Here is a 55,459-nt window from a genome sequence, read left to right as displayed (position 1 = left end):
ACCAATGGCGGCAAAATTCTGGTGTGTGGTAACGGCGGGTCAGCCGCGGATGCGCAGCATTTTGCGGCGGAATTCACTGGCCGCTTTGAGCGTGAACGCCCCGGGCTGGCTGCGGTTGCGCTCAATACCGATACATCTGCACTGACGGCCATCGGCAACGACTATGGTTTTGATGTGGTGTTTTCCCGCCAGGTGCAGGCGCTGGGCAACCCGGGCGATGTGTTGCTGGGCATCAGCACCAGCGGCAATTCGCCCAATGTGATGAAAGCGATTGAAGCAGCACACCAGCGGGAGATGACGGTGATTGCCCTGACGGGTAAAGGTGGCGGCAAGATGCTGGATATGGTGCAGGAGACTGATCTGCATATCACGGTACCGCATAACCGCACGGCCAGAATTCAGGAGCTGCATATTCTGATCTTGCACTGCCTGTGCGAAGGCGTTGATAATGTGCTGCTGGGAGCAGACACTGTCTGAAAATGACGGGTGTTTTATGATTGTAGGGTGTTTGTACACCGGGTGAGAACCAACAGGCGAGGTGAATAATGCAAAATAAGGATAAACAGAATAACTGGTCAAGACGTGCGCTGATGCTGGCAGGACTGGCTGGCGCCACAGTGACGTTGACAGGATGCCCGGTGCTGTTTGTCGGCGGGATCGGTGCCGGTGTCATGTCGGCGGTAGACCGCCGTTCCTCAGGCGCACAGATTGACGACCAGACCATTGAATTGCGTGCCAAGCAGGACTTGTCTTCCATGCTGGGGGCGGATAAGGCGCATATCAATGTCACCAGTTTCAACCGTCAGGTTCTGCTGACTGGCGAAGTGGGCAGTTCAGATGACAAAATTGTGGCTGAAGAAACTGTGCGGCGTGTTGCCAATGTGCGCAGCGTGGTGAATGCACTGGCGGTGGGGCCGGTGACATCATTGCGGGTGCGTACCGATGATTCCATGCTCACTGGTAAAGTGAAGACGGCTTTGGCGAATGTGGAGAATCTTTCTTCCGGGCACATCAAAGTGGTGACCGAGCGCTCTGTGGTGTATCTGATGGGGCTTGTGACCATGCGTGAGGCACAGCTTGCCAGCGAAAAAGCGGCAACTGTGGTGGGCGTTCAGAAAGTTGTGCGTGTATTTGAGATTATTTCTGAAGAAGACCTCATGAAAATAGATGCCCAAAGCAGTCCGACAGAGAATATTGGCGAGCCCACTGAAATCCGCCCTTAAGGGCGTTAGGGCACCTTTGTTTACACGACGGGCTGACTTGGGTCTGTGCGGGATAAAAAGATGTCATCAGCCTGGCTGTTTGGTCAGGCTGATTTGTTTTTGTCGTTCAGCAGTCGGATCAGTGCCGAGGTGTCCTGCCGGTTGCCGCCCATGGCCTGTACACTGGCATAAAACTGATCTACCAGCGCAGTAACCGGCAGACGCGCCCCGGTGCGCTTGGCCATCTCCATGGCCAGCCCCAGGTCTTTGCGCATCCAGTCTACGGCAAAACCAAAATCAAAGCGGTTTTCCACCATGGACGGGCCACGGTTTTCCATCTGCCAACTGCTGGCGGCACCTTTGCCGATGACATCCAGCACCAGGGGCATGTCCAGCCCGGCTTTTTGACCGAAGGCAATGGCTTCGGCCAGGGCCTGAACCATTCCGGCCAGACAGATCTGGTTGACCATTTTGGCCAACTGGCCGCTGCCGTGAGGGCCAATCAATGTGAATGCCCGCGCATAAGCCATGACGACCGGTTTAACGCGCTCAAAAACAGCGGATTCACCTCCTGCCATGATGGTCAGAACACCGTTTTCTGCACCCGACTGCCCGCCTGAAACTGGCGCATCCATAAAATGCAATTGCTTTTGACTGGCCACCTGAGCCAGTTCACGGGCCACATCGGCCGATGCGGTAGTATGGTCGACATAAATGCTGCCGGGCTTCATGGCGGCAAAAGCGCCATGCTCGCCCAGTGTGACGGAGCGTAAATCGTCATCATTGCCAACGCAACTGAATACAAAGTCTGCACCGAGAGCCGCCTGTGCCGGCGTTGGTGCACTGCGCGCGCCGGGGTTCTGCTCGACCCAGGCCTGTGCTTTGCTGCCGGTCCGGTTATAAACGGTGACATGGTGGCCTGCGCGTTGCAGATGCGAGGCCATGGGGAACCCCATGACCCCTAGACCGATAAAGGCCACCGTATGCTTTGTCTTGGAAGATGTTTCAGGCATGAAATGGCCCCCTTGCGTATGCATTCATTTAACCCAGTGATCCCAGTTATAAATGCATACGCTGTATCGTATCAGGCGATTACGCTTTAATCCCCAGAGACAGTGGTGTTGCTGCAAGTTCCTGACGCGCACGGTCACTGTTGAGCTTGATCTGCAAGCGCAGGTCGTTGACCGAGTCTGCGTTGCGCAAGGCATCTTCGTAAGTGATCTCGTTGCCTTCATACAGGTCATACAGCGAGTGGTCAAATGTCTGCATGCCGGTGTCACGGCTGCGTTTCATGACCTCCTTCATTTCAGCGACTTCACCCTTGGTGATCAGGTCGGCAATCAGCGGCGAGTTCAGCATGATTTCAATGGCAGCCACACGGCCCTTGCCGGTTTGTCTTGGAATCAGGCGCTGGGAAATCAGGCCGCGCAGGTTCAGCGAGAGGTCTGTCAGCAACTGAGGGTGTGCCTCATCCGGGAAGAATTTGATGATGCGCTCAATGGCCTGGTTGGCGTTATTGGCGTGCAGGGTCGCCAGACACAGGTGGCCGGTTTCAGAGAAATTCAGCGCCAGTTCCATGGCATCACGGTTACGGATTTCACCCATCAGCACCACATCAGGGGCTTGCCGCAAGGCATTCATCAGTGCGGCATCCCATGATTCGGTGTCCAGCCCGATTTCGCGCTGCGTCACAATGCAGTTTTTGTGTTTGTGCACAAACTCGATCGGGTCTTCCACGGTAATGATATGCCCGCTGCTGTTTTCGTTGCGCCAGTCCAGCATGGCGGCCATGGAGGTCGATTTACCGGAACCGGTACCGCCCACCACAATGATCAGGCCGCGCTTGGACATGGACATTTCTTTGAGAATTTGCGGTAACTGAAGCTGGTCAATGGTGGGGACTTCGCTTGGAATCACACGAAAGACCATGCCCACAGAGCCGCGCTGCAAAAATGCATTGACGCGAAAACGTCCGATATCCGGCGGGGAGATGGCAAAGTTACATTCCCTGGTGCGCTCAAATTCTGCGACCTGATGGTCGTTCATGATTGAACGCGCCAGCGCTGCGGTGTGCTGTGCAGTCAGTGCCTGCTCAGAAACTTTAAAAATCTTTCCATCCACTTTCAGTGCCGGCGGAAAGCTTTCGGTGATGAACAGATCCGACCCGTTACGTGCAATCAGCAGGTGCAACAAGTCAAAAATAAATTTGGAGGCTTGTGAACGTTCCATAATGCAATAAAACCCTTGTTGCAGTTAAACAGGGAAGTTGTCCGGATGCTGTGCTTTGGAGTGTGCGGTGGCTTTGCTGATGCTGCCACGGCGAACCATTTCTGCCAGGTTCTGGTCCAGTGTCTGCATGCCAAAACCGGTGCTGGTCTGCATGGTGGAGTAAATCTGAGCCAGTTTGTTTTCACGGATCAAGTTACGTACCGCAGAGGTTCCCAGCAGGATTTCATGGGCGGCAACACGGCCAGCATTGTCTTTGGTTTTACACAATGTCTGCGAAATAATGCCCTGTACAGACTCTGAAAGCATGGTTCGCACCATGTCTTTTTCAGCCGCGGGGAACACGTCCACAATACGGTCGATGGTTTTGGGTGCGCTGGATGTGTGCAGCGTGCCAAACACCAAGTGCCCGGTTTCAGCAGCAGTCAGTGCCAGCCGGATGGTTTCCAAGTCACGCAACTCGCCTACCAGAATGCAGTCCGGGTCTTCACGCAGCGCAGAGCGCAGCGCCATGCTGAAAGAATGGGTCTGTGGGCCGACTTCACGCTGGTTGATCAGGCATTTTTTGGACTCGTGCACAAACTCGATCGGGTCTTCAATGGTCAGAATGTGGCCATACTCGTTTTCATTGTAGTGGTTGACCATCGCTGCCAGTGTGGTCGATTTGCCGGAACCGGTCGGGCCGGTTACCAGCACCAGGCCACGCGGCTTCAGGCTCAGTGATTCAAAGATTTTGGGGCAGTTCAGCTCTTCCAACGTCATGATCTTGTTGGGAATGGTACGGAATGCTGCTGCTGCGCCGCGGTTCTGGTTGTACGCATTGACACGAAAACGCGCCAAACCTGCAATCGAGAAGGAAAAGTCAATTTCCAGGTTTTCTTCATAGGTTTTGCGCTGCGAATCATTCATGATGTCATACACCATGTCGTGCACAGCCTGGTGTTCCATTACCGGGACGTTCAGGCGACGGATGTCCCCGTTCACGCGGATCATCGGCGGCAGGCCAGCGGAAAGGTGTAAGTCAGATGCTTTGTTTTTGACGGTAAACGCCAGTAATTGTGTAATATCCATACCAGAATGATTCCCTCATGAAGTACAGTGACTGTATGCTATCACTTATTTGATTTTCACGATTATGAGCGATATTCCCTTACAGTTACATCATATTCAACAACGAATTGCTCGGGCATGCGCTCAGGCCGGCCGCTCTGCCGATCAGGTGCAGCTTCTTGCAGTGTCCAAAACATTTGGCACTGATGCGATCGCACAGGCCATTGCGGCAGGACAATTGGCATTTGGCGAGAACTATGTCACAGAAGCTGTGACCAAGATCCAACACTTTATGTCGCATGCGCCCTCTTTGCAGTGGCATATGATCGGACCTCTACAGTCTAACAAAACCCGGGCCGTTGCACAGCATTTTCAGTGGGTACATTCGGTGGATCGGATGAAAATTGCACGCAGATTGAGCGAGCAGCGGCCGGATTCACTGGATGACCTGCAGGTATGCCTGGAGGTTAACGTCAGCGCAGAACAGAGCAAAAGCGGTGTGATGCCGGAGGAAGTCGCGGCCATGGCCGCAGAAATTGTGCGCCTGCCCAAGCTGAAACTGCGCGGGCTGATGTGCATTCCTGAGCCCAGCACAGACCCTGTTGCGCAGCGCCAGCCGTTTGCGCTGCTGCGTGAGCTGCTGCATGACCTGCAGCGGGCAGGCCATGCGGTGGATACGCTGTCCATGGGCATGAGCGATGACCTGGAGGCCGCCATTCAGGAAGGCGCAACCATTGTGCGGGTGGGGCGCGCTATTTTCGGGCAGAGGGATTACGGGCAAAAGGTTAAAATATGACAGGTGGGAAGTCCCCAGGCGCATCCCGATCATGGGGTTCAAAATCTCATCTGCTTGAAAACACTGCCATAGCAGGTGGTTTGCCAACAGTGCCGCAATAGTTGCAAATTAAAGACAGGTTCATCGTATTCATGGCAATTCCTCATGGTTTTATTCAGGATATTCTGGCCCGGGCCGACATTGTGGATGTCGTCGGGCGCTATGTCACCCTGAAAAAAACGGGGGCTAACTTTAAAGGGTGTTGCCCGTTTCATAACGAGAAAACCCCCAGCTTCATTGTCAGTCCGGTACGGCAGACCTACCATTGCTTTGGCTGCGGTGTGCATGGGGATGCGCTCCGGTTTCTGATGGAGCATAACGGACTGGGGTTTGTGGAAGCCGTCAAAGATCTGGCACAGCAATTGGGCCTCAAGGTTCCGGAAGAGGATGTGAGCCCCAGAGAAAAAGCATTGGCGGAGCAGCGTAAGGCCAAACAGACACAGCTCACGGATCTGCTTGCCCGGGCGGCACACTATTGGCAGGCCGCGTTAAAGAAAGACCGGCGGGCATCGGATTATGTTCAGCGCAGAGGGCTGAGTCAGGAAGTGGTCAATCGCTTTGGCTTGGGTTATGCGCCGATGGGCTGGCAGGGGCTATCGGAAGTATTTTCGAATTACGATGACCCGGCACTGGTAGAGGGTGGCCTGGTGATTGTGCACGAAGCGGGCGGTGTATCGGGGCAGGAAGAGGGGCGCCGTTATGACCGTTTCCGTGACCGGATCATGTTTCCTATTCGCAATGTGAAAGGCGAAGTGATCGGTTTTGGCGGACGGGTACTGGATAAAGGGGAGCCGAAATACCTGAACTCTCCTGAAACGCCGGTATTTCTCAAAGGGCATGAGCTTTATGGCCTGTTTGAGGCGCGCAGCGATATCCGCCAGTATGGTTATCTGCTTGTGACCGAAGGGTATATGGATGTGGTGGCTTTGGCGCAGCATGGGTTTTCCAATGCGGTGGCAACGCTGGGCACGGCCTGTACGCCGGACCATTTGCAGAAAATATTCAAATTTACGGACAGTGTGGTATTCAGTTTTGATGGTGATGCTGCCGGCCGCAAAGCGGCTCGGCGTGCGCTGGAAGCCGCGCTGCTGCACGCCAAAGATACGCGCAGCATTAAATTCCTGTTTTTGCCGCAGGAGCATGACCCGGATTCGTTCATCCGGGAACACGGGCATGATGCATTTGCGCAATATGTGGCGCAGGCAATGCCCCTGTCAGGCTTTTTGCTTGAAACCATGCAGGAAGGATGTGATTTGACCACGCCGGAAGGCCGTGCCCGCATGCTGGCACAGGCGCTTCCGCTTTGGAGCCAGTTGCCTGCCGATGGCGCTTTGAAGTTGCAGTTGTTGGCGCAAATTGCCCAGGTGGCCCAGATGAGTGTGGAAAATCTGCAGGGGCTTTGGGCCAGGCAGGCGGAAGAGGCACCCAGACCAGGGCCCGCCAATGGCATGCCGGATGATGCGCGCTGGGGCGATTCGGCACCCTATGCGGGGAACACACCGGCATTCCGTTCTGCAACAGGCCATGCCCCCGCAAAAACAAGGCAGCCATGGCGGCCGTACAAGGCAAATGATTCAAGGCGCGAACCGGCCATGCCGCGGCTTGCACGCGCGCCGCTGACGCCGGTAGAGCATGGCATCCGTATTTTGCTGGTGCACAGTCAGTGGTGGGAGCATGTTTCGACTGCCGATCAGGAGTCGCTGTGCAGTCAGCCTGGCTGGCACGGGGCTTTTTTCAGTTGGCTGGAGCGCATTGTGATGGACCGCGGCCCAGTGAGCTGGGCGGTGTTATCGGAGGCGGCCCGTACAGAGCCCTGGTATGACATGATGATGAGCCTGATGGATGGTGTTGTGGCAGGCATTGAAATGCAGCCCGAAGAACTGCAACTGTGCCTGGCCAAAATGCGCAGCGCCAGTCAGCGTGAAGAAAGTGCGCGCATATTGCAGCAGTTTAAAACAGGCCGAAGGTCATAGATTTTCTTGTCACTGCTTTCCCGCTTGGCGTTTATCGGCTTTCTATATGACAGCCCGGCATAGAAAAAATGGATGTGTTTAAAAAGACGGTAGTCTTTGCCGGGCAGTCCTAGAGGGAAAGCCGCAGGGAATCAGACGCGATGCTGTAAAACAGGCCGGGGCTGTCCGTTTTTGTCCATAGCCACGTAAGTGATGGTTGCTTCGGTGACTTTAACCGGGGTGTCCATGAAATTCTCGTCATTCCATGCATAGGCGGTGACTTCAATGGTGATGGACGTGTTGCCGATTTTGATGATTTCGGCATAAAAGCTCAGCAGATCGCCAACACCAACCGGGTGTTTGAATACCAGTGAATTGACAGCCACGGTGACCATTTTGCGGTCATTGGCGGCGCGGCAGGCCAGCGCGGCACCGGCCAGGTCCATTTGGGCCATCAGCCAGCCACCGAAAATGTCGCCGTTGGAATTGCAGTCAGCCGGCATGGGAACCACGCGCAGCACCAGTTCTTTGTAACCGGGAATGGCTTTCAGGGGGGCGGGGAATTGTGTATCAGTGTTCATGAACAGGTTTACCTTATTGATTGTCTCGCTGTCTGCTGAAAAATTTTTATAGGCCAGCCGGGTATAAAACGGCGCGGCGCAAGCAGGCATGTGTGTCAAAAAACTTTTTTATTATGCCACCAGGGCGTGTTAACACAAAATATAGGAGTGCGAAAGAATGTTCAGGCAGATGATCAGCAAGGCAAACCGAGTGCCGTGTAGTAAATCTACACAAACGAGGGTTAACACCGCTGGGCGCTGCCTGAGCATCTTTCCCTTCGGGCAGCCATCAGCCAATAGCGTATGCTTTGTCGCACCCTGCAATGAATAGCACCGCTATTCATATTGGTTGCTTCGCGCATCCATCTATGTCTGATGAGCAGCGCATTTCCTATATTTTGTGTTAACACGCCCTAATGGCTATTGTGTTTGCGCGCGGATGGCAAAGGGAAACTCACTGTGACATGCAGCCCCGAGCGATCGCTGCGGTTCTCAATGGTGAGTGTTCCCTGGTGTACCTGCACAATTCGTGTGACGATGTTGAGCCCCAGTCCATGCCCTTGGGATGTTTTATCAAGCCGGGTAAAGCGCTGGGTTAATACGGAAACTTTATCCTGCGGAACGCCCGGCCCTTCATCAAGAACTTCCAGTGCTACTGTGCTTGGGGTTTGTGTGACTCTGACAATGGCACGTTGCCCGTCCGGGGCATAACGGCGGGCGTTTTCCAGCAGGTTGCGCAGCAGGGTATAAATCAGCCCGGAATCTCCGGTGATATACGCATGCGTCGGAATTTGCCATTCAATGGGGTAGGGCGATGTCGGGTCTTCTTCCCATTCCATCCGGGTGGGTGCGATGACATCGTCCACCAGATCAATACGCACGCCGTTGCCTTCCAGCAGTTTCTGGCCGGCACGGGCCAGGTGCAGTAACTGCTCTATGGAAATCATCATCTGGTCAATGCGGGCAATCAGCAGATCAGCCTGGGGAACATGCTGTTGCGACAAAAGCTCCAGGTTCAGCCGCAGCCCTGCAAGAGGTGTTCTCAACTCGTGAGCCACATCGGCGGTGAAACGGCGTTCGTTCTCGAACCCGCTTTCAAGGCGTTCCAGCAGGTGGTTAATGGCCTGAACAAAGGCATTGATTTCAGAGGAGGCGTGCAAAATGGCAAGCGGCTCCAGGTTATAGGGGTTTTTGTCCTCAATCTGCTCGCGGAGTTGTTGCAACGGGCGGGTCAGTCGTGAGACGGCAATGAAAATAAGGACCAGGGCGACTAAGATGGTGACAATGGCAGGCAGAAACAGCGCGGCAATGGTTTCCTTGATTTCGTGCTGAATATCGGCGTCAATTTCCTGGATACTTTCAGCGTCTGTCTCCAGTGCATGCTGTACCAGCAGTTCAATCTGTTCGCGGCTTTCATACCAGACCCAGCTGATGCTGATGGCCTGCGTGGTCAACAGTATCAGGCCGATAGCCAGCAGGAGTTTGCCACGCAATGATTTCAAAGGGTATCCTCCAGGCGGTATCCGACGCCCCTTACGGTGGTGATGGAGTCCTTCCCGAGCTTTTGGCGTAAATGGTGAATGTAGACTTCCAGCGTGTTGGAGCCCAGGTTGTCATGCCACGAGTAGATGTCCTGCTGAAGTATTTCACGTGCAACAGCCTGCCCTTTTTTCAGCATCAGGCGTGACAAAATGGCAAATTCGCGTGCCGTGAGATCCAGCCGGTTGCCATGTAAGGTCACCTGCCGATTGGCCAGGTCCAGCGCGATGTTGCCAACGTTGATGAGATTGTCGCTTTGGTTTTGGTGCCGTCTGATAATCGCTCGCAGACGGGCGAAAAGTTCCACCAGTTCAAAAGGCTTGATCAGATAGTCGTCTGCGCCGGCATCGAGTCCCTGCACACGGTCTTCCAGTGCATCACGCGCGGTGATGATCATGACCGGGGTTTCTATTTTCTGGTTGCGCCATTGCCTGAGCAGCGATAATCCATCGGTATCAGGCAGGCCCAGGTCCAGCAGAATGGCGCTGTATTGCTGGGACAGAATGTGCCGGTTGGCCTGGCTTGCATTGCTGGTTGCATCGCAGGCATAGTGTTGTTGCGCCAGCGCTTCTGTTAACCCGCTACGCAGCAGAGAGTCATCTTCGACAATGAGTACTTTCATGGTGTCTGAGGCATGGACCGCGGACGTTAAGGGACATACTTGCTGTTCCATGCTGATTATCTCCGACATTCTGAAAAGAGATCAAGTTCGGGTTTGTATTCCACTGTAGAGACATGCATGGCGCCGAGCATGGTATGAAATAGGTTGTCATGCGAGTATTCTTTATCGCGTGCATTTTGCTGCATGCACGCCAGGTCAATGCGGCGCTTTTGCATGAATTCGTCAGATGACCAGAAGATCATCGGCACATGGGTCTGCTCACTGGGGGCAATCATGTAGGGAGCAGAGTGCAGATACATGCCGCTTTCGCCCAGCGATTCGCCATGGTCGGAAACATAGAGCATGCCGGTTTCGTAGCGGTCTTCATAACCTTTGAGCAGTTCAATGGTCTGGTTCAGCATGTAATCGGTATACACAATGGTGTTGTCGTATGTATTGACCAGCGATTCTTTGGAGCAGCCCTGAATCTGGTTGGTATCACACGGAGGTGTGAATTGCCCGGGCATGGCTGGCGGATAGCGGCGGTAATAGCTGGGGCCGTGACTGCCGATGGTGTGCAGCACAATGAAAATGTCACCGTTTTTCTGCTCGGCAATGTATTGGCTGACGTTGTCAAGCAGGTGCTCGTCATAACAAAGGCCTTCCGGGCAATCTTCGGACGGGGTAAATGCAGCGATCGGAACTGAGAGGGGCAGGCGGTTGCATACGTCCTGGCAGCCGGTGTTGTTTTCGTTCCATAAGACGGAGATGCCTGCTCTGGACAATATGTCGACAAGATTTTCCTGCCGGTCGGCAAGGTCCGACGAGTAATTGACGCGTGCCATGTTGGAAAACATGCAGGGAACCGATGTGGCCGTGGCAGTACCGCAGGATGATGTGTGCTGGAAGGCAAGCAGGTTATTCTGCTGTGACAGCAAGGGGTTGGTATTGCGTTCATAACCAAATAAGGAGAAGTTTGCAGCTCTTGCGGTTTCTCCGACCACCAGGACAAACAGTGTTGGTTTATGTGCGCCTTCATCAGGGAAAACCTGTTTGGCATCCAGCCCAATCTGCAGCAAGGGCTGATTGGCCCGGATGGTTTGTTTGGCGAAGGCGTAAGAGCCATGAATGAAGTTGGTTGGTGCGATCAGTTTGACAATGTCTTTGTTGTTACGGAAAAAAGAGGCATAGTCCTTGTACATGGGCACAGCGGTAATGCCAATAAGAGCAACGGCTGCGGCCATGCCAAATATCCTGATTGCAATGCCACGCAGTGCAGAGCGGGCCGGGGTGATGCGTACTTTCCAGACAAGAATGGCAGGGAGTATGCCCAGCAGGGTGAACCACAGCAGGAATTGCGGGGTGATCAGTGCCAGCGTTTCATGTGCATTGGTCCGTGAAACATTGCGTATCATTTCCCGGTCAATGTAAATGCCGTAGCTGATGGAAAAGTAATTCGCCCCTGCGCTGATCAGCAGCAAAACGATGAGCAGCGGTTTTGTCAGCGGGCGCCATAACAGCACCGAAAAGAAAAGAATAAAAAAGCAGACAAAAAAGGTGAGCAGCGATGCCAGAAAAAGTATGTTTTGCATTGAATCCAATGCAGTGAGCTCCAGTGCCTTTTTCCAGAATGCAATATTTTCAAATGAAGCAAAGAAAAGGGCGGCGATGATGATCAGCGTACTTTCTTTGACAGCAAACTTGTGTGAGGTGTCTTTTGTGTTGCCCATGAGGTTTTCTAATGAGAAATCTAGTAATAGGGCAGCAGTCTAGAGAGCCAACATTAATAAAACCTTAAGCGTGTTTTCATCATGGGGATTACAGGAACATGGCATAGGCAGAACGGGAGAAAGGGGCCGCCGGTCATGGCTGTGTTGAAGCGGTTTTTATATCCGTGTGCAGGTGACGCGATAAAGAAAAGGGCCTGATTGAAGGCCCTTGTTTTTTGGAAAGCGGATGAAAGCGGATCACAGTGGTTTAAATTCCGGCAGTCGGTATGGCCGGATGGGTAACCGGAGGCGGTGCGTTTGCGCTGTTGGGTGGCGTAAATATCCAGCGGTCCCAGCAAAGGCTGGCTATCCATACCATCACAACCGCCAGTGCGCATGACGTGATCAGGTCTGAGGGCCAGTGCATGCCTAAAATCAGGCGGCTGGCTTCCACGCCCATGGCCCACAGCAGCGTCAGTGTAATGGGCAGATAGGCCTTTTTGCGCCATAACAGGAGCAACATGGTCAATGCCCACTGTGCGGCAAACAGGGTATGCCCTGATGGGAACGAATAGCCGGTGTTGCTTGCCCAGTATTCCTGCTGCCATTCGGACACCTGCTCATCCGGGATGTCCTGCTGCGAGACAAATGCGCTTTTATGGGGCAGGTCATAGAAGTGGTCAGCCTCTTGGATATAACCGTTTTTTTCCAGCCAGACGACATAGGGCCTGGGGGCATCTGTCACTTCTTTGGCAATGGACTTGATGGCCAGGCCGGCCAATGTTGTGACCAGAAGAATGATAAATAAAAGCAGGCTTTTTTTGAGCGGCAGCTTCAGGTACCAGAACAGAACAGCGCAAAAAAGAATGGCAATGACGCCATTTGCGCTTTGGCTGAACAAGGCAAACGGGTACAGGTAGGTCGCAGGTATTTTGGCCGGGTCCCATTGCCAGCCAAAGAGCAGCACCGCACAGGGGACACTCAATAAGATGAGCATCCCGATGATCAACAAAGTCAGTGATGCTTTATTGATGCATGATCTGCGGTGACAAGAGACAGCATTTTCCATGTTTGATAAGATCTCAATTGATTGCTATATTCATACATATAGCTTACTGAGACATTATTAAAAAAACATTAACAAGAAAAACAATTGAACTCACAGAATAGAAGATTTTCATTCATAACGCCTGATGCTGGCAGATACGCTGAGCTGACAGATATCTGGGAGGCGTCAGTGCGGGCAACCCATCATTTTTTATCTGAAAAAGATATTCAACTGCTCAAACCTCAAATTGCGTCCAATTATTTACCGGCAATGTCGCATGTCACAGGTCTTGTCGGCATACGGGAGCGCATCGTAGGGTTTCTTGGTGCCCGTGGTCAGCATGTTGAAATGCTTTTTGTCGAGCCTTGCTGCCATGGCTGCGGAGCCGGGAAGGCGTTGCTGCGTTATGCCATCGGGCACTGGCATGTGAACTCACTGGATGTCAATGAGCAAAACCCACAGGCCGTGGGGTTTTATCAGCATATGGGGTTTGATGTGGTTGGCCGCTCGGCATATGATCAGCAGGGCAATCCGTTTCCTTTGCTGCATATGCGGTATGCTAGGGATGGCTGATAATTAAAATCAGGATGAATATGAAATACGACATTATTGGAGACATACACGGACAGGCGGGGCGGTTGTTTGCCTTGCTGTCGCACATGGGATACGAACGGGTCAATGACGTCTGGGGGCATGAGGAGCGCAAAGTCATCTTTTTAGGCGACTTTGTCGACCGTGGCCCCAAACAGTTGGCTGTGCTGGAAACGGTGAAAGCCATGGTGGATGCCGGCAGTGCGCTGGCGGTGATGGGAAATCACGAGGTCAATGCGATCGGGTGGCATACGCCCACCTCTGATGCATCAGAAACCTACCTGCGCTCTCATGACGAGAAGAACCGCAGGCAGCATACGGCTTTTCTGGATGCGGTCAAGGAATTTTCCCCGCTGCATGCCAAGTGGGTGAGTTGGTTCAAAACGCTGCCGATGTGGCTGGATTTGGGCAATATCCGTGTCATACATGCGTGCTGGGATCAGCAGGCGATGGCGACACTCAAGCCTTATCTGACAGAAAGCAACACGGTCAAAGAGGATGCTTGGCCGGTTTTGTTCAAAGATGGTTCACCCGAATTTCTGGCAACCGAATTGTTGCTCAAAGGCCAGGAAGTTGCGCTGCCTGATGGCGTGTTCTTTTATGATAAAGACTATGTCATGCGGCGTAAAACGCGTGTGAAATGGTGGCTACAGGGTGGGGCAACCTGGCGTGACCTGGTGATTGGCGATGATATTGCCGCGCAGTTGCCGGCGGTTGACAGCCATTTTGTCGGGCAGGGTTATCAGGATAAGGTGCCGGTGTTCATCGGCCACTACTGGCTTACGGGCAAACCTGAGTGCCTGTCGCCTTATATTGCCTGTGTGGATTATTCTGCGGCTTCACCGGCTGGCAAGCTGGTGGCGTATCGCTGGCAGGGAGAGACAGAACTGACGGATACGCATTTTGCCTATGTGGATTGAAGGCACTGTATCTGTATCGCCGGTTAAGCAAACGCCCAAAAGAATAAAGGCGGGTTGTTCCCGCCTTTATCTGGTGTATCGAGCAGTGCCCGTAACTGTCGTTTAGCCTGCTGCCGTTTGGCTTTAGTGCTTTTTTCATGTGTTCCGGCCTTTTTCTGGGCTGCCGCAGCCGCGTAGGGGTTGCGTGGAACAAGTGTCTTGTGCCTGGTTTTCATGGTGTTTCCTTTAGGTTCATGCCGCAGCAGGTATTTTTTGCCGCGGGAAGTAGATTATAAAAGTGGCGGGCGGCTAAGACAATGCTGTATGTTGCAGTAAAGGGGCACAGCGGTGTGTTTTCCAGCGTGGAAGATGCTTGCATGTGCAAGAGGATATGGACAAAGTCCTGCGGGCTGATTCTGACCAACCCAAAGCGCAATGAATAACCCCAGTTGGTTTTCCCAGCTGTGAGCCCCAGTTGGGTGCGTAACGGTGCAATCGGCGCAGGGGTTGTCACATACCAGCGCACATCATGCCGCCATGGGAAGAAGTGTTCTCCCATCTGCGCCTGATAAGGTGTTTTCGATGTAACGACCCCGGCGGCGGTGAATGCCCGCAGTGTGTCTTTTTGTCCGAAGGTGGCGGTGGGCGAATAGTAAACTACACTGTCGCCCGCATGAATGCGACGCAACGGCGCAGGTTTGCCATGGCACACCTGCATGAAGCCCTGTTCGCGCCCCAGCGCGACATGGTTAGCCGAGGCAACTGCCAGCCAGTAATGGCGGGCAGGGCCGGTGTCAGACGGTTGTGTCATGGCTTCAGGCATATGCCAGTTAATCTGCAAGGCGTTGGCTCAGTTTTCATCTGCGGCATGGAATATGCGCAGGCGGTGTCCGTCAGGGTCTTGTGCGACAAAGTTATAACCAAACTCCATACGGGTTGGCGGCTGGATGAATTGCAGCCCTTCTATGCCTGCGTTTTTCCAGTTCTGGTAAGTCGTGTCGACCAGAGTATCGCTTGCCACCGGCAGCGCCAGTTCCATGGCGCCTGCTGTGGCGCTGGTGGCGGGCTGCATGGTATGTTGCGACCACAGGCCCAGCAGCATGTTGTCATTGATTTTGAACATCACAAAAGTGGGAGATGCCTCTAGTGGTTCCCGATCAAATATCTGGCGGTAAAAGCGGGCGCAGGTTTGCGGGTTGTTGACGTATAAAATGGTCAGTGCCGTGGAGGGTGACATGCAAAATGCTCCTGTTTGTTTGGACAGGTTGTATCTTAGGTGGCGGGTGTGTCAGTTTCTGGCAGTAGCGGCTGCAATGTGTGCAAGCAGTTGCAGAAATTCGTTTACCGGCGAGAAGCATGCAAATGACTTGCAAGTGCCGGAAAGCCGTTTGCGCGAGAGGGGATGGCGCGTGGTTAAAATAGGCGTTTTCTGACGGCTGTGACAAACAAGGAGAACGCCATGCAGGCATTGATTTTGGTGGATATTCAGAATGATTATTTTCCAGGCGGACGTTTGCCTTTGGTGGGAAGCGAGGCGGCGGCGCTCAAGGCCAGCAGGCTGTTAAACCATTTTCGGGCGCAGAAAAAACCGGTTGTTCATATTCAGCACATTGCGACCAGGCCGGATGCCACATTCTTTTTGCCTGGAACGCCAGGCGCTGAAATACATGAAAGCGTCAGGCCGCAATCTGGAGAGCTGGTGTTGCAGAAAAATTACCCGAACAGTTTTCGGGATACATTGTTACAGAAGGAGTTGGACCGCCTTGCCGTGAAAGAGGTGCTGATTGTGGGCATGATGACCCATATGTGCATTGACAGTACGGTCCGGGCGGCATTTGATCTGGGTTACGCCTGTACGGTAGCGCATGATGCCTGCGCAACACGAGATCTGGCTTTTAATGGGCAGGAGATTCCTGCGGCGCAAGTGCACCGTTGCTTTTTGGCAGCGTTGCATGGGCTGTTTGCCCAGGTGAAAGCAGCGGACGATCTGTTGTGTTGAATTCGGGCGGTGATGTTTTGTGCAGAAGCATCACCCTGGTATATTCTGGCTTGTTTTCCATGTATTAAGTAAAGTGTGCCGGCGCTCGGGGTAGTGGGTTTGCGTGGAGATGATTTTCTCGATACGGTCGGTACGGAAATGGCGGAATCCCTGGCGCAGTTCGCACCAGGCAATCAGAATGCGCACCTGTTCAAAGTGCCCTAATGCAATGGGCCAGACCAGCCGTTCTGTGAGGTGGCCGTTCAAGTCGCGGTAGTGTATATGCAGTTTGGTCTCGTCATGAATGGCCTGGCGCAGCATGCCCGGATCTATGTTTTCGACAGGTCCGTCGACGGGCCCCACCAGCAATGGCATGGTGTCAAGTTCCACACGCAGGTCCGGGGGGAGCACGGCCGCTATTTTGGTCAGTGCCTCGGTGGCGGCCTGTGCCAGATCAGGGTCTGAGCGCTTGGCTACCCAGCGCGAGCCCAGTACCAACGCGGCGATTTCCTGGCGGGTAAACATCAGCGGCGGCAGGGTAAAACCTGGCCGCAGTGTGTATCCGAGTCCGGGGGCGCCTTGTATGTCGGCCCCTTGCGCGTGCAGCGTGGCAATATCGCGGTACAGCGTGCGAATGCTGATTCCCAGTTCATCAGCCAGTTGCTGCCCCTGGACAGGGTGCCGGTGTCGGCGCAGGATCTGTAGTAAAGAGAGCAGGCGTTGAGTGCGTGACATGGTATTGATGTGATGAGCGGGGCTATTCCAGCGTCATATGGAGTAGGTATCTGTCCTAATAGACATCATGTGCGGCTTTTATACCATTGAAGGTGTGTAGTCTGGTTAACAAAATAAATTCATAAATGAGAATCATTTCTTATGATCGAGTTAAGGTATCTAATATCTTATATCAGTTATATTGATTAAATATGCAATTAAAAGTCTTTTGCATGTCTGCTGAAGGTAAAGCGTTAAGGCATGCCAGAAGATATTAAAAAGTTAAAAGAAGTTTTTAGTCCCCTGGTTTCAAGAGATCTCAAAATAAAAGAAGGAATTCCCGCATGGTGGGTATTTCTGTCATTTCACGATGAAAAAGGCTAATTAATATGTTGCAACTATCCAGACGGCAATTTTTTCGCGCAACTGGCAGTGCTGTAGCTGGCTCCAGTCTCGTTGCATTGGGCTTTTCACCGACAGCCGCAATGGCTGAGGTCAGGCAATACAAGCTGACGCATGCGGTGGTCACGCGCAATAACTGCCCATACTGCTCTGTCGGCTGCGGTCTGCTGATGTACAGCCTGGGTGATGGCGCGATGAATGCGGAAAAGAGTATTTTCCACATTGAGGGCGACCCGGACCATCCGGTCAGCCGCGGCTCACTGTGCCCCAAGGGGGCCGGGCTGGTGGATTTCATCCACAGCGACCAGCGTTTGAAGTACCCGGAAGTGCGCGAGCCGGGCACCAACGAGTGGAAGCGGATTTCCTGGCATGAAGCGCTTAAGCGTATTGCCAAGCTGATGAAAGAGGATCGCGACGCCAATTTTGAACGCGTCAATGCCGATGGCGTGACGGTGAACCGCTGGCTGTCGCTGGGGTTTCTGGCCGCTTCGGCCACCAGTAACGAGGGTGGCATCATTACCCAGAAAGTGGCGCGTGCGCTGGGTATTCTGGCGCTGGATGCGCAGGCGCGTGTTTGTCATGCGCCGTCGGTGGCTGCACTGGCGGCTTCGTTTGGTCGTGGCGCCATGACCAATACCTGGGTGGATATTAAAAACGCTGATTTTGTATTTGTGATGGGCGGTAATCCGGCCGAAGCGCACCCGGTGGGCTTCAAGTGGGCGATCGAGGCGAAAAAGCGCGGCGCCCGCATGGTGGTGGTGGACCCGCGTTTGAACCGTACTGCGGCGGTGGCGGATAAATATATCCCCATCCGCGTGGGGTCTGATATTGCATTTTTGGGCGGTGTGATCAATTGGCTGCTGAAAAATGACAAAGTGCAGTGGGAGTATGTGAAAGCGTACACCAATGCCAGCTTCATTGTGCGTGAAGATTACGATTTTGATGAAGGCATTTTTTCCGGCTACAACGAACAGACCGGCGTTTATGATCGTACCTCATGGGAATATGAGCGCGATGAGAGCGGATATGCCAAGGTGGATATGACGTTGCAGCATCCACGTTGTGTGTTCCAGATGCTTAAAAAACATTATGAGCGCTATACGCCTGAAATGGTCAGCCGCGTTACCGGCGTGGCACCGCAGGACATGGAGTCGGTGGCGCAGATGCTGGGTGAAACCTGTGTGCCTGATAAAGCCGCTACCCTGCTGTATGCACTGGGCTGGGCCCAGCATACGGTAGGCACACAGAACATTCGCACCATGGCCGTGATTCAGTTGTTGCTTGGCAATATCGGCATGGTGGGCGGTGGTATCAATGCATTGCGCGGCCACTCCAACATTCAGGGGCTGTCTGACCTGGGGCTGCTTTCACAAAGCCTGCCGGGTTATATCAACCTGCCGAGCGAGAAACAGGCAGACTATGCAACCTATATTGACCAGATCACACCAAAAGCGGCACGTCCGGGGCAGTTGAATTACTGGGGCAATACGCCGAAGTTTTTTGTCAGCCTGATGAAATGGTTTTATGGTGACAAGGCCACTGCTGAAAACAACTGGGCGTTTGACTGGCTGCCCAAATGGGACCGCATGTACGACGTGCTGCAAATGGGCGAATTGATGCGTGAAGGCAAGATGAGCGGTTTCATCTGCCAGGGCTTCAACGCATTGGCCGCGTTTCCGGATGTGAACAGAACCAGAGAGGCGCTTGCCAAACTGAAATACATGGTGGTGATTGACCCACTGCAAACGGAGACGTCTGAGTTCTGGAAGAATTTTGGCGACCATAACAAAGTGGATCCGGCAACGATTCAAACGGAAGTGTTCCGTTTGCCCAGCACCTGTTTTGCCGAAGAGGATGGCGCCATTGTCAACAGCTCCCGCTGGCTGCAGTGGCACTGGGCTGGCGCCAAGCCGCCGGGCGAGGCCAAGTCGGATCAGGAGATCATGGCCGAGTTGTTTATGACTTTGCGTGACCTGTATGCCAAAGAGGGCGGTACATTTGCCGACCCGATTCTGAACCTGGACTGGGCTTATGCCGACCCTTATGCGCCGACTTCTGAAGAGCTGGCCAAAGAATACAACGGCCGGGCGCTGGCGGATGTGAGCGATCTGAAAGACGCCAGCAAAGTGATTCGCAAAAAAGGCGAGCAGTTATCCGGCTTTGCCGAGCTGCGCGATGATGGCTCAACCGCATGTGCCTGCTGGATTTTTTCTGGCAGTTTTACCCAGGCCGGTAACCAGATGGCGCGCCGTGATAATACCGATTCCGGTTTTGGCAATACACCGGGCTGGGCCTGGGCCTGGCCGGCCAACCGGCGTATTCTGTATAACCGCGCCAGCGCGGATCCGATGGGGAACCCCTGGGACCCGATGCGTGCTTTGCTGCATTGGGACGGTGCTAAATGGACGGGTGCCGATGTGCCGGACTATGCCATTGACGCGCCACCGGGCGGCGGTATGAATCCGTTCATCATGAATTATGAAGGTGTGGGGCGTCTGTTCTGCGCTCGCATGTGTACCGATGGCCCGTTCCCCGAGCATTATGAGCCGATGGAGTCACCGCTTAAAGCCAATCCGCTGGGGGCCAAGGCGTTGAACAGCCCGGCTGTGCGCATGTTCAAACATGACCGTGAGCGGCTGGGTGACAGCGAGCAGTTCCCGTATGTGGCGACCACCTATCGCCTGACGGAGCACTTCATGTACTGGACCAAACATGCCAAGCTTAACGCGATTACCCAGCCTGAGCAGTTCATTGAAATGCCTGAGGTGCTGGCCAAGGAGAAAGGCATTCAGCATGGCGATACGGTCAAGGTGAGCAGCAACCGCGGGTATATCGAGGCCAAGGCCGTGGTGACCAAACGCATCAAGCCGCTGACGATTGACGGTAAGGTGGTATATCAGATTGGCATCCCGATACATTGGGGATTTATCGGAGATACCAAAGCAGGATATTTGGCCAACAGCCTCTCACCGTTTGTGGGTGACTGTAATACCCAGACGCCTGAGTACAAGGCGTTCCTGGTGAACGTGGAAAAGGCGTAAGGAGATCACGATGGCATTGCAATCATTAGATATCAAAAGACGTTCTGCAACCACGACGCCTTCCCCGAGTGTGCGCGAGCCGCATGCGGGTGGCGAAGTGGCCAAGCTGATTGATGTGACCACCTGTATCGGCTGTAAAGCCTGCCAGGTGGCCTGTTCTGAATGGAACGATTTACGGGCTGAGGTTGGCACCAACGTGGGTGTGTATGACAACCCGACCGACCTGGATGCTCAAGCCTGGACGGTGATGCGGTTTACCGAATACGAAAATGAGGAAACCGGCAACCTGGAGTGGCTGATCCGTAAAGACGGCTGTATGCATTGTTCTGATCCGGGCTGCCTGAAGTCGTGCCCTGCGCCGGGTGCAATTGTGCAGTATACCAATGGCATTGTGGATTTTCATGAAGAAAACTGCATTGGCTGCGGTTACTGCATGACGGGCTGTCCTTTCAATGTGCCGCGCATTTCCAAGAAGGACCACAAGGCGTATAAATGCTCTTTGTGTTCAGACCGAGTGGCTGTGGGGCAGGAACCGGCCTGTGCCAAAACCTGCCCGACCGGGGCGATCCGCTTTGGCACCAAAACGGACATGAAAAAATATGCTGACGAACGGATTACTGATCTGAAAAGCCGGGGCTACGAAAAGGCTGGCTTGTACGACCCTGAGGGTGTTGGCGGTACGCACGTGATGTACGTGCTGCACCATGCCGATAAGCCTTCGCTGTACCACGGCCTGCCTGACCAGCCCAAGATTGATCCGATGGTCAGTTTGTGGAAGGGTGTGACCAAGCCACTGGCGCTGGGTGTGATGGGCATGGCCGCATTGGTCGGTTTCTTCCATTATGTGGTGTTTGGTCCGAACAAAGCGACAGAGCAAGAGGAAAAGGATGCAGAGAATGAAGCCATAGGCCGCCGGATAGCGGCAGGCGAGTCTCCCAGAAAGGAGTTGCATGATGAGCAAGCATAATGAAAAAGCGCGTTTCAGCGAGTTGGATGGCAAGCCCGCAATTGAGCGCTACAGCGCGGGTGCGCGCCTGAATCACTGGGTTGTGGCCATCTGTTTTGTGCTGCTTGCATTGTCAGGCCTGGCGTTTTTCCACCCGGGCACATTCTGGCTGAGCAACCTGTTTGGCAGCGGTACCTGGGCGCGTATTTTGCATCCGTTTATCGGGGTGCTGATGTTCATCAGTTTTTGCGGGCTGTTTGTGCGGTTTGTCAGCCATAATTTCCTGAGCAAGGATGATATTCACTGGATTATCAACTTCAAGGATGTGATCAGCAATAATGAAGCGAAAATACCGCCAGCCGGGCGTTATAACGCCGGACAGAAATTTTTGTTCTGGGCGCTGTTCTGGCTGATGCTGGGCCTGATGGCAACCGGCATTGTGATCTGGCGTTCTTATTTCTCGCATTATTTTTCAGTGGAGCTGATTCGGGCCGCAGTGCTGTTGCATGCGGTGTGCGGTTTTGGCCTGATCTGTACCATCATCATTCACGTGTATGCGGCCATCTGGGTTCAGGGAACGATCAGTGCCATGATCCGTGGCAAGGTCAGCTATGGCTGGGTGAAGCATAATCACCCGGCATGGTATAAAGAAATTGTCGAATCGGAAAAGGCTGCCGTCAAAAAAGGGTAACAGGCTTTTTTGACACGGCCTGTATTGGCCGATATGGCTGTATTATTTTTGTTGATGCCGTTGGCTGTGAAAAGCGGCTGGCGGCTTTTTATTTTTGAGTTGGAAGATGAATCAAGCACCTGCGCCCATTGAGTTTCGTGATGGAACAGATATCCGCCGTATCCGGCTACCCCAAATTCAAACGCTGTTTGCACAGCGCGCCGAGCGGTTAAGGCAGTTGGCTGCGGACAGTGCAATTGCCGACTATATCGGACTCATGGCTGTGCTGGTTGATGCACAGCACCAGTGTGTGCAGAAAATGCAGGCCGAACTGTCAGCGGGGATGCAGAAGCTGCCGTTGATTGCGCCTTCTGCCAAACTCGATCCGCTGTGGCATCAGGTTTTGTTTTGTATATTGGAGTGGCTGGAGCAGCAGGGCAATCTGCTTCCCAGTGTGGTGCAGGTGATCAAAGATCTCAGGAACGCTTCGGCTGATGAACTGGATACCCAGGCGCAGGCCATTTTGGCGCAGTACCCGCGTGTGATTGCCAATGCGCCGTTCATTGCGGCTGCTTTACAGGTGGTATATGCCAGCAAGGCCGCGCAACTGAGTGAACAGTCAGTGCCCTATGCCGATCCGGCCTCTGCATGTCCTGCATGCGGCGGTGCGCCGGTTGTCAGCGTGGTTCGGCTGGGCGAGCAGAACCAGAACTACCGTTACCTGCACTGCGGAGTTTGCGAAACCGAGTGGCACATGGTGCGTGTGAAGTGTACACATTGTGGCTCGACCAACGGCATTGCTTATGAGCATATTGAAAACGGGCCGGAATATATTCAGGCTGAAACATGTACCGAGTGCCATACCTACAGCAAGGTCATTGATCAGGAAAAAAATGCGCAAACCGAACCACTGGCTGATGACCTGGGCTCGTTTGCCTTAGATCTGCTGATGTCGCAAACGGAGTTTGCCCGCACCTCTTTCAACCCATTGTTGCCTTTTGCTGCCATTGAAGGGCATGCAGAATAATCCGTGCAGAAGTAAAGCTGTGGCGCTTATAAAAAAGAAAAGCATAAAAGCCCTTAAGCAAAGGTCAAGGGCTTTTATGCTGATGAAGTGCCAGAGTGGATGTTGTTCGTTTGTTGCTTGACTGTGTTGTTTCTGGCGACAGCGCTGTTTCTTTATGCGGCAGAAGATGTAGATACCGCGGCAATGTAGCCAACAGAGGCACCAAAACGGTCTTTGTAGTTGGCTCGTATCAGCGGGTCCAGCGTATCCATCACCTTGGCATGCAGTTTTTCATCCCAGTCGCCTGGGTGTTGGAGGTTGCTCATGATGTAAGCCCAGCCGTTGATGTTGTCAACGGCCTGCAAGCCGGTGGATTCGGCGCCGGCAGGCGTGCTGAGTATGCGCGAGAGCCGGCCGGTATCAACGTTGTACGCCCAAAGGAAATTGTTGACATGCATTGCACTGTCTTCACCAATGAACAGGGTGCGGTATTCTTCTGAGAATTTGATGTTGTCCGGGTTGGCGACTTTGTCGGGGTTGGCCAGGTTGCCCAGCGCATCAGGGGTGTCCAGATCTTCTCCGATCAATGCCGCAGGAGCAGACATTGCCACAGGAACCCAGTCACTGCGAATGGCCTGTCCGGACGTATCTTTCTGCCCGCCCTCCATCGGCAGCGCATATACGGCGCCGGACTTGGGCCCCTGCACCTGGATATCTCCCGAGCCGTTGAGCATGCTGCTTTGAATATAGGCCATTGCGCTGTAGGCGATTTTGTCGCGTGCATTGACCGTGGTTCCTTCCATTTTGGTGAACCCCATGCTGCCGCCCTTGTAAGCGGCATAACGGTGGGTTTCCAGGAAGGCGGCCGCTTTTTCCATGCCGGGGTTGATGCGAATCCAGTTGAATTTGCCGTCAAATGGAATTTTGGTGAAGCTGCTGTCCTGCGGGTCGACGGTGCGGACTTCCATGATGTCGGCAATGGTTAATTTGTCGGCAAGTGCTTCGATCTCCTGGCTGCTGGCGTGCCCCAGGTTGACCCAGCTCAGGTCTGCTGCACCGGGGCCAACGCCCGAAGTCTGGTGCCATTTGGCAACGTATAAGGTTCCGCTGGAAAGGTCGCGCGGCCGGTCTGCAACAAACATGAACAATCCGCCGTTGGTCGCATCGTCGCCCATCAGTGCGGTGCGTTCATCGGGCATGACCTGAATCAGCTCGTGCGAAATGCGGCCCATGTTGTAATGTTTGATGACCGTGCCGGAGCCGTCAGGATTGACGATAACTTCAGGAATATGTCCGTAATGGTACGGGTTGGCCTGTGCCGCGTTGCCATACAGGTTCTGGCCGAATGACTGGAACGCCTTGTCATTGGCAATGTTGGCAGCATCCGGTTCATATTCTTCACTGGACAGGTGTGTGTTCCAAGGCGACAGGCTGGCACCGCAGGGGGTCCATAAACCATGCACGGCAGAGGTATCCACATGGCTGTACTTGACCAAGGTGAGTTCGCCGCTGTCCGGGTTCTGGTCCAGTGTCAGTACCGCAATGGGGGCTGGCAGATGTTTGTATACATCATTGCCGTTCTGATCACGTGTGGCGTATTCAAACTGTACCACGGCAAATACCGTGTTGCCTTTGACGCCGGCAACCTGCGCATTTGGCAGTGTCAGCAGTGAAGAGCCATCCGGGCTGTCGGAATAGAAATGCCGCTCTTTCCCGGGGACGGACGTATCGATGATGGGGCGGTTGTGAATATCGTAATATCCTCCGGCCAGAAGTTGTCCGCCCTGTCCGTCAGGCAGCATATCGCCGGTGGTGAAGAACGGGTGATAGGCCAGTTGATGAGTCTGCTTTTCTCCTGAATGGGTGAGCAGCTCCAATTTGGAGTTGACTGCTGTGGTGGCCATATCGGCTGCATGCGCCAGATCGGGGGCAGCCATTGGAATGAATGAAGCAGAAACGAATGGCATTGCCCGGGCAGAACCTGAAAGGCCTGCCTGGGCCTGCAGCGAGGTAAATAAAGCGGCACTACCTGTGCCAATCATCGGAACCATGGGGATGGTTCCCATCAGTTGCAGTAAGCGGCGGCGTGTCGGTTGTTTGACGTTTTGCATTGTGGGGAACTCCAGATCATTTCATATAGAGAGATAGAAAGAGAAGGTAACTGGAGTGTAGAAATCGGCTGTGACAAGATGATGACAAACAGAAACCTTCCTGCATCGAATGGCTGTTTGTGGCAGAAAAGGGAGCGAATTTTTGCCAAAATTAAATAAAAGGGTAAAATCCTTTGATCCTGATGTTTGGGTATGGAAGTTTTTATCAGTGCCCAGGCATGATTGAAGTGTTCCAATCTCTTGAAGGGTGACAGTCTGCAGTCAATGAAGCCTGCCTCACTATCGGCATGTAACATGTCCGGCTGATGGGGCAGATGCTTATTTTTTTGTGTATTGTCAGAGGACAGTTTTGTTCTTAACGTTGTTTTATACTAAGGGAAAATCAAACCATGAAAATTAAATTACTTTTCTTATCTATTCTGGCCGCATTTGCATTAGCCGCCTGTGACAATAAGAGCGATTCTTCCACCACAGCCGCAACTTCCACACCTGCTCCGGCTGCAGCGCCTGCTGAACCCGCAGCCGCTCCTGCTGAGCCTGCTGCTCCGGCCGCCGAACCTGCTGCCCCAGCAGAAGAGCCTGCTGCTGAACCTGCTGCTACTGCAGATTCAACCGGTGTGGCTGAGTGTGATGAATATCTGGAAAAAGTTCTGGCTTGCTATGAACAGCATATTCCTGCTGGTCAGCGTGAAGCCATGGTCAGCGGCCTGGATCAGGTTAAAGCTGGCTGGGCACAGATTGAAGACAAATCTGCTCTGGCAGAAGCATGCAAACAGGCCATGGATGCTGCTAAACAGCAGTTTGGCGCAATGGGCTGCTCATTCTAATTAAAGCCTGTTGGGTTATCCAATGAATCAGGGCCTGTGGGCATTGCATGCCAATAGGCCCTTTTTCTTGGTGAAATGACTGTCAATCTTGGAGCTTTAGGCAAATGAAATATATCCAATGGAGATGGGCCCCTGTTGCTGTGGTGATGGTCATGGCGCTGAGTGCCTGCGATAAGTCTGACGAGCAGGCAACAGGTACGTCACCAGGTACACCTGCTGGCGGTGAGACCGGATTTATTTTTCCGGAATGTGAGCAATATTTCACAAAAATGCAGGCTTGTGTGAACAGCCAGGTCTCACAGCAGGAGCAGCAGCAGTTGAACCAGTCTTTACAGCAACTGCAAAGCATGATGGCGCAGGCAGACAATCAGGATCAGCTTAAGGAACAGTGCCAGCAGGGCTTGAACAGCCTGGATGAGCAGATGAAGGCATTGGGCTGCAGCCTGTAGAGAGGCGACCCAGGCTGTAATTTCTAAACGGTGTGGCGGGAAGCCAAAGATGGATGGAAATTCCACTGACGGTAAATAGTGCCTGTGATTTGAGATAAGGTAGAAAAAATGGTTAAAAATTTGAGCCGCTGGCTGTGCCCATTGGCATTGGGAATGTTTGTGGCATTACCTGCCGCGTATGCGCAGAATGCTGCGACGCTGGGGGCGTCTGCCATACAGCCGTCAGGAATCCCTGAGTGTGATTCGTATTTTGTGCAGATCGAAGCGTGTATCAAAACACAGATACCAGCCAGCGAATATGCGGAGCTGGTTGCCGGGTTGAATGAAGCCAGCCGTGCATTTGCAGCCGCGCCGGATAAGTCGGTTGTGGCCCAGCAATGCACACAGGCTTTGCAGCAGGCCAAAGATGAATATGCGGCAAAGGGCTGTACTTTTAACTGATACTGCATCAGCCACAGTACAAGCGACTTTTTAGTCGCAGGATGCAGCAAGAAAAAAGGCATGGATTTGACTCCATGCCTTTTTGTATTGATGCGCTTAGAAACTATGAAGTGACGCTCCAGAGCACCCCAATGAGCAGGTAGCAAAGCCCGGTTACCACGACAATGCCAGCCATGTTCAGGAAAAAGCCGGCTTTGATCATGGAGGATATTTTCATTCTACCGGTACCAAACACAATCGCGTTAGGTGGCGTGGCCACCGGCATCATGAACGCACAACTCGCGGCAATGGCCGTTGGAATGGCCAGCAATGTCGGGGACATGCCCTGAGCCACAGCCAGCGCGCCCATCAGCGGCAGGAAGGTTGCTGCAGTGGCGGTGTTGGACGTGACTTCTGTGAGGAACATGATCACGGTAACGACCAGAATCATGATCATCAATGTGGACATGCCACCGGCAATGCCGCCAACGTTGGTGGCAATCCAGGTCGCCAGGCCGCTGGAACCAATGGCTGCAGCCATGGACAAGCCGCCACCAAACAGCAGCAGTACTCCCCAGGGCAGTCGATTGGCCGATTTCCAGTCCATCAGAAACACGCGATGTTTCAGGTTGGCCGGGATCAGGAACAGCGCCAGTGCAGCAGCAATGGCAATGGTGGTGTCGTTTGCACCCGGAACATATTTTTTCAAAATGGGCTGAAAAATCCAGCACAGTGAGGTGACCAGGAAAACGAGTCCAACCAGTTTTTCGCCCAGCGTAATGGGGCCCATTTCCTTGAGTTCCTTGCGCAGAACTTCTTGTGAACCGCCACCGGTAATGCGGAAGTTTTTGCGTGTGAGCCACCACCAGGCCAGTATCAGCATGATGAGGCTCACAGGAACGCCCAGTGCCATCCAGGTGCCAAATCCAATCTGAATCTGGTAGTTCTCATTCAGAAAACCTGCCAGCAGCGCATTAGGAGGGGTGCCGATCAAGGTGGCGATACCACCGATGCTGGCTGCGTAGGCAATACCCAGGAGCAAGGCGGTAGCAAAACGTTCTTTTTCCCCTTTGTCATCCTTGTCGCTGGTGAGCATGTCGACAATTGACAGGCCAATCGGCAGCATCATGATGGCCGTTGCGGTATTGCTGACCCACATGCTGATAAAAGCGGTAGCGATCATGAACCCGGCAACCTGTGCTTTGGGCCCGCTGCCTACAGCCAGCAGCGTGACTAGTGCAATGCGTTTGTGCAGGTTCCAGCGCTCCAGCGCCAGGCCGATGATGAACCCGCCCATGAACAGGAAAATGGTCGAGTTGGCATAAGGCGAGGTGGCCTTGCCTAAAGAGTCAATGCCCAGCAGTGGAATCAGCAGAATGGGCAGCAATGATGTGGCCGGAATGGGTATGGCTTCCGTTGCCCACCAGACGGCCATTAACAATGTCATGCCCACGGTATACCAGGCGGCTTGCGACATGTCTCCCGGGGGCGGTGTCACAATGCATATCAGTAAAAGAAGTGGCCCCAGAAAAAAGCCGACCCATGCTGCCAAATTCATGTGGCGTGCTGAAGGTTCTTGTGTAGTAGTCATAAGCAGTTACCTAAAATACAAACTAAATAAAATCCCAGTCTGCGACTTTAAGGAAGAAAGCGAATTTTTCATCTAAGGGATTACCCTCGTCAACTTTTTGGAAACGACTGCCAATTAGTTTAAAAATTTATGCTAACTAATTGAAATAAATTAAATTAATTTGAATGATGGGTTTTGGTAAGTTGATTTCAAAAATTTTTGCATGTGCTTAAATATGCAGCATGCTCACAAGAAAAAATGAATTCGTTCTTATCGAGCGAGATTTGCATTTTGGACGATGAGACCCCAGATAAGACAGCAATGGGTCCGTTGCTGCGTTACCTGTTGGAGGAAAAGGGTTGTCCAATGCGAAGCGTAAAATGCAGAATGATCGCTTTGCATCAAGGTGCCAGAAACGGTGATTGTTAAACTGGTATGCTGACCTGCCGTTGGGTGAATGATGTCTGAAATTGTAGAAGTCAAACTGCCGAAAACACCGCCTTGCTGGGATACCTGCGGCAACTGCGCGACCGATGAGCTGACGGTTGCAGAGGTGCTGGTGAGCCCCGGCCAGGAGGTAAAGCATGGTGATGCGCTGATGGTGCTTGAGACCAATAAGGTGGGCTTGGAAATTCCCTCACCCGAAAGTGGTACGGTGCTTGAAGTATTGGTTCAGGACGGTGATCTGCTGGACCCTGAGCAGGTGATCGTGCGCATAGAGGTGCAATGAGCGCGTGTATGCACCTGCGCAGTACCTTCAAGGTACTGCGGCTTCCCGTGCTGTTGATTGCAGGTTTGGTTTTAGCCGCTGATGTGCGCTTTTTGAAGATGCTCTGCAATGATGGTCAGGCGTTTAACCGGGTCGGTTGTTTGCAATAATTCGAGCCGTTGTGTTGTATCCAGCGGTAACAGTTCTGCCCAGCGGTTAGCGACCCAGCCTGCATCGGCAAACTGGTAAGGTTGGGCGAAATTGTTTTTGCCCTGAACAATCAGTGCCGTTGTGATTTGCTGCAGTGTATCGCTGCAATGCTGTAAGGACGCAGGAATAGGTTCCGGCAAGTCGGGGGCAATGAGCGTGGCATCTTGCGCAATCCACAACCCGTTAGGCCCGGTTTTTAAGGATGCATAGCTGAAGCGCTGCGTTCCCAGGCATTGAAGATGCAGTACCTGGTCTTTATCTGCCTCGGTTGCGGTAATGACGGCCAGGGTTCCCATGGGGGACAGACGGGGTGTTTCATTGGCAACGCGCACCTCATGACCTTCTTCCAAAGTGACCACTCCAAACGGGGCCTGGGTTTTCAGGCAGGCGCTGACCAGGTCCAGGTAGCGGGCTTCAAAAACCTGCAGCGCCAGTTGCCCCTGGGGAAATAATACATATTTCAAAGGGAACAAGGGCAGGGTGATGGTTGCAGCAGATTCTGAAGGGGTCATGTCAGTCCAGTAACGGGTCAATAAGGCAATATATAAGTGGTTATCTTAACGGATTGCCGGGCAATGGCTGTGGAGATACCGTGAAGATACCGGAATCAGGCATCAATTTCACGGTGCCGGATAATGGTCGGATGGTCTTTGCCAAAGTGTTGTGCCAGTTTTTCCACAAAGTAGACGGAGCGGTGTTGTCCGCCGGTGCAGCCGATGGCAACCGTCAGGTAGCTGCGGTGGTCATTGATAAAAGCAGGCAGCCATTCCTGCAGAAAGTGTGTCAGTTGTGCAAGCATCTGGTTAACGGCGTCGGATTGTTCCAGCCATTGCTGGATGGCCTGGTCCTTGCCGTTCAGCGGGCGCAGTTCTGCCACGTAATAAGGGTTGGGGAGAATGCGCACATCAAACACATAATCGGCATCGACCGGAATTCCCCGTTTGAACGCAAATGACTCAAACACCAGTGTCAGGTTGCTTTTAGGTGTTTCGACCACTGTTTTAACCCAGCTTTGCAACTGGGAAGGGCGCAGCAGGCTGGTGTCAATGCTGGAGCCGAGCGATTTCAGCTCAGCCAACAGTTCCCGCTCCTGTGAAATGGCTTCTGCCAGCGCCTGATGGCGGTCGCCGGATGATGCATCGGCGCTCAGGGCGGACAGCGGATGGCGACGACGCGTTTCGGAAAACCGCCGGACCAGCGATTCGTCACTGGCATCCAGATACAGCAGCTTCACGTCAATGGCGGCACCTTCCAGCCCGCGCAGAATCTGCGGCAATAAAGGCAGCGAGGCGGCGCTGCGCCCATCCACTGCGATGGCGACATGGCGTCTTCTTTGCTGTTGCTGCATTTGCAGGGTTTGCAGCAGTTGCACAATCAGTTCCGGCGGCAGGTTGTCCACACAGAAATAGCCGGTATCTTCCAGCGCGCGCAAAGCCACTGATTTGCCTGCACCGGACATGCCGGTAATGAGAACCAGGTTCAGCGGGGAATAGGTATCCGCTGAGGCTGTCGCAGTGGTGGCAGAAGATGGCATGTGTTGCTCCTGGTTTGATGGATGTGCAGCGGCTCAGTCAGCGTGTGCCTGCATGGGCGGCATGCAGCATTTCCTGTGCATGTGCCAGGCCTGCCTGGGAGGTGGCATCGCCTCCCAGCATGCGCGCAATTTCAGTGACGCGGTTGCTCTCGCTGACCGGCGTAATCTGGCTGGTGGTGGTTTTGCCTGAAGTCTGTTTGCTGACAACCCAGTGGTGGTGTGCGCTGGCGGCTACTTGCGGCAAGTGCGTCACGGCCAGCACCTGGCGCTCTTTGCCCAGTTGCTGCATCAGCAGTCCGACCGTTTGAGCAACGCTGCCGCCAATGCCGGAATCGATTTCATCAAAAATCAGGGTGGGGGTATGCCCCAGTTGACTGGTGGTAACGGCAATCGCCAGTGCCAGGCGGGACAATTCACCGCCGGAAGCGACCTTGTTAACCGGCCTGGGTGTGGAGCCGGTATGCCCGGCAACCAGAAATTCAATGTGGTCAATGCCGCTGGCCTGGGGTTGTGGCAGGGGAGTAATGGCGACTTCAAAACGGCCCCCGGCCATGCCCAGGCCCTGCATGGCAGCGGTAATGGCTTTGGAGAGTTTGGGCGCGGCCTGCTGGCGCTGTGCAGAAATCTGCTGTGCGGCAACCAGCCAGTTTTTTTTGGCTTGTTCAGCCGCTTTTTCCAGCGCAGCAATGTCCGAGCTGGCTTCCAGTTCTGCAAGTTCGTGCTGCCAGCTTTGCAGCAATGCGGGCAGTTCCTGCGGCTGGCGCCGGTAACGGCGCGCTAAAGAAAGCCAACTGGCAATGCGCTGATCCAACTCTTCCAGGCGTTGCGGGTCCAGATCGGTGTGGCGCAGCCAGGTGTTCAGGCTGTGGTGCGCATCTTCGACCAGTGCCTGTGCATCCTGGACCACTTTCAATATGTCTGCCAGTTGCGGGTCAATGGTGGCGGCTTTTTGCAAGGCGATAATGGCCTGCCCTAGTCTGTCGCTGGCGCTGTCTGCCTCTTCACTGAGTGTATTGCAGGAGGTTTGCGCAGCATCCAGCAGCATCTGGGCATGGAAAAGCCGCTCATGTTCTGTGTTGAGTTCATCCCATTCATTTTCGCGCGGTGCCAGTTTGCCGACTTCCTCAATCTGCCAGTTCAGGCGTTCGCGTTCACGGTCCGCGTGCAGCGCTTTGTCCTGCGCTGATCGCAGGCGGTTTTCAGCCTGTTGCCACTGTTGCCATAAGGGCAGCAATGCGCTGCTGTCAATCAGCCCGTAAGCATCGAGCAGCTCGCGCACACGCTCTGGTTTGGTCAGGCTTTGCCAGGCGTGCTGGCCGTGAATGTCAACCAGAAACTCCCCCAGCTCGCGCAGTTGACCGATGGTGGCCGGACTGCCATTGATCCAGGCCCGGCTTTTGCCCTGGCTGTCAATGGTGCGGCGCAGCAGCAGTTCGTCGTCTTCCTGGTCAAAGCCGGCGTCTGCCAGCCAGTGTTTGATGCCTGCCATTTCGGGCATGTTGAAGGCCACGCTGATTTCTGCACGGGTTTGTCCCTCGCGCACAACACCGGCATCGCTGCGTCCGCCCAGTGCGAGCTGTAATGCGTCGATCAGAATGGATTTGCCTGCACCTGTTTCGCCGGTGAGCACGGTAAAACCGGCGTGCAAATCCAGCTCAAGTTCGTCTACCAGGACAAAGTCGCGCAAAATCAGTTGACGCAGCATGAATAATTTCCGTCACAAACAGGGGCAAAAAACACGATAAGTGCCATTGTAATGAAAAGCACAAACTCTGTTGATGCTGTTGTGATGGCCAACGGGTTAACGGGTTGGGCTTTAATTGTTGCCGGCATACCAGCGCAGTTTGTTGCGCAGGGTTTCGTAGTAGCTCCAGTCCAGCGGGTGCAAAAAGCGTACTCTCTGGTCGGCGGCGGTGAGTATGACCTGGTCGCCCAACTGCAGGTTGGCCAATGACTGCGTGTCAAACGTGGCGCTGGACTCGCGCCCGGCCACGAGTTCGAGCGTGACAATGCCGTCATCGGGCAGCACGATGGGGCGGTTGGACAGTGTATGCGGCGCAATGGGTGCGAGTATCCAGCCCTGAATGCCGGGGTAGAGAATCGGCCCACCGACAGAAAGGGCATACGCGGTGGAGCCGGTGGGGGTGGAGACGATGACGCCGTCGGCCCACAGGTTGGTGACAAAATGGTCATTGACTTCAACGCTGACATCCACCATGCCGCTGGTGCTGCCACGGTTGATGACCACTTCATTGAGCGCCAGCGCGGAAAAAATGGGCTCTCCCTGCCGCCAGACCTGTGCGGAAATCATGGAGCGTTTGTCTTCGGTGTAGTTACCGGAAAGAATCTGGCGCAGCGCTTCTTCGTAAGCGCTGGGTGAAATGTCGGTAATAAAGCCGAGCCGGCCCTTGTTGATGCCGACCAATGGCATGTTGTATGCAGCCAGGCTGCGGGCCACGCCCAGCATGGTGCCGTCGCCGCCGACCACAATCACCAGATCGCATTGCGGACCGATCTGTTCCATGGAAAGAGAGGGGAATTTTTTTTCCAATCCCGCATCTATAGCACTTTGCGCTTCGATAACCACATGAGCGCCCAGGCCGGTGACGAGCTGGGCAATAGAGGCCAGCAGTTCACGGCTGCTTTGTGACTGGTATTTACCAACCAGAGCAATGTGTTGAAAGTGTGTTTCCATGGTGTACTTATTACATCATATCTGATCTGGGTTATGCTAGCGGGAGTTTTGAATTTTGTCGAATACAATGAGAGGTTAGGTCGGGCATATGTCCCAGGACTTCTACAGGTGAGAGATGCAGTTTCCTTATGAGCTTCAGTTAGGCTGGCGTTATACCCGTGCCGGGCGAGCCAGTGGCCGCAATGGCTTTATTTCTTTTATTTCGGGCGTGTCGATGCTGGGCATTGCGCTGGGGGTGGCCACGCTGATCATTGTGCTCAGTGTGATGAACGGCTTCCAGAAAGATGTGCGCGACCGCATGCTCAGCGCGCTGCCGGCAGTCAAAGTCATGAGCCTGCAAGGGGAAGGGATTCCGAACTGGGAGCAGTTTGTTACCGCCATCAAGCAGGTGCCTGAGGTGCTGGCGGTATCGCCGCTGGTGCAGGAGCAGGTGCTGTTGACCAACGGCGATGAAATGATTGGCGCCATTGTCAGCGGCATTGACCCGCAGCAGGAAGCACATATCACCGAAGTAGCGGCACAGCTTCACCAGCGGGGGGATCTGCAAAAACTGGCTCCGGGCAGTTTTGGCATTATTCTGGGCGATGTGCTGGCCAGACAACTGCGGGTACAGGTGGGTGGGCAGGTCACCATTGTGGCCCCTACCGGCCAGATGACGCCGGCGGGTGTGATGCCCAGGCTCAAGCAGATGACGGTGGTGGGTATTTTCAGTTCCGGCCATTACCAGTATGACGCTGGTATGGTGATGATCAATATTGAGGATGCGCAGCGCCTGTTCCGTGTCGACGGGCCGACAGGCATCCGGGTGGAAATCAGCGATATGCAGCGGGCACAGCAGGTCAATCAGGCAATCCGGCAACGCTTGGGGCAGCCTGATATGGCGCAGGCGGTAAAGGATTCCAGAGGGTTGTATGTGACGGACTGGACGCGCGAAAATCAGGAGTGGTTCAAGGCGGTGCAGGTCGAGCGGCGCATGCTGTTCATTATTCTGACGCTGATTGTGGCGGTGGCGGCGTTTAACCTGGTATCCACGTTGGTGATGACGGTAACCGATAAGCGGGCCGATATCGCCATTTTGCGCACGCTGGGCGCGCGGCCGGCCTCCATCATGAGCATTTTCATGGTGCAGGGGGCAACCGTCGGGGTGCTCGGCACTTTCCTGGGCGTTGGTTTTGGCACACTGATCGCCTACTATGTCGGCCCGATTGTGGGTTTTATTGAGGCGCTGTTCGGGGTGCGTTTTATTGATGGCGGGGTTTATTTCCTGAACTATCTGCCAAGCGACCCGCGCCTGTCGGATATTTTGACGATTACCGCCATTTCTTTGGCGCTGGCTTTTGTGGCGACCATCTATCCGAGCTGGCGGGCGTCACGGGTGAACCCGGCGGAGGCACTGCGCTATGAATAACGATTTGATGACACCTGTCACCGTATTGCAGGCGCAGAACCTGAGCAAGCGTTTTGTGGAAGGCAGTGGCGCCGGACGCATTGACGTTACCGTGCTCAGCGGCGTGGACCTGACGGTGAACAGGGGCGAAACACTGGCGATTGTGGGCGCGTCAGGATCCGGCAAAAGTACGCTGCTGCATTTGCTGGGCGGGCTGGATAAACCCACCACGGGGCAGATCAGCCTGATGGGGCGTCCGTACACCAGCATGTCGGTGGCCCAGCAGGGCGTATGGCGGAATCGGTATATGGGGTTTGTCTATCAGTTTCACCACTTGCTGCCGGAACTGACTGCACTGGACAACGTGGCAATGCCGCTGCGTATCCGGCGAATGACGACAGAAGCAGCCCGCGCGCAGGCGCTCGAGGTGCTGGAGCGTGTCGGACTGAAGCAGCGCGCGCAGCATCGCCCGTCTGAACTCTCCGGTGGAGAGCGGCAGCGCGTTGCGATTGCACGCTCTTTGGTGACTGGCCCGGCCTGTGTTCTGGCTGATGAACCAACCGGCAACCTTGACAGGAACACCGCAGATATTGTGTTTAACCTGATGCTGGAAATGGCGCAGGAAAAGGGCACGGCATTTGTTGTTGTGACGCACGATGAGGCGCTGGCCGAGCGATGCGGGCAGGTGGTTCGCCTGGATCAGGGGCAGTTCAGCGCAACATAACCATTACGGTACCAGGCGGCCTTTTTCATGATGCTGATAAAGGGAGGAAAACCGGATGTGGATTGACAGCCATTGCCATTTGGATGCTCCTGAATTTTTAGCAGACCGGGAAGGTGTTTTTGCTCGCGCTCGCCAGGCCGGGGTGACCCAGATGGTGATTCCGGCGGTGGCGCCGCTGCACTTTGATATGGCTGCACAACTGGCGGCAGCACAACGGTGTGCTTATGCTTTAGGCGTGCATCCACTGTGGATGGGGGATGATTCTTCAGACAACCAGCGCGAAGCCGATGAACAAGTGATGCAGCAGGTACATGCTGCATGGCAGCGTTATGCCGCTGATCCGCGACTGGTGGCTGTGGGTGAGATTGGACTCGATTATTTTGTAGAAGGCCTGAGCCGGGAACGCCAGTGGTTTTTTTATACCGAGCAACTCAAGCTGGCGCGGCAATACGGTTACCCGGTGATTTTGCATGTGCGCAAGTCAGCCGACATGCTGCTTAAAGGGCTGCGGCAATTTCCGGTCAGCAGCGGTATTGCCCACGCGTTCAACGGCAGTGAGCAGCAGGCACAGGCATTCATGGATCTGGGGTTCAAACTGGGGTTTGGCGGGGCCTGTACTTTTGAGCGGGCCCGGCAGATACGGCATCTGGCGCAGACACTGCCGCTGCAGGCGCTGGTACTGGAAACGGATGCGCCGGACATGCCGCCGCAATGGCTTTACCGCACCGCTGAACAGCGTGCACAAGGAGAGCCGCAGGGGCGCAACGAACCGGCACAACTGCCCCGGATTGCCCAAGTGATTGCGCAGTTGCGTGGCATGCGGCTGGATAAACTGGCTGAAGCTGCCCGCGAAAACACATGGCAGGCGCTGCCTAAGCTGCGTCAGCTGGATGGCGATGCAGCGCCGTTGCCGCCGGTGTGATCAACAATGTGCAGTTCAGACCTGGGCGTGCCAATGCTGCGGATGACCTGTGCAATGGCCTTGGTGCTGTCAGACTGTACCTGGCTGTAGTTTTCGGGGGCTGCAAACGGGCAGATGCTCAGGCGCGTGCCGTCAACCGTGAACTCGGCAATCGAGATGGATGGCACAGGGTTGGTTCTGACATTGGGAATGGCGCAGATGGCTTCTTTAAAACGGTTCATGGCCTCCTGCGGATCAATGCTGTACGGAATGGTGATGCTGCAGTCTATCCGCCGGTAGGGCAGCGCACTGAAGTTCTGAATGGTGTCGGAAAAGATTTTGTTGTTGCCAACAATGGTCTGCACATTACCGGCAGCGATGATGGTGGTGGTGAAGACGCCGATATCAGTGACAACACCATTGATGCCGGCCGCCGTAATGGTATCGCCGACTTTGAACGGGCGCATCAGTTGTATGAAAACGCCGGCGGCAAAGTGGGCCAGCAAACCACCCCATGCAGTGCCTACGGCCAGGCCCAGGCCGGCAAGTAACGCGGCAAATGAGGTTGTCTGAATGCCGAAAATGCCGAAGATGGAAAGTATCAGCAGCAGTGTCAGCAGCCAGGAAATGATTTCACGGATGTAGAGTACCAGCGTGCGGTCAACGCGCTGGCCTTTTTCCAGAATACGGCTGAAAATTTTGGCAACCAGTTTGATGGCCCAGCGTCCGACAAACCAGATCAGCAGGGCACTGATGATTTTCAGGCCGAGGTCGGTCGCGTGTGTCAGTAAAAAATTCCAGGTTTCTTCCGTGTTCATAAGCGTATGGATTCAGTCAGTATGCGAAGCAGGGCAATCCATTAAAATGGGCCGTCAATTCTGATGGCCTAACTTTAGCATTAAATATCACAACACAATGCGTTCCATTCAAAAAACGCAAGCCTCGCTGCAAGGCTTGCCTGCAGTCATACAGCACGATGCGGTGCTGGCCATATTGGGAAGTTTTCCCGGCAAGGCTTCTTTGCAGGCGCAGCAGTATTATGCTTTTGCCAGAAACCACTTCTGGCCGATCATCGGGACTTTGCTGGGAACACCTGATTTACAGCAGCGGGCATACGCTGAAAAACTGCATTTTCTGGTGCAGCACAGAATTGCGTTGTGGGATGTGTATGCCGCCTGCCAGCGCGAAGGGAGCCTGGATGCGGATATTCAGGCCGGGGAGCCGAATGACCTGGCCTTGTTAAAGCAGTGGGCCCCCGGGCTGAAGGTGATTGCCCATAATGGGGGCGCAAGCGCCAAGTTCAAAAAACAGACATCTTTGCTGGGTGTGCAGGTGGTGCAACTGCCATCCACAAGCCCGGCCAATGCGAGCTGGAGTTTCGAGCGTAAATTGGCGGCATGGCGGCAGGTGTTTGTACAGGCTGGTATATTGGGTGAAAACAAATAACGGGAAGGCACAGTTGGTTGTGGTGAGCGATAGCAAATGAAAAAAGATTTACCTGAGGTGTTTTTTTCTGAAGAGTCCGGGGTGCGGCATTTGCACCTGGGTACGCATGACTGGATTCAGGGTTCCATGCGGGTGCGCAAACCGTTTGAGATTGAGCTGGAGTATGTGCAGCGGATGATGGCCTGGCTGCTGTTTTTTGACCCTGAAACGGTTGACCAGCGCCATGCCATGCAACTGGGGCTGGGGGCCGCGGCCATTACCAAGTTCTGCTATAAAAAACTGCGCATGTTCACGACTGCGGTCGAGTTGAACCCGCAGGTGGTTGCGTTATGCCATAGCTGGTTTAACCTGCCGCAGCCGGATGAGCGGTTGCAGGTGGTGGTTGCCGATGCGTCGGATGTGGTGGCTGATCCGGCCCGGCTTGGCTCTGTTGATGCTTTGTGTGTGGATATTTATGATGACCAGGCCCTTTCGCCTGTGCTGGATTCTGTCGAGCATTATGCACACTGCTACGGATTGCTGAGTGATGATGGCGTGATGACGGTTAATCTTTTTGGGCGCAGCGCCAATTTTCTGAAAAGCGTCATGCGCATTGCCCAGGGCTTTGGCATCGTGCTGCAGCCGGATGAAAAACAGAGCAGGCTGTGGCAGTTTGCCCCCACCGCGGAAGGCAATACCGTGGTGCTGGCCCTGCGCAGCGACCAGGTGCCTGAGCGTGCATTGCTGCAGCAGCGGGCGGAATATATTGAATACCGCTGGGGGCTGCCGGCGCGCAAATGGGTCAGGGGTTTAAAGCCAGTGACGTTAAAAGCAAAATCATAGAAACGGTAGCTGTGTTTTAATAGAGGTTGTATTTATCCAGCAGATCGCCGGTGACCGTGCCGGCGTACGGGTTGACAGGGACATATTTGAATGATGCAAGATCAAGATTCTTCTGACCTTCCGGAACAATCCAGTACGGAGAGTGAGTCCAAGGCTACTAAATCGTCTTCCAAGCTGTCGCGTTCGAAAAAGCCCAGCGCGCCGCATGGGCCTTTGCAGTGGCAGCAACTGGTTGAGTGGATGGAGGAAGACCGTATCATCAATGCAGATACGGCTGCACGCGTACGCGAGCGCCTGTCCGGAACCAGTTCGTCGCAGCACCCGCTGGTCCGGCTGGCGCAGTTGAACATGCGTGATTTTGACGAGAAAGAGGTGCTGGATATTGACAAGCTGACCCAGTGGCTGGCAGCACATGTCAAGATACCTTTTTTCCGTATTGATCCGATGAAAGCCGATGTCGGCCAGATTGGCGATATCATGTCGGTCGAATATGCCAAGCGGCATGAAATTCTGCCGGTGAAGGTCGGGACGGGTGACCTGGTGATTGCCACGGCACAGCCTTTTCAGACGACATGGATCAAGGAGATTGAGCATATTTCGCGCAAGCTGGTGCGGCTGGTGATTGCCAGCCCGGTAGACATTGCGCGCTACAGCATTGAATTTTTTACGCTGGCGAGGTCGGTGCGCGATGTGCAGAAGCGTGGCGGAGCGACGGCGGCGGTTTCTTTTGAACAACTGGTGGATCTGGGGAAAAGCGGCCGCCAGCTGGATGCCAATGACCAGGGCATTGTGCAACTGGTGGACTGGCTGTGGCAGTATGCTTTTGACCAGCGTGCCAGTGATATCCACCTGGAACCCAGGCGTGAAACGGGGAATGTGCGCTTTCGCATTGACGGTGTGATGCATACCGTATACCAGTTGCCCATGACAGTGATGAACGCGGTGCTGTCGCGCGTCAAGCTGCTGGGCCGTATGGACGTGGTTGAAAAAAGGCGTCCTCTGGACGGGCGTATCAAAACCCGCACGCCTTTGGGCGCCGAGGTTGAAATGCGTTTATCGACATTGCCGACGGCATTTGGCGAAAAAATGGTGATGCGTATTTTTGACCCGGAAACCACGGTCAAAAATATGGAGGAGCTGGGTTTTCCGAGCAAGGAGGCCAGGGAGTGGGAGGATCTCACGCACCGGCCCAACGGTATTATTCTGGTGACCGGCCCCACAGGTTCGGGGAAAACGACGACGCTGTATTCAACGCTGAAAAAGCTCGCGACCGATGAGGTGAACCTGTGCACGATTGAAGACCCGATTGAAATGGTGGACCCGGCGTTCAACCAGATGCAGGTGCAGGCCAATCTGGATATCGGTTTTGCCGACGGGGTGCGCGCTTTGATGCGGCAGGATCCGGACATTATCATGATCGGGGAGATCCGTGATGCGGAAACCGCCAATATGGCAGTGCAGGCGGCCTTGACGGGGCACCTGGTGCTTTCAACGCTGCACACCAATGATTCCCCTTCGGCAGTGACCCGGTTGATGGATCTGGGGGTGCCCGGCTACCTGCTGAGCGCAACATTGCTGGGGATTCTGGCCCAGCGCCTGGTGCGGACTTTATGCCCTGCGTGTAAACAGCCGGACGATGCTTTTGACCGGGAGGCTTTTGCGCAACTGGCCAGCCCCTGGCGCCTGAACGGAGAGTCGCACCCGTACAAACCGGTTGGTTGTCTGGAGTGTCGCAATACCGGATTCAAAGGTCGTGTGGGGCTTTATGAAATGATGGTTCTGGATGAGGTGTTCAGAAAACAATTGAGCAAGTCGCCCGATCTGGATGGTCTGCGGCGCACGGCGATCAAGCAAGGCCTCAAGCCACTACGGCTGGCCGGGTTGCTCAAAGTCGGACAGGGGATTACGACGGTGGCCGAAGTTATTGCGGCAACACCGCCCATAGAAACCGGATCTGAGGATTAACGCGGCTGGGAAGATGGTCATTACAGCCATTACACAGCAGTTTCTGCGCCTGGCTTTTATGAAATAGCGACAAGGCCAGCACATACTGCGGCAAAGTAACAGATTTATGAGCGCCAGTGCGGCTTCCTCCTCTCAGACTACCACTTCGAATGGCGGCGATGTGCCGCCGGCATCGCTGTGGCCGGGTATTTTGATTGCCTTGTGTGGCGCGATAGGTTTTTCGGGCAAGGCGATCATCATCAAAATTGCCTATCGTGATTATGCGATTGATGCGGTAACGTTGCTGATGCTGCGCATGCTGGTGGCATTGCCTTTTTTCCTGGTGATGGCCTGGTGGGCCGGGCACGGGCAGGCCAAACTGTCCGGCCGGGAGAAATGGGTGGTCGCCGGGCTGGGCTTCAGTGGCTATTATCTGGCCAGCATGCTGGATTTTCTGGGGCTGCAATATATCAGTGCCAGTCTGGAACGGCTGATCATGTATGTGACGCCATCGATCGTGCTGTTGCTGGGCATGTTTCTGCTGGGGAAAAAGGCCGGACTCAGGCAATGGCTGGGCATTGCCGTGAGTTACGCGGGGGTGTTTCTGGTTTTTGGTCATGAAATCAGTTTTGCCGGAGATCATCTGGTGCTGGGTGTGGCTTTGTGTTTTGCCAGTGTGCTGTCCAATGCGGTGTATCTGCTGTACAGCGGCGAAACGGTGAAAAAGCTGGGAGCGCTGCGACTGACGGGGCTGGCCAGCATCTGGGCATGTGTTTTTTGTATCGGACAGTTTGTGCTGACCCGCTCATGGGCCGATTTTCAGAGCATACCGGCAGGCGTCTGGCAATTGTCATTGCTCAACGGTACGTTGTGCACGGTTGTGCCGGTGCTGTTGATGATGATCGGTATTCAGCGCCTGGGCGCGGCACTGGCCTCCCAGGTGGGAATGATCGGACCGTTATCGACCATCATGCTGGGTGTTTTTCTGCTGGGCGAGCCGTTTAATGCCTGGATTATTGCGGGAACCGTGCTGGTGATGGGCGGCATGTGGATTGTGGTGCGCAGGGCATAATGGCCGCTCAAGCCTGCCATGTGTATTGTTCAGTGCAGCACTCAGCCATGGCATGTGCAGAATGTGGCACCGCTGTTGAAAGGTGCAGAATGCGGCTGTGAGGCCGTGAATATACTGTGGTGTCATGGCTGTTAACTGGGTGTGGTACGTCAAAAGTGGCAAACGAATAGAAAGGGCGTTATTTTATGGATTTAGGGATTGCCGGCCGTTGGGCCATTGTGTGTGCGGCAAGTAAGGGGCTGGGGCGGGCCTGTGCGGCGGCATTGGTGGCCGAGGGTGTGAATGTGGTGATTGGTGCGCGTGGTGCTGAGCAGTTGAACCGCACAGCGCAGGAGTTGCGCCAGCTTCCGGGTGCAGGTCAGGTGATTGCGGTGGCTGGTGATGTGACCACCGATGAAGGGCGGCAGGATCTGCTGGCTGCTGCGCCGGTGGTTGATATTCTGGTGAATAACGCAGGCGGACCTCCTCCGGGAGACTTTCACGACTGGAGCAAAGAGGACTGGATGAAAGCGCTCAACGCCAATATGCTCACGCCGATTGAACTGATTAAAGCGACCGTGGATGGCATGATGCAGCGCCGTTTTGGCCGCATTGTGAATATCACTTCCAGCGCGGTCAAAGCGCCGATTGATATTCTGGGGCTTTCCAACGGTGCACGCTCGGGGCTGACCGGATTTGTTGCCGGTATTGCGCGCAAGACGGTGCGCTGTAATGTCACAATCAACAACCTGCTGCCGGGGTCGTTTGATACTGACCGGATTGCCAGCAATTTTGCCGCTACGGCCAGGCTTTCCGGCAAATCGGTTGCAGAGGTCCGTGCTGAGAAGGAAGGTGTGATTCCGGCGGGGCGTTTTGGACAGCCGCCGGAGTTTGGTGCGGCCTGTGCCTACCTGTGCAGCGCACAGGCAGGGTATGTAACCGGGCAGAACCTGCTGATTGATGGCGGGGCGTATCCGGGCACATTCTGATATTTTTTGAAAGTATTCATATAAAAAGGCTCTTGAGATAAGAGCCTTTTTGCATGCTTGAAGCATCAAAAACATGCATCGGTCAGTTGTTTCAGGCATTGCTCAGCCAGTTGTTGTGCATGTTCAAATGTGGCTTCATCTATGGATAAGAGGTCAGCGATGTTCTGCTGTAATTCCTGCAAAATATCAAAGCGTTCAACCAACAGAGTGGATGTTGTGTAGGCTTTTACTAAATCATTGAATTGGTCCAAGCCGCTGAGTTCGTTTTCATTTGGCTCAAAATAATACAAGGATAAAAGCAAAGGAGCTGTTATGCGCAACGGTTGCGGGCCAGAGTATGACGCAGCCAGTTCGTTGCGAAATCCCTGCATGGCCTTTTGTCTCCAGTCATGCGCTTGCTGCAGGTCTTGCTCAAGACCGTCGGTTCCGTTTTCATAGAATGAGGCGAGTCTGTTTTGCATACGGGCATTGCCTTGCTGCGCCTGCTGAATGATGCCGGGCAAAGCCTGCTGTTGCCAGTAGCGGACGCGTTCTTCATCAGGTTCAACACCATACCGGTTGCTGCTTTGGTACGCGCGGGCAAGTTGCAGTTGTGCTTGCAGATGCCCTTGTGTTGCAGCCTGTTCATAATAGGCCATACCGCGCTCTATGTTGGAGGTGATGCCATCCATCCCTCTGACATAAATTTCACCCAGCAGGAACTGCGCTTCCGCTTGCCCCTGGGCGGCAAGAGGTTCCAGCCCCGCGATGGATTTCTCACGCCACGATCTGGCTATCTCTTTGTTATGCACGGGGCCGTTACCGCCCATGCTGTGCAGCGAGGCCAGTATATATTGCGCCAATGGGTCGCCGCTATTGGCTTTTTGAATAATTTCATTGACTGGCAGGTGCCAGTAATCATCGGCGCTGGTGAGGGGCTGTTGTGTGGAGGTGCATGCACACAGGAAACAGGCGCAAAGGAATGAGACAAGAAGTCTGGTCATGGTTGAGTTTCTTTCTGCAGTGGTTATATGGATGGCAGGAGAAAATGCGACCTGGCCGCATGTATTTGCCAGCCCTTCATCGCAGGGCTTTGATGCATTGTATATAGATTGGCTGAATTGACCGTGATTACGCAAAGAGGTGGGTTAGGGATTTATGTATGCATTCCTGTCATGATTCTGTAGCGTGAGGGGGTACGTTTTGAGATAATCAAGGGTCAGAACGCATTAAATAGGGTGTTGCGCAAGGCGTTGGAGTGCGCCGCGTAATCAACTACGCAAGCACGAGACAACTCAGTGATGCGCTTCATGGCACATTTGCCCTTCGGGTTTGCTGGAATGAAGCTATTGACTGCGTTGCTCAGCTTGGCAAGGGCCTCGCCATTGCCTTCGCTTCGCGCCTTGTCCTACCCCCATTCCAGTAAACGCAATCTTTCTATTTAATGCGTTCTGACCCTAGGTTCAGGAGAAACGGATGATGCCATATTTGCAGGAATGTGTATTGTGTAACGCCGATGGTGGCATTCTGATTGCCTCAACGGATCGCTGGCGGGTGATCCGTGCGCTGGATCAGGAGGGATTTCCGCTGACTTACCGGGTGGTCTGGAATGCGCATGTGGCCGAGTTTTCGGATTTGTCACAGGATGAACGCCATGAATGCATGGCGGCTGTGGCCTGGGTCGAGCAGGCCATGCGCCGGTTTTTGCAGCCGCAAAAGATCAATCTGGCGGCATTCGGGAATATGGTGCCGCATCTGCACTGGCATCTTGTGGCACGCTACCCGTGGGACAGCCGGTTTCCTGCCTCTCCATGGGCGGCACCTGTGCGGGAGAACGCTGTGGAGCGCTGGGAGGCATTGTTGCCGCAACAGCAGCAGCTTGAGCAGTATTTATGTGACGATGTTGCTTTGGCGCATGGGTATTGACGGTGCTAGAAGCGCGGTGGGCCGTATCTGGTATGGCGTGTACATGGCATGGGGCGTGCGCTGGTTTTCAAAATGAATCCGCTGCTGTAGGGTAGATTCTGGCTTCCCGAATGAAGATCGGGGCGTTTGCGGTTATGATTACGCCATACTGATGCACGTTGAACAGATTGCTGTGTCCTGAATGCAAGGTGAGGGACCATGGTCTGCTGCATATTTCAATCGTCAAAGCATATTCAATCATGTCTACAACACATTTCGGTTTTGAAACAGTCGATGAAGAGGAAAAGGCTGCCCGTGTCCGGGGCGTTTTTGATTCGGTCGCGCGTCGTTATGACGTTATGAATGATCTGATGTCCGGTGGGCTGCACCGGATATGGAAGGCATATACCATCATGGCCTCCGGTGTGCGTGCCGGTCAGCAGGTGCTGGATATTGCAGCAGGTACCGGTGATCTGAGCAAGGCTTTTGCCAAAAAGGTGGGGCCAACAGGCAAGGTGGTCATGACCGATATCAACGAAGCGATGCTGAGCATTGGCCGGGACCGGATGCTGGATGCCGGCATGGCGGTGGAAGCGGTGGTGTGTGATGCGGAGAAACTGCCTTTTCCGGATGCGGCATTTGATATTGTGTCGGTGGCATTTGGCCTGCGCAACATGACCCACAAAGACAAGGCATTGCGTGAGATGTGCCGTGTGTTACGGCCCGGCGGGCGTTTGCTGGTGCTGGAGTTTTCCAAAGTTGCCAAGCCGCTGGAAAAGGCATACGACTGGTATTCGTTCAATGTGTTGCCGCGTATCGGTAAATATGTGGCCAAGGATGAGGACAGTTATCGCTATCTGGCCGAATCGATCCGGATGCATCCCGGGCAGGAAGAGCTCAAGGCCATGATGAAGGATGCCGGGTTTGGCCATGTGGACGTACATAATATGACGGCTGGCGTGGTGGCGCTGCACATGGGCATCAAGTGCTGAACAGTTGAGTATTAGGTTATAAGCGGGCAGTTCTTTGAAGGGGCTGCGCAGATGAAATATAAGCATGAGGAGATAGGTTAATGCAAGGTGTGATTTCAGGACGGACGTTTCCGGTTAGGCGTGCTGTGAATAAATGGGGACGTTTGCTGATGGTGCTGCTGACGGTGTTTCTGTTGCTGTGGGCAGCAACGGCGGATGCCCGGCGGCTGGGCGGTGGCGGCTCTTTTGGCCGTCAATCGCCAAGCGTGACAAACCGTTCTGCAACACAACCTACACAGCGCAACAATGCGCAAAACCAGCGCCAGACACCGCCACAGCAGGCCGGACAACAGCCGCGCAAACCCTGGGGCGGTATGTTGGGCGGTCTTGCTGCGGGCCTGGGGCTGGCAGCGCTGTTTCATTGGATGGGGTTTGGCCCGGTGTTGGGTGACATGCTTGGCACACTTCTGCTGGTATTGCTGGCGTTTGCCGCCATTACGTTTTTCATGCGCATGATGCGCCGGCCAGCACAAGCACAGCAGGCGGCAGGCGCTGGTGGAGCTGCTGCGGGCTGGAATCAGCCGCAGGCAACGCCGTTCCAGTCGAATCCGGCAACGGCGCCCGGTGCATGGGATGGCTCAGCCGCAACGGCTGGAAGCTCATGGGGGCGTATGGAGATTCCTGCCGGGTTTGATGTGCAGGGTTTTGAAGAGGTTGCAAAGGCTAATTTTGTGCGTTTGCAAAAGGCCTGGGATGCCGGCGATGTCAGCTCACTGAAAGCTTTTCTGACCGATGAAATGTATACCCTGATGAAAGGGCAGTTGGCGCAGCGCCATAACGATTTCAGCGGCACGACCAACCAGACGGATGTGGTGACACTCAATGCGCAGTTGCTCGGGATTGAAGATGTCGGCAATGAATACATGGCCAGTGTGGAGTTCAGCGGCATGATTCGCGAGAACCCGACGGCTGGTGCCGAGCCTTTTACAGAGGTGTGGAATCTGACCAAAGATAAAGCCGCGGCAAACGGCGGCTGGCTGCTGGCCGGGATTCAAAATATTCCTTCAACTCCACGGTAAGTGAATGATGAACTCATCAGATTTTTTTGCCAGTGTTTCTGCCCAGATGGAGCCGATTTTTTCGCGGCTTGCGGAGCTGGGTGAAACGTTCTCACAACCCATACGTGCCAAGGTGCTGCTGGTGTTTAACCACCTGATCTCCCAGGAGCCGGAAGCGGTTGAGCGTTTGCGCGTGTACGCCGGCAGGCGCGTGATGCTGGAGAGCCCGATGGGGCAGTGGCCGTTAACGATCACGCCAGCGGGGCTGTTTGAGGAAACGTCCAAGGATGACGTGCAAGCGGATGCCGGCAAGGCAGATCTGCATTTGAAAATGCAAACCCCCAGCCCGATGGATTTTGGCAATATGCTGTTCAAGGGGCAACGCCCGCCGGTGGCCATTGACGGTGATGCGGATCTGGCTGCAACATTTGCCTGGTTGGTGGATCATCTGCGCTGGGATTATGCCGAGGATTTGTCGCGCATTGTGGGCGATGTGCCCACACAGATTGCCATGGACCAGTTCAAGCAGGTGGTTTCCATGTTCAGGGGGTTTCTGGAAGCGTTCAGCAAACGTACCGGTGGTAAGAGCGAGTAGTTAATGCGACGTTTTTTGCGTTCTCTGTCTATTTTGCGTGTTGTTTTGCGATACCAGCTTGATGAGCTGGTGCTTTCCAATGTGCGTAACCCGTGGCTGACGCGTTTCAAACGGCTGGTGTTATTCGGGCGCAGAAAACCCACGTTGCCGCGTGGCGTGCGCTTGCGCTTGGCACTGGAGGAGCTGGGGCCGATTTTTGTCAAGTTTGGTCAGGTGCTTTCTACACGGCGTGACTTGCTGCCCGAAGATATTGCTGATGAGCTGACGCTGTTGCAGGACCGGGTGCCTCCGTTTGATTCTGACCTGGCCGCGCAGATGGTGGAAAAGGCGTTGCGGCGTCCCATTGCAGAGATTTTTGAGTCGTTTGAGCACGATCCTGTCGCTAGCGCTTCTATTGCGCAGGTGCATTTTGCAACCTTGCGCATGAACGATGGCACGCTGAAAGATGTGGCGGTCAAGGTGTTGCGCCCGGGGATGAGGCCGGTGATTGATCAGGACCTGGACCTGATGCGCTGGATGGCGGTCTGGGTACAGCGCCTGTCGTCAGAAGCCAAGCGGCTGCGACCGACTGAAGTGGTTGCAGAGTTTGACAAGTATCTGCACGATGAGCTGGATTTGATACGGGAGGCGTCGAACGCCTCTGAAATCCGGCGTAACATGCAGAACCTGAATATGGTGCTGGTGCCGGAAATGTACTGGGATTATTGCACCAGCGATGTGATTGTGATGGAGCGCATGAAAGGCGTGCCGATCAATCAGGTTAGCGTGCTGCGCGATGCCGGGGTGGATATTCCCAAGCTGGCGCGTGATGGCGTGACGATTTTCTTTACCCAGGTGTTTCGGGATGGCGTTTTCCATGCCGATATGCACCCCGGAAATATTCAGGTGAGTCTGGACCCGCAGACTTTTGGCTATTATGTATCGCTGGACTTTGGCATTGTCGGCACGCTGACCGAGGTTGATAAAGATTACCTGGCGCAGAATTTTGTGGCATTTTTCCGTCGCGATTACAAACGCGTGGCGGAGTTGCATGTGGAAAGCGGCTGGGTGCCTGCTGATACGCGCATTGACGAGCTGGAAGCCGCAGTCAGGGCAACCTGTGAACCCTATTTCAACCGGCCGCTGAAAGAGATTTCGCTGGGGCTGGTCCTGATGCGCCTGTTCCAGCTTTCCAGAAGGTTCAACCTGGAGATTCAGCCCCAGTTGGTATTGCTGCAAAAGACGATGTTGAATGTGGAAGGGCTGGGGCGCCAGCTTGACCCGGATCTGGATTTATGGAGTACGGCGCGGCCTTTCCTGGAAACCTGGATGAACGAGCAAGTTGGCTATAAGGCAGCCTGGCGCAGGTTCAAGGACGAGTTGCCACGCTATGCGCAATACCTGCCGGAACTGCCCCGCCTGTTGCATCAGGCGTTGCAGCAGCAGACTTTGCCGCCACAAAAACGTGAGGACGATCTGGCGCTGCTGCTGGCTGAGCAGAAACGAACCAACCGGTTGTTGCAGGCGGTGATCAGTGGCGGTATCGGCTTTATGCTGGGGCTGCTGGCCATGCAGTTGATTGTGCATATCCGGATTTTTTAAAAAATAGTCTAAAAGTATGTATTTGGCTGGCACTTCGTGCGCGGGGTGTGTGCTGAAATGGCAATTCGCCGTAAAATAAACAGTTTCAGTGATTTTTGAAAGAGCCAGAGATGCCGATTTATGCCTATCGCTGCAGCCATTGCGGTCATGAAAAGGATGTGCTGCAAAAGATTTCAGATGCTCCCCCGGCTTGCCCCGAGTGTGGGCAGAGTATGAGCAAGCAGGTGACTGCTGCTGCTTTTGATCTCAAAGGCAGTGGCTGGTATAAGACGGATTTTGCCTCACAGGGGTGTCCTGCCGCGGCATCTGCGAGCAGCGCGGACGAGTTGCCTTGTGGCGCTGCCGCATGTGGCTGCAAGGCGGCCATGGCCGATTAGGCTGATTTATGAGTACATTGCGCCGCTGGTTTCTGTCGGGTCTGCTGGTGTTGTTGCCCTTGGGGGTGACACTGTGGGTCCTGAGCCTGGCGCTTTCGTTGCTGGATGGTTCTATCGGCTGGTTGCCTAAGCACTGGCAGCCTGAGGCCTGGCTGGGGTTTCGCGTGCCGGGCATGGGCGTGGTGCTGATGCTGGTTGTGGTGCTGGCGGTTGGCGCGATTGCCAGTAATTATGTCGGGTTCCGGCTGGTTCGCTGGTGGGACGGTGTGCTGGGGCGTATTCCTGTGGTCCGCTCGATTTATTCGGGTGTTAAGCAGGTGTCGGATACCTTGTTTTCTGATAAAGGCCATGCTTTCCGGGAGGTGGTTTTGCTGCAGTTTCCGCGCCAGGGTATCTGGACCATTGCTTTTGTGACGGGCCACCCCGGCGGGGCTGTGGAAAAGTATCTGGATTCACAGCTTTATCTGAATGTGTTTGTGCCAACGGCACCCAACCCGACCTCCGGGTATTTTATTATTGTGCCACGCTCCGATGTGATTGAACTGGATATGAGCGTGGATGATGCGCTGAAAGTGGTGGTTTCCATGGGTGTGATTGTGCCGCCGGTCGTGCCGGCTGCACCCGATGGTGTGTTGGAAACAGGTGTTGAACAGAACGACGAAAAGTCGTCATAATTGTGTGTGTTACAGGCTGCGGATGCAGCAGAAAGTTTTCTCATGTCGATGCGTAGTCATTATTGCGGTCAGGTGACCGAAGCTTTGTCAGAGCAAAAAGTATTGTTGTGCGGCTGGATCAACCGGCGGCGTGAGCACAGCAACGTGGTGTTTATCGATTTGCGCGACCGTGAAGGTATTGTGCAGGTGATTTGTGATAAGCAGGATGATCCGGCGTTGTATGCTTTTGCGAATAATGAATTGCGCAATGAATACTGTATTCAGGTATCGGGCAAAGTGCGTGCGCGTACGGCAGAAACCATCAACCCGAACCTGCCTACCGGTAAGATCGAGGTGGTTTGTGAAAAGCTGGAGGTGCTTAACCCCTCTGTGTCTTTGCCATTCCAGCTGGATGATGAAAATCTCTCAGAGATGATCCGGCTGACCAACCGGGTGGTTGATTTGCGTCGCCCGCAGATGCAAAACAATTTGATGCTGCGCTACCGCACCACGATGGAAGTGCGCAAGTTTTTAGACGTACATGGCTTTATTGATATCGAGACGCCGGTGCTGACCAAGAGCACGCCTGAGGGTGCGCGTGACTATCTGGTTCCCAGCCGTGTGTATGACGGCGAATTTTACGCCTTGCCGCAAAGCCCCCAGTTGTTCAAGCAGATGCTGATGGTGGCTGGTTTTGACCGTTATTACCAGATTGTGAAGTGCTTCCGTGACGAGGATTTGCGCGCTGACCGCCAGCCGGAATTTACGCAGATTGATATTGAGACTTCTTTCCTGGAAGAGGGTGAAATCCGCGCGCTGTTCCAGGAAATGATCACGACGGTTTTTAAGAATGTTTTAGAGGTGGACCTGGGTGAGTTCCCGGTTATGCAGTTCAGTGAGGCGATGCGCCGCTATGGCTCGGACAAACCGGATTTGCGCGTGAAGCTGGAGTTCACCGACCTGACCGATGTGGTCAAGGATGTGGAGTTTAAGGTATTCTCTGGCCCGGCAACGACACCTGGCGGGCGTGTGGTGGGGCTGCGGATTCCTGCGGGCGGGCAGATGCCGCGCTCGGAAATTGACGGCTATACCGATTTTGTCAAAATTTATGGTGCCAAGGGGCTGGCCTGGATCAAGGTGAATGAAAAAGCCAAAGGCCGCGATGGTTTGCAAAGCCCGATTGTGAAAAACCTGCACGACCAGGCAATTGCCCAGATTCTGGAGCTGACCGGGGCGCAGGATGGCGATCTGATTTTCTTTGGTGCCGATAAGGCCAAAGTTGTCAACGATGCGATTGGCGCGTTACGCGTCAAGATCGGTCTGAGTGAGTTTGGCCGCAAGCATGGTCTGTTTGAAGACCGCTGGGCACCGCTGTGGGTGATTGATTTTCCGATGTTTGAGTATGATGAGGAAGATCAGCGCTGGATGGCGATGCATCATCCGTTTACTTCGCCTAAGGATGGGCATGAGGAATGGCTGGAGACAGCGCCTGAAAAATGTCTGGCCAAGGCCTATGACATGGTGCTTAACGGCTGGGAAATTGGCGGCGGGTCTATCCGTATCCATAAAGCAGCGGTTCAAAGCAAGGTGTTTTCTGCGCTGAAGATCGGGCCGCAGGAAGCGCAGGAGAAGTTTGGCTTCCTGCTGGATGCGTTGCAATACGGCGCACCTCCGCATGGCGGCTTGGCATTTGGGCTGGACCGTATTGTCACGATGATGACCAAGGCCGAAAGCATCCGCGATGTGATTGCTTTCCCGAAAACCCAGCGTGCGCAGTGTCTGCTGACCCATGCACCGAGCCCGGTGGATGAAAAGCAGTTGCGGGAGTTGCACATTAAATTGCGTAATCCGCACCCAAATGCTTCGTAAGGAACAGGGAAGGCGTTGTATATTTATGGTGCCTTCTGATTGGCCGCTTGCGAAAAAGGGGTAAACACGCTATACTGAAAAACTTTTCTATGCACAATAAGTCTCAAAATACTTGTTGTGCTCTTATGGCGTGCAGTGCTAAATGGTTGATTTTAAAGAAATTAACTTGGTGTTGCGGGGCTATTGAGGGCGGGGCTTTGGGGTGAAATATGCCAGAAAGTCTTGTGCATAAGAACACAATTCGTTTTATTTCATTGATTGCGTTGCTGTGAGCAGCTCAGCAACGTTTTTGTTTTAGGGACGCTTTATGCCAACCATCATGCAACTTGTTCGCCAAGGGCGTTCAACTGAAGTTGTGAAGTCCAAAAGCCCGGCTATGGAAAGTAGTCCGCAGCGCCGTGGTGTTTGTACTCGTGTTTATACAACGACCCCCAAAAAGCCTAACTCCGCTTTGCGTAAGGTTGCCAAGGTGCGCCTGACCAACGGATATGAGGTCATCTCCTATATTGGCGGTGAAGGCCATAACCTGCAAGAGCACAGTGTGGTGCTGGTGCGTGGTGGTCGTGTGAAAGATTTGCCTGGTGTGCGTTATCACATCGTGCGTGGTTCTTTGGACTTGCAGGGCGTGAAAGACCGCAAGCAGTCTCGCTCCAAATACGGCGCGAAGAAGCCCAAACAGGCTTAATTGGTTTCAGGTGGCCGGTGCCGTCTTTTTGATGGCGCTGGTTTTGGATTGGCCCTTTTTGTAGGGCTAAAGTAAGCGGTGCCGCTCAAAAAAAATGTTTTGGGAATGTGCGCCATCAGTCAGCAGGCTTTGGTTATTGGCTGCTGTGAGCTGAAGTTAAGTAAAGAGGTGAAAAATGCCACGTCGTCGTGAAGTTCCCAAACGGGAAATTTTGCCGGATCCGAAGTATGGTAATGTTGAAATTGCCAAGTTCATGAACGTGATCATGCAAAGCGGTAAAAAAGCCGTTGCAGAGCGTATTGTGTATGGCGCTTTTGATCAGATCGAGCAAAAAGCTGGAAAAGATCCGCTGGAAGTTTTTATTGCCGCTATTGGCAATGTGAAGCCGGTGGTTGAAGTGCGCTCACGCCGTGTGGGTGGTGCCAACTATCAGGTGCCGGTTGAAGTGCGCCCGGTTCGTCGTCTGGCTTTGGCGATGCGCTGGCTGAAAGAAGCCGCGCAAAAGCGCAGCGAAAAATCCATGGCGCAGCGTTTGGCTGGCGAGTTGCTAGATGCCACTGAAGGCCGTGGCGGCGCAATGAAAAAGCGTGATGAAGTGCACCGTATGGCTGAAGCCAACCGCGCGTTCTCACATTTCCGCTTCTGACGCGGCGCGCATTTGATTCGATTGTAACTGTATGAATTTGACGCGCTGCGAGTGAATTTGACCTCGCAGCGCTTTCCATTACCGGAGTAACACACTATGAGCCGTAAAACCCCGATTGAGCGCTACCGTAACATCGGTATTTCCGCCCACATCGATGCAGGTAAAACTACCACGACAGAACGTATTTTGTTTTATACCGGTGTCAATCACAAAATTGGTGAAGTGCATGATGGTGCTGCTACCATGGACTGGATGGAGCAGGAGCAGGAGCGTGGTATCACCATTACCTCTGCTGCAACAACAACGTTCTGGCGGGGTATGGATCACAACCACCAGGAACACCGCATTAACATCATTGATACCCCCGGGCACGTGGACTTCACAATTGAAGTGGAGCGTTCCATGCGTGTGTTGGATGGTGCCTGCATGGTGTACTGTGCTGTGGGTGGCGTGCAGCCTCAGTCTGAAACGGTTTGGCGTCAAGCTAACAAGTACAAAGTGCCTCGCTTGGCCTTTGTGAACAAGATGGACCGTACCGGTGCCAACTTCTTTAAAGTGGTTGACCAGATTAAAACCCGCCTCAAAGGTAACCCTGTGCCTATCGTATTGCCGATTGGTGCCGAAGAAAACTTCAAAGGCGTTATCGATCTGGCCAAAATGAAAGCCATCATCTGGGACGAGGCTTCTCAGGGCATGAAGTTCACATTTGAAGATATTCCGGCTGATATGCTGGAGCAGGCTAAAGAGTGGCGTGAAAAGATGGTTGAAGCCGCAGCCGAGTCTTCTGAAGAACTGATGAACAAGTATCTGGAAGAAGGTGATTTGACCGAAGAGGAAATCATCGAAGGTTTGCGTGTCCGTACACTGGCTAACGAAATTCAGCCGATGCTGTGCGGTACAGCGTTTAAGAACAAGGGCGTTCAGCGCATGCTGGATGCGGTGATTGAGCTGCTGCCTTCTCCGTTGGATGTGCCGCCTGTGGAAGGTCTGGACGAAGACGGTAAAGAAGCACACCGCAAGGCTTCTGACGATGAAAAATTCTCTGCACTGGCATTCAAGCTGATGACTGACCCGTTTGTCGGACAGCTGACTTTCGTGCGCGTGTACTCCGGTGTGCTGAGCAAGGGCGATACCGTGTACAACCCGGTGAAGGGTAAGAAAGAACGTATTGGTCGTATTGTGCAGATGCATGCCAATGACCGTAAGGAAATTGATGAGCTGCGCGCTGGCGACATTGCTGCTTGTGTTGGTTTGAAAGAAGTGACCACAGGTGAAACGCTGTGCGACACCAGTGCCATTATTACGCTGGAGCGTATGGAGTTTCCTGAACCTGTGATTTCTCAGGCGGTTGAGCCTAAGACCAAGGCTGACCAGGAAAAAATGGGTATTGCACTGAATCGCCTGGCTTCCGAAGATCCTTCCTTCCGTGTTCACACCGATGAAGAATCGGGCCAGACCATTATTTCCGGGATGGGTGAGTTGCATCTGGAAATTCTGGTGGACCGTATGCGTCGTGAATTCAGCGTGGAAGCGAACGTGGGCAAACCTCAGGTGGCTTACCGTGAAACGATTCGCAAGACCGTTGAAAATGCAGAAGGCAAATTCGTTAAGCAGTCTGGCGGTAAAGGTCAGTACGGTCACGTTGTGCTCAAGCTTGAGCCAATGGCCCCTGGAAGCGGTTTCGAGTTTGTGGATGCCATTAAGGGTGGTGTGGTGCCGCGTGAATACATTCCGGCTGTTCAGAAGGGTGTTGAAGACACGCTGAAGGCTGGTGTGGTTGCAGGCTACCCAGTGGTGGATGTGAAAGTCACACTGCATTTCGGTTCATACCACGACGTGGACTCGAACGAAAATGCGTTTAAGATGGCTGCTTCCATGGGTTTCAAGGACGGTATGCGCAAAGCGGATCCGGTTCTGCTGGAGCCTATCATGGCTGTTGAGGTGGAAACACCGGAAGAAAACATGGGTGATGTGATGGGTAACCTCTCATCCAAGCGCGGCGTGATTCAGGGGATGGATGACATTCCTGGTGGTGGCAAAACGGTTCGTGCCGAAGTGCCTCTGTCGGAAATGTTTGGTTATTCCACCTCTTTGCGTTCTATGACGCAAGGTCGTGCGACCTACACGATGGAGTTCAAGCATTATGCGGAAGCTCCGAAGAATGTGGCAGATGCGGTGATTAACGAACGTTCTGCCAAGTAATTTTGAGGAGGTGGTGCTGTTCATAAGACAGTGCCATCGCCGAAATTTTGTAACATTTGTAGTAAATACATTTACTTTTGCTCTTTGAAAGGAATAGAGAATCATGGCGAAAGGCAAGTTTGAGCGTACGAAGCCCCACGTGAACGTGGGCACGATTGGGCACGTAGACCACGGCAAGAC

The 55,459-nt window shown here is 54.0% G+C and carries 55 protein-coding genes and 1 pseudogene (1 of these 56 cut by a window edge); 36 read left to right on the top strand and 20 right to left on the bottom strand.

What is annotated here, in order from left to right; all coding sequences use genetic code 11:
- Together CUZ56_RS14400 and CUZ56_RS14395 are read left to right on the top strand one after the other, a co-directional pair.
- Positions 1 to 477, top strand: the 3' portion of a protein-coding gene (locus tag CUZ56_RS14400; protein ID WP_126981108.1) for a phosphoheptose isomerase. 117 nt of this gene lie to the left of the window's left edge; 477 of the gene's 594 nt are visible here — the last part of the coding sequence; the start codon falls outside the window, past its left edge; its stop codon occupies positions 475 to 477.
- Positions 478 to 545: 68 nt separating this feature from the next.
- Positions 546 to 1,223 carry a BON domain-containing protein gene (locus CUZ56_RS14395; RefSeq protein WP_126981107.1) on the top strand — a complete coding sequence of 226 codons (678 nt, stop codon included), beginning with the start codon at positions 546 to 548 and terminating at the stop codon, positions 1,221 to 1,223.
- Between the two features lie 83 nt (positions 1,224 to 1,306).
- Here the strand turns inward: CUZ56_RS14395 and CUZ56_RS14390 are convergent, their stop codons facing one another.
- The 3 genes from CUZ56_RS14390 to CUZ56_RS14380 all read right to left on the bottom strand — a co-directional run bounded on the left by CUZ56_RS14390 (position 1,307) and on the right by CUZ56_RS14380 (position 4,499).
- A complete protein-coding gene (locus CUZ56_RS14390) occupies positions 1,307 to 2,215 on the bottom strand; it encodes an NAD(P)-dependent oxidoreductase (RefSeq protein WP_126981106.1) in 909 nt (302 codons plus the stop codon).
- A 79-nt stretch (positions 2,216 to 2,294) separates the two neighbouring features.
- Positions 2,295 to 3,431 (bottom strand): PilT/PilU family type 4a pilus ATPase, encoded by a 1,137-nt coding sequence (locus CUZ56_RS14385; RefSeq protein ID WP_126981105.1) that lies wholly within the window; start codon positions 3,429 to 3,431, stop codon positions 2,295 to 2,297.
- A gap of 24 nt (positions 3,432 to 3,455) precedes the next feature.
- The gene (locus tag CUZ56_RS14380; RefSeq protein WP_126981104.1) at positions 3,456 to 4,499 is read right to left on the bottom strand and encodes a type IV pilus twitching motility protein PilT; all 1,044 of its coding nucleotides are present in this window, start codon (positions 4,497 to 4,499) and stop codon (positions 3,456 to 3,458) included.
- A 64-nt stretch (positions 4,500 to 4,563) separates the two neighbouring features.
- Here CUZ56_RS14380 and CUZ56_RS14375 point away from each other — a divergent pair, with 64 nt between their 5' ends.
- Positions 4,564 to 5,274, top strand: coding sequence for a YggS family pyridoxal phosphate-dependent enzyme (locus CUZ56_RS14375; protein WP_126981103.1), 711 nt, complete (start codon positions 4,564 to 4,566; stop codon positions 5,272 to 5,274).
- Between the two features lie 131 nt (positions 5,275 to 5,405).
- A complete protein-coding gene (gene dnaG, locus CUZ56_RS14370; RefSeq protein ID WP_126981102.1) occupies positions 5,406 to 7,286 on the top strand; it encodes a DNA primase in 1,881 nt (626 codons plus the stop codon).
- A 131-nt stretch (positions 7,287 to 7,417) separates the two neighbouring features.
- Here dnaG and CUZ56_RS14365 read toward each other — a convergent pair whose 3' ends face one another.
- The 5 genes from CUZ56_RS14365 to CUZ56_RS14345 all read right to left on the bottom strand — a co-directional run bounded on the left by CUZ56_RS14365 (position 7,418) and on the right by CUZ56_RS14345 (position 12,671).
- Positions 7,418 to 7,846, bottom strand: a complete 429-nt coding sequence (locus CUZ56_RS14365; protein ID WP_126981101.1) for an acyl-CoA thioesterase — start codon at positions 7,844 to 7,846, stop codon at positions 7,418 to 7,420.
- A gap of 392 nt (positions 7,847 to 8,238) precedes the next feature.
- On the bottom strand, positions 8,239 to 9,327 hold the full coding sequence (gene pmrB / locus CUZ56_RS14360; RefSeq protein WP_162615370.1) for a two-component system sensor histidine kinase PmrB: 1,089 nt from the start codon (positions 9,325 to 9,327) through the stop codon (positions 8,239 to 8,241).
- Positions 9,324 to 9,986 (bottom strand): two-component system response regulator PmrA, encoded by a 663-nt coding sequence (gene pmrA / locus CUZ56_RS14355; protein WP_126981099.1) that lies wholly within the window; start codon positions 9,984 to 9,986, stop codon positions 9,324 to 9,326. The genes pmrB and pmrA overlap by 4 nt, the downstream gene beginning before the upstream one ends.
- A gap of 56 nt (positions 9,987 to 10,042) precedes the next feature.
- Positions 10,043 to 11,695 carry a phosphoethanolamine transferase EptA gene (gene eptA, locus CUZ56_RS14350; RefSeq protein WP_126981098.1) on the bottom strand — a complete coding sequence of 551 codons (1,653 nt, stop codon included), beginning with the start codon at positions 11,693 to 11,695 and terminating at the stop codon, positions 10,043 to 10,045.
- A gap of 247 nt (positions 11,696 to 11,942) precedes the next feature.
- On the bottom strand, positions 11,943 to 12,671 hold the full coding sequence (locus tag CUZ56_RS14345) for a phosphatase PAP2 family protein (protein WP_162615369.1): 729 nt from the start codon (positions 12,669 to 12,671) through the stop codon (positions 11,943 to 11,945).
- A 240-nt stretch (positions 12,672 to 12,911) separates the two neighbouring features.
- On the opposite strand from CUZ56_RS14345, the gene CUZ56_RS14340 reads away from it, so the two are divergent.
- Complete coding sequence (locus tag CUZ56_RS14340; protein WP_239442573.1) at positions 12,912 to 13,295, top strand: GNAT family N-acetyltransferase; 384 nt, start codon at positions 12,912 to 12,914, stop codon at positions 13,293 to 13,295.
- 20 nt (positions 13,296 to 13,315) lie between these two features.
- On the top strand, positions 13,316 to 14,233 hold the full coding sequence (locus CUZ56_RS14335; protein WP_126981096.1) for a metallophosphoesterase: 918 nt from the start codon (positions 13,316 to 13,318) through the stop codon (positions 14,231 to 14,233).
- Between the two features lie 23 nt (positions 14,234 to 14,256).
- Here the strand turns inward: CUZ56_RS14335 and CUZ56_RS14330 are convergent, their stop codons facing one another.
- The 3 genes from CUZ56_RS14330 to CUZ56_RS14320 are packed head-to-tail and all read right to left on the bottom strand — an operon-like array spanning position 14,257 to position 15,449.
- A complete protein-coding gene (locus CUZ56_RS14330) occupies positions 14,257 to 14,448 on the bottom strand; it encodes a hypothetical protein (RefSeq protein WP_126981095.1) in 192 nt (63 codons plus the stop codon).
- Positions 14,445 to 15,023, bottom strand: a complete 579-nt coding sequence (locus CUZ56_RS14325) for an EVE domain-containing protein (RefSeq protein WP_239442565.1) — start codon at positions 15,021 to 15,023, stop codon at positions 14,445 to 14,447. The genes CUZ56_RS14330 and CUZ56_RS14325 overlap by 4 nt, the downstream gene beginning before the upstream one ends.
- 39 nt (positions 15,024 to 15,062) lie before the next feature.
- Complete coding sequence (locus CUZ56_RS14320) at positions 15,063 to 15,449, bottom strand: VOC family protein (protein WP_126981093.1); 387 nt, start codon at positions 15,447 to 15,449, stop codon at positions 15,063 to 15,065.
- A gap of 222 nt (positions 15,450 to 15,671) precedes the next feature.
- On the opposite strand from CUZ56_RS14320, the gene CUZ56_RS14315 reads away from it, so the two are divergent.
- Positions 15,672 to 16,211 (top strand): cysteine hydrolase family protein, encoded by a 540-nt coding sequence (locus CUZ56_RS14315; protein WP_126981092.1) that lies wholly within the window; start codon positions 15,672 to 15,674, stop codon positions 16,209 to 16,211.
- Between the two features lie 30 nt (positions 16,212 to 16,241).
- On the opposite strand, the gene CUZ56_RS14310 is transcribed toward CUZ56_RS14315, so the two are convergent.
- Positions 16,242 to 16,925: a helix-turn-helix transcriptional regulator gene (locus CUZ56_RS14310; RefSeq protein ID WP_126981091.1), complete on the bottom strand. Its 684-nt coding sequence runs from the start codon at positions 16,923 to 16,925 to the stop codon at positions 16,242 to 16,244.
- Positions 16,926 to 17,165: 240 nt separating this feature from the next.
- Here CUZ56_RS14310 and CUZ56_RS16285 point away from each other — a divergent pair, with 240 nt between their 5' ends.
- The 5 genes from CUZ56_RS16285 (at position 17,166) to fdhE (ending at position 22,990) form a co-directional block, all read left to right on the top strand.
- Positions 17,166 to 17,288: a hypothetical protein gene (locus CUZ56_RS16285; protein WP_275427149.1), complete on the top strand. Its 123-nt coding sequence runs from the start codon at positions 17,166 to 17,168 to the stop codon at positions 17,286 to 17,288.
- A 5-nt stretch (positions 17,289 to 17,293) separates the two neighbouring features.
- Positions 17,294 to 20,347: a formate dehydrogenase-N subunit alpha gene (fdnG, locus tag CUZ56_RS14305; RefSeq protein WP_204250920.1), complete on the top strand. Its 3,054-nt coding sequence runs from the start codon at positions 17,294 to 17,296 to the stop codon at positions 20,345 to 20,347.
- 10 nt (positions 20,348 to 20,357) lie between these two features.
- The gene (gene fdxH / locus CUZ56_RS14300) at positions 20,358 to 21,314 is read left to right on the top strand and encodes a formate dehydrogenase subunit beta (protein WP_126981090.1); all 957 of its coding nucleotides are present in this window, start codon (positions 20,358 to 20,360) and stop codon (positions 21,312 to 21,314) included.
- A complete protein-coding gene (locus CUZ56_RS14295) occupies positions 21,301 to 21,984 on the top strand; it encodes a formate dehydrogenase subunit gamma (protein ID WP_126981126.1) in 684 nt (227 codons plus the stop codon). The genes fdxH and CUZ56_RS14295 overlap by 14 nt, the downstream gene beginning before the upstream one ends.
- A gap of 106 nt (positions 21,985 to 22,090) precedes the next feature.
- The gene (gene fdhE / locus CUZ56_RS14290; protein WP_126981089.1) at positions 22,091 to 22,990 is read left to right on the top strand and encodes a formate dehydrogenase accessory protein FdhE; all 900 of its coding nucleotides are present in this window, start codon (positions 22,091 to 22,093) and stop codon (positions 22,988 to 22,990) included.
- Positions 22,991 to 23,142: 152 nt separating this feature from the next.
- Here the strand turns inward: fdhE and CUZ56_RS14285 are convergent, their stop codons facing one another.
- The gene (locus CUZ56_RS14285; RefSeq protein ID WP_126981088.1) at positions 23,143 to 25,080 is read right to left on the bottom strand and encodes a PhoX family protein; all 1,938 of its coding nucleotides are present in this window, start codon (positions 25,078 to 25,080) and stop codon (positions 23,143 to 23,145) included.
- 389 nt (positions 25,081 to 25,469) lie between these two features.
- Between CUZ56_RS14285 and CUZ56_RS14280 the strand changes: the two genes are divergently transcribed.
- From CUZ56_RS14280 to CUZ56_RS14270, 3 genes are all read left to right on the top strand, one after another.
- A complete protein-coding gene (locus CUZ56_RS14280; protein WP_126981087.1) occupies positions 25,470 to 25,907 on the top strand; it encodes a hypothetical protein in 438 nt (145 codons plus the stop codon).
- A gap of 104 nt (positions 25,908 to 26,011) precedes the next feature.
- Complete coding sequence (locus tag CUZ56_RS14275; protein ID WP_126981086.1) at positions 26,012 to 26,356, top strand: hypothetical protein; 345 nt, start codon at positions 26,012 to 26,014, stop codon at positions 26,354 to 26,356.
- 108 nt (positions 26,357 to 26,464) lie between these two features.
- A complete protein-coding gene (locus CUZ56_RS14270; RefSeq protein WP_126981085.1) occupies positions 26,465 to 26,797 on the top strand; it encodes a hypothetical protein in 333 nt (110 codons plus the stop codon).
- A 103-nt stretch (positions 26,798 to 26,900) separates the two neighbouring features.
- Here the strand turns inward: CUZ56_RS14270 and CUZ56_RS14265 are convergent, their stop codons facing one another.
- Positions 26,901 to 28,367, bottom strand: coding sequence for an SLC13 family permease (locus CUZ56_RS14265; RefSeq protein ID WP_204250919.1), 1,467 nt, complete (start codon positions 28,365 to 28,367; stop codon positions 26,901 to 26,903).
- A gap of 436 nt (positions 28,368 to 28,803) precedes the next feature.
- Between CUZ56_RS14265 and CUZ56_RS14260 the strand changes: the two genes are divergently transcribed.
- Positions 28,804 to 29,076 carry a biotin/lipoyl-containing protein gene (locus CUZ56_RS14260; RefSeq protein WP_204250918.1) on the top strand — a complete coding sequence of 91 codons (273 nt, stop codon included), beginning with the start codon at positions 28,804 to 28,806 and terminating at the stop codon, positions 29,074 to 29,076.
- A gap of 71 nt (positions 29,077 to 29,147) precedes the next feature.
- On the opposite strand, the gene CUZ56_RS14255 is transcribed toward CUZ56_RS14260, so the two are convergent.
- The 4 genes from CUZ56_RS14255 to CUZ56_RS14240 all read right to left on the bottom strand — a co-directional run bounded on the left by CUZ56_RS14255 (position 29,148) and on the right by CUZ56_RS14240 (position 33,494).
- Positions 29,148 to 29,777 carry an LON peptidase substrate-binding domain-containing protein gene (locus CUZ56_RS14255; RefSeq protein WP_126981084.1) on the bottom strand — a complete coding sequence of 210 codons (630 nt, stop codon included), beginning with the start codon at positions 29,775 to 29,777 and terminating at the stop codon, positions 29,148 to 29,150.
- A gap of 95 nt (positions 29,778 to 29,872) precedes the next feature.
- Positions 29,873 to 30,799: an RNase adapter RapZ gene (rapZ, locus tag CUZ56_RS14250; protein WP_126981083.1), complete on the bottom strand. Its 927-nt coding sequence runs from the start codon at positions 30,797 to 30,799 to the stop codon at positions 29,873 to 29,875.
- A 37-nt stretch (positions 30,800 to 30,836) separates the two neighbouring features.
- Positions 30,837 to 32,504 (bottom strand): DNA repair protein RecN, encoded by a 1,668-nt coding sequence (recN, locus tag CUZ56_RS14245; RefSeq protein WP_126981082.1) that lies wholly within the window; start codon positions 32,502 to 32,504, stop codon positions 30,837 to 30,839.
- A gap of 111 nt (positions 32,505 to 32,615) precedes the next feature.
- The gene (locus CUZ56_RS14240) at positions 32,616 to 33,494 is read right to left on the bottom strand and encodes an NAD kinase (protein ID WP_126981081.1); all 879 of its coding nucleotides are present in this window, start codon (positions 33,492 to 33,494) and stop codon (positions 32,616 to 32,618) included.
- A gap of 115 nt (positions 33,495 to 33,609) precedes the next feature.
- Here CUZ56_RS14240 and CUZ56_RS14235 point away from each other — a divergent pair, with 115 nt between their 5' ends.
- The 3 genes from CUZ56_RS14235 to CUZ56_RS14225 are packed head-to-tail and all read left to right on the top strand — an operon-like array spanning position 33,610 to position 36,527.
- On the top strand, positions 33,610 to 34,902 hold the full coding sequence (locus CUZ56_RS14235; RefSeq protein WP_126981080.1) for a lipoprotein-releasing ABC transporter permease subunit: 1,293 nt from the start codon (positions 33,610 to 33,612) through the stop codon (positions 34,900 to 34,902).
- Positions 34,895 to 35,605, top strand: coding sequence for an ABC transporter ATP-binding protein (locus CUZ56_RS14230; RefSeq protein WP_239442563.1), 711 nt, complete (start codon positions 34,895 to 34,897; stop codon positions 35,603 to 35,605). Before CUZ56_RS14235 ends, CUZ56_RS14230 begins: the two co-directional genes overlap by 8 nt.
- Before the next feature lie 55 nt (positions 35,606 to 35,660).
- Complete coding sequence (locus CUZ56_RS14225) at positions 35,661 to 36,527, top strand: TatD family hydrolase (RefSeq protein WP_126981079.1); 867 nt, start codon at positions 35,661 to 35,663, stop codon at positions 36,525 to 36,527.
- On the opposite strand, the gene CUZ56_RS14220 is transcribed toward CUZ56_RS14225, so the two are convergent.
- Positions 36,488 to 37,324 (bottom strand): mechanosensitive ion channel family protein, encoded by an 837-nt coding sequence (locus CUZ56_RS14220; protein WP_126981078.1) that lies wholly within the window; start codon positions 37,322 to 37,324, stop codon positions 36,488 to 36,490. The two genes, CUZ56_RS14225 and CUZ56_RS14220, sit on opposite strands and share 40 nt — an antisense overlap.
- Positions 37,325 to 37,421: 97 nt before the next feature.
- Between CUZ56_RS14220 and CUZ56_RS14215 the strand changes: the two genes are divergently transcribed.
- From CUZ56_RS14215 to CUZ56_RS14195, 5 genes are all read left to right on the top strand, one after another.
- Positions 37,422 to 37,952, top strand: a complete 531-nt coding sequence (locus tag CUZ56_RS14215) for a DNA-deoxyinosine glycosylase (protein ID WP_126981077.1) — start codon at positions 37,422 to 37,424, stop codon at positions 37,950 to 37,952.
- A gap of 36 nt (positions 37,953 to 37,988) precedes the next feature.
- Positions 37,989 to 38,774 carry a class I SAM-dependent methyltransferase gene (locus CUZ56_RS14210; RefSeq protein ID WP_126981076.1) on the top strand — a complete coding sequence of 262 codons (786 nt, stop codon included), beginning with the start codon at positions 37,989 to 37,991 and terminating at the stop codon, positions 38,772 to 38,774.
- A gap of 90 nt (positions 38,775 to 38,864) precedes the next feature.
- Positions 38,865 to 40,739, top strand: coding sequence for a GspE/PulE family protein (locus CUZ56_RS14205; RefSeq protein ID WP_404948047.1), 1,875 nt, complete (start codon positions 38,865 to 38,867; stop codon positions 40,737 to 40,739).
- A 106-nt stretch (positions 40,740 to 40,845) separates the two neighbouring features.
- On the top strand, positions 40,846 to 41,790 hold the full coding sequence (locus CUZ56_RS14200) for a DMT family transporter (RefSeq protein WP_126981075.1): 945 nt from the start codon (positions 40,846 to 40,848) through the stop codon (positions 41,788 to 41,790).
- Positions 41,791 to 41,975: 185 nt separating this feature from the next.
- Positions 41,976 to 42,758 (top strand): SDR family oxidoreductase, encoded by a 783-nt coding sequence (locus CUZ56_RS14195; RefSeq protein WP_126981074.1) that lies wholly within the window; start codon positions 41,976 to 41,978, stop codon positions 42,756 to 42,758.
- Positions 42,759 to 42,823: 65 nt separating this feature from the next.
- Here CUZ56_RS14195 and CUZ56_RS14190 read toward each other — a convergent pair whose 3' ends face one another.
- On the bottom strand, positions 42,824 to 43,741 hold the full coding sequence (locus CUZ56_RS14190; protein WP_126981073.1) for a tetratricopeptide repeat protein: 918 nt from the start codon (positions 43,739 to 43,741) through the stop codon (positions 42,824 to 42,826).
- A gap of 472 nt (positions 43,742 to 44,213) precedes the next feature.
- On the opposite strand from CUZ56_RS14190, the gene CUZ56_RS14185 reads away from it, so the two are divergent.
- The 12 genes and pseudogenes from CUZ56_RS14185 to CUZ56_RS14130 all read left to right on the top strand — a co-directional run.
- The gene (locus CUZ56_RS14185; RefSeq protein ID WP_239442557.1) at positions 44,214 to 44,663 is read left to right on the top strand and encodes an HIT family protein; all 450 of its coding nucleotides are present in this window, start codon (positions 44,214 to 44,216) and stop codon (positions 44,661 to 44,663) included.
- Positions 44,664 to 44,902: 239 nt separating this feature from the next.
- Positions 44,903 to 45,634 (top strand): bifunctional demethylmenaquinone methyltransferase/2-methoxy-6-polyprenyl-1,4-benzoquinol methylase UbiE, encoded by a 732-nt coding sequence (ubiE, locus tag CUZ56_RS14180; RefSeq protein WP_126981072.1) that lies wholly within the window; start codon positions 44,903 to 44,905, stop codon positions 45,632 to 45,634.
- 80 nt (positions 45,635 to 45,714) lie between these two features.
- Positions 45,715 to 46,692, top strand: a complete 978-nt coding sequence (locus CUZ56_RS14175; protein WP_239442555.1) for a Tim44 domain-containing protein — start codon at positions 45,715 to 45,717, stop codon at positions 46,690 to 46,692.
- 4 nt (positions 46,693 to 46,696) lie between these two features.
- Positions 46,697 to 47,266: a hypothetical protein gene (locus tag CUZ56_RS14170; protein ID WP_126981071.1), complete on the top strand. Its 570-nt coding sequence runs from the start codon at positions 46,697 to 46,699 to the stop codon at positions 47,264 to 47,266.
- 3 nt (positions 47,267 to 47,269) lie between these two features.
- Positions 47,270 to 48,847, top strand: a complete 1,578-nt coding sequence (ubiB, locus tag CUZ56_RS14165; RefSeq protein WP_126981070.1) for a ubiquinone biosynthesis regulatory protein kinase UbiB — start codon at positions 47,270 to 47,272, stop codon at positions 48,845 to 48,847.
- A gap of 110 nt (positions 48,848 to 48,957) precedes the next feature.
- The gene (locus tag CUZ56_RS14160) at positions 48,958 to 49,224 is read left to right on the top strand and encodes an FmdB family zinc ribbon protein (protein ID WP_126981069.1); all 267 of its coding nucleotides are present in this window, start codon (positions 48,958 to 48,960) and stop codon (positions 49,222 to 49,224) included.
- Between the two features lie 8 nt (positions 49,225 to 49,232).
- Positions 49,233 to 49,898, top strand: coding sequence for a DUF502 domain-containing protein (locus CUZ56_RS14155; protein ID WP_126981068.1), 666 nt, complete (start codon positions 49,233 to 49,235; stop codon positions 49,896 to 49,898).
- 42 nt (positions 49,899 to 49,940) lie between these two features.
- The gene (aspS, locus tag CUZ56_RS14150) at positions 49,941 to 51,746 is read left to right on the top strand and encodes an aspartate--tRNA ligase (protein ID WP_126981067.1); all 1,806 of its coding nucleotides are present in this window, start codon (positions 49,941 to 49,943) and stop codon (positions 51,744 to 51,746) included.
- 307 nt (positions 51,747 to 52,053) lie between these two features.
- The gene (gene rpsL / locus CUZ56_RS14145) at positions 52,054 to 52,431 is read left to right on the top strand and encodes a 30S ribosomal protein S12 (protein ID WP_126981066.1); all 378 of its coding nucleotides are present in this window, start codon (positions 52,054 to 52,056) and stop codon (positions 52,429 to 52,431) included.
- A 175-nt stretch (positions 52,432 to 52,606) separates the two neighbouring features.
- On the top strand, positions 52,607 to 53,077 hold the full coding sequence (gene rpsG, locus CUZ56_RS14140; RefSeq protein WP_126981065.1) for a 30S ribosomal protein S7: 471 nt from the start codon (positions 52,607 to 52,609) through the stop codon (positions 53,075 to 53,077).
- 96 nt (positions 53,078 to 53,173) lie between these two features.
- Positions 53,174 to 55,279 (top strand): elongation factor G, encoded by a 2,106-nt coding sequence (fusA, locus tag CUZ56_RS14135; protein WP_126981064.1) that lies wholly within the window; start codon positions 53,174 to 53,176, stop codon positions 55,277 to 55,279.
- A 103-nt stretch (positions 55,280 to 55,382) separates the two neighbouring features.
- Positions 55,383 to 55,459 (top strand): annotated as a pseudogene (locus tag CUZ56_RS14130) (GTP-binding protein); the annotation flags it as partial.

It is taken from the genome of Saezia sanguinis, from assembly GCF_003991585.1.
In the GTDB taxonomy this organism is placed as follows: domain Bacteria; phylum Pseudomonadota; class Gammaproteobacteria; order Burkholderiales; family Burkholderiaceae_C; genus Saezia; species Saezia sanguinis.
The sequence above is the reverse complement of the archived record's forward strand: the minus strand, read 5'-3'. Positions and strand labels throughout refer to the sequence as shown.

Bases quoted from the DNA above. Each gene is read 5' to 3' on its own strand.
- CUZ56_RS14395 (WP_126981107.1), top strand. From the start codon at position 546: ATGCAAAATAAGGATAAACAGAATAACTGGTCAAGACGTGCGCTGATG.
- CUZ56_RS14390 (WP_126981106.1), bottom strand. From the start codon at position 2,215: ATGCCTGAAACATCTTCCAAGACAAAGCATACGGTGGCCTTTATCGGT.
- CUZ56_RS14385 (WP_126981105.1), bottom strand. From the start codon at position 3,431: ATGGAACGTTCACAAGCCTCCAAATTTATTTTTGACTTGTTGCACCTG.
- CUZ56_RS14380 (WP_126981104.1), bottom strand. From the start codon at position 4,499: ATGGATATTACACAATTACTGGCGTTTACCGTCAAAAACAAAGCATCT.
- CUZ56_RS14375 (WP_126981103.1), top strand. From the start codon at position 4,564: ATGAGCGATATTCCCTTACAGTTACATCATATTCAACAACGAATTGCT.
- dnaG (WP_126981102.1), top strand. From the start codon at position 5,406: ATGGCAATTCCTCATGGTTTTATTCAGGATATTCTGGCCCGGGCCGAC.
- CUZ56_RS14365 (WP_126981101.1), bottom strand. From the start codon at position 7,846: ATGAACACTGATACACAATTCCCCGCCCCCCTGAAAGCCATTCCCGGT.
- pmrA (WP_126981099.1), bottom strand. From the start codon at position 9,986: ATGAAAGTACTCATTGTCGAAGATGACTCTCTGCTGCGTAGCGGGTTA.
- eptA (WP_126981098.1), bottom strand. From the start codon at position 11,695: ATGGGCAACACAAAAGACACCTCACACAAGTTTGCTGTCAAAGAAAGT.
- CUZ56_RS14345 (WP_162615369.1), bottom strand. From the start codon at position 12,671: ATGCTCATCTTATTGAGTGTCCCCTGTGCGGTGCTGCTCTTTGGCTGG.
- CUZ56_RS14335 (WP_126981096.1), top strand. From the start codon at position 13,316: ATGAAATACGACATTATTGGAGACATACACGGACAGGCGGGGCGGTTG.
- CUZ56_RS14330 (WP_126981095.1), bottom strand. From the start codon at position 14,448: ATGAAAACCAGGCACAAGACACTTGTTCCACGCAACCCCTACGCGGCT.
- CUZ56_RS14325 (WP_239442565.1), bottom strand. From the start codon at position 15,023: ATGACACAACCGTCTGACACCGGCCCTGCCCGCCATTACTGGCTGGCA.
- CUZ56_RS14320 (WP_126981093.1), bottom strand. From the start codon at position 15,449: ATGTCACCCTCCACGGCACTGACCATTTTATACGTCAACAACCCGCAA.
- CUZ56_RS14315 (WP_126981092.1), top strand. From the start codon at position 15,672: ATGCAGGCATTGATTTTGGTGGATATTCAGAATGATTATTTTCCAGGC.
- CUZ56_RS14310 (WP_126981091.1), bottom strand. From the start codon at position 16,925: ATGTCACGCACTCAACGCCTGCTCTCTTTACTACAGATCCTGCGCCGA.
- CUZ56_RS16285 (WP_275427149.1), top strand. From the start codon at position 17,166: ATGCCAGAAGATATTAAAAAGTTAAAAGAAGTTTTTAGTCCCCTGGTT.
- fdnG (WP_204250920.1), top strand. From the start codon at position 17,294: ATGTTGCAACTATCCAGACGGCAATTTTTTCGCGCAACTGGCAGTGCT.
- fdxH (WP_126981090.1), top strand. From the start codon at position 20,358: ATGGCATTGCAATCATTAGATATCAAAAGACGTTCTGCAACCACGACG.
- CUZ56_RS14295 (WP_126981126.1), top strand. From the start codon at position 21,301: ATGAGCAAGCATAATGAAAAAGCGCGTTTCAGCGAGTTGGATGGCAAG.
- fdhE (WP_126981089.1), top strand. From the start codon at position 22,091: ATGAATCAAGCACCTGCGCCCATTGAGTTTCGTGATGGAACAGATATC.
- CUZ56_RS14285 (WP_126981088.1), bottom strand. From the start codon at position 25,080: ATGCAAAACGTCAAACAACCGACACGCCGCCGCTTACTGCAACTGATG.
- CUZ56_RS14280 (WP_126981087.1), top strand. From the start codon at position 25,470: ATGAAAATTAAATTACTTTTCTTATCTATTCTGGCCGCATTTGCATTA.
- CUZ56_RS14275 (WP_126981086.1), top strand. From the start codon at position 26,012: ATGAAATATATCCAATGGAGATGGGCCCCTGTTGCTGTGGTGATGGTC.
- CUZ56_RS14270 (WP_126981085.1), top strand. From the start codon at position 26,465: ATGGTTAAAAATTTGAGCCGCTGGCTGTGCCCATTGGCATTGGGAATG.
- CUZ56_RS14265 (WP_204250919.1), bottom strand. From the start codon at position 28,367: ATGACTACTACACAAGAACCTTCAGCACGCCACATGAATTTGGCAGCA.
- CUZ56_RS14260 (WP_204250918.1), top strand. From the start codon at position 28,804: ATGATGTCTGAAATTGTAGAAGTCAAACTGCCGAAAACACCGCCTTGC.
- CUZ56_RS14255 (WP_126981084.1), bottom strand. From the start codon at position 29,777: ATGACCCCTTCAGAATCTGCTGCAACCATCACCCTGCCCTTGTTCCCT.
- rapZ (WP_126981083.1), bottom strand. From the start codon at position 30,799: ATGCCATCTTCTGCCACCACTGCGACAGCCTCAGCGGATACCTATTCC.
- recN (WP_126981082.1), bottom strand. From the start codon at position 32,504: ATGCTGCGTCAACTGATTTTGCGCGACTTTGTCCTGGTAGACGAACTT.
- CUZ56_RS14240 (WP_126981081.1), bottom strand. From the start codon at position 33,494: ATGGAAACACACTTTCAACACATTGCTCTGGTTGGTAAATACCAGTCA.
- CUZ56_RS14235 (WP_126981080.1), top strand. From the start codon at position 33,610: ATGCAGTTTCCTTATGAGCTTCAGTTAGGCTGGCGTTATACCCGTGCC.
- CUZ56_RS14230 (WP_239442563.1), top strand. From the start codon at position 34,895: ATGAATAACGATTTGATGACACCTGTCACCGTATTGCAGGCGCAGAAC.
- CUZ56_RS14225 (WP_126981079.1), top strand. From the start codon at position 35,661: ATGTGGATTGACAGCCATTGCCATTTGGATGCTCCTGAATTTTTAGCA.
- CUZ56_RS14220 (WP_126981078.1), bottom strand. From the start codon at position 37,324: ATGAACACGGAAGAAACCTGGAATTTTTTACTGACACACGCGACCGAC.
- CUZ56_RS14215 (WP_126981077.1), top strand. From the start codon at position 37,422: ATGCGTTCCATTCAAAAAACGCAAGCCTCGCTGCAAGGCTTGCCTGCA.
- CUZ56_RS14210 (WP_126981076.1), top strand. From the start codon at position 37,989: ATGAAAAAAGATTTACCTGAGGTGTTTTTTTCTGAAGAGTCCGGGGTG.
- CUZ56_RS14205 (WP_404948047.1), top strand. From the start codon at position 38,865: ATGATGCAAGATCAAGATTCTTCTGACCTTCCGGAACAATCCAGTACG.
- CUZ56_RS14200 (WP_126981075.1), top strand. From the start codon at position 40,846: ATGAGCGCCAGTGCGGCTTCCTCCTCTCAGACTACCACTTCGAATGGC.
- CUZ56_RS14195 (WP_126981074.1), top strand. From the start codon at position 41,976: ATGGATTTAGGGATTGCCGGCCGTTGGGCCATTGTGTGTGCGGCAAGT.
- CUZ56_RS14190 (WP_126981073.1), bottom strand. From the start codon at position 43,741: ATGACCAGACTTCTTGTCTCATTCCTTTGCGCCTGTTTCCTGTGTGCA.
- CUZ56_RS14185 (WP_239442557.1), top strand. From the start codon at position 44,214: ATGATGCCATATTTGCAGGAATGTGTATTGTGTAACGCCGATGGTGGC.
- ubiE (WP_126981072.1), top strand. From the start codon at position 44,903: ATGTCTACAACACATTTCGGTTTTGAAACAGTCGATGAAGAGGAAAAG.
- CUZ56_RS14175 (WP_239442555.1), top strand. From the start codon at position 45,715: ATGCAAGGTGTGATTTCAGGACGGACGTTTCCGGTTAGGCGTGCTGTG.
- CUZ56_RS14170 (WP_126981071.1), top strand. From the start codon at position 46,697: ATGATGAACTCATCAGATTTTTTTGCCAGTGTTTCTGCCCAGATGGAG.
- ubiB (WP_126981070.1), top strand. From the start codon at position 47,270: ATGCGACGTTTTTTGCGTTCTCTGTCTATTTTGCGTGTTGTTTTGCGA.
- CUZ56_RS14160 (WP_126981069.1), top strand. From the start codon at position 48,958: ATGCCGATTTATGCCTATCGCTGCAGCCATTGCGGTCATGAAAAGGAT.
- CUZ56_RS14155 (WP_126981068.1), top strand. From the start codon at position 49,233: ATGAGTACATTGCGCCGCTGGTTTCTGTCGGGTCTGCTGGTGTTGTTG.
- aspS (WP_126981067.1), top strand. From the start codon at position 49,941: ATGTCGATGCGTAGTCATTATTGCGGTCAGGTGACCGAAGCTTTGTCA.
- rpsL (WP_126981066.1), top strand. From the start codon at position 52,054: ATGCCAACCATCATGCAACTTGTTCGCCAAGGGCGTTCAACTGAAGTT.
- rpsG (WP_126981065.1), top strand. From the start codon at position 52,607: ATGCCACGTCGTCGTGAAGTTCCCAAACGGGAAATTTTGCCGGATCCG.
- fusA (WP_126981064.1), top strand. From the start codon at position 53,174: ATGAGCCGTAAAACCCCGATTGAGCGCTACCGTAACATCGGTATTTCC.